The sequence below is a fragment of the Isoptericola variabilis genome, from assembly GCF_050311655.1.
Taxonomy (GTDB): Bacteria; Actinomycetota; Actinomycetes; order Actinomycetales; family Cellulomonadaceae; genus Isoptericola; species Isoptericola variabilis.
This window is the reverse complement of record NZ_JBNOZM010000002.1, coordinates 115,344-171,167: the sequence shown is the minus strand read 5'-3', so window position 1 is coordinate 171,167 and position 55,824 is coordinate 115,344. Positions and strand designations below refer to the sequence as shown.

The window sequence follows — 55,824 nt, the reverse complement described above, 5'->3', positions numbered from 1 at the left end:
ACCAGGCGCGTCGGAGGCCTCCGGCGACGACGGCGCTCCCGCGGGAGCGCCCGTCGCGCCGTCGTCGGTCGCGGCGTCGGCGCGCTCGTGCCGCCCGGAGGTGGCGCCCCAGGCCGGCGCGCCCGCCGCGGCGAGCGCGGCGACGAGCACGGCCGCGGCGCCCAGCACCACCGTCAGCCACGGCCAGACGGCGACCGTGACGGGCGACGTGAGGTCGGTCACCCCGGCGGTGGCCGAGGCGCCCGACGTCGCCGCCGGGAGCGGGTCGAGCAGCACGGCCACGGCCGACGCCGCGGCCAGGGCGCCCGCGAGCGCGACGACGACCAGCGCCACCCAGCGCGCCACGCGCCCGGCGATGGCCAGGGCGGCGCCGGCCGCCACCACGACGAGGGCGGCCGCGCCGACCGCGGGCGCGGCCGTGGTGCCCGTGACCGCGACGTCGACGGTGGGCTGGAGGGCCGTCGACACGGTCGTGCTCACCCACGTCGGCGACGCCGTCGCGAGCGTGAGGCCGCCGACCGCCACCACCGACCACACCGCCCGCGACCGCGCGCGCAGCGGCCCGCGGCCCGGCGGCCGCCCGCCGTCGCCGTCGTGCGTGGTCCGTGCTGCCTCGTCCATGTCTCCCCGACCGTCCTGCCTGTCCGTGCCGCTCGCCTGCTGCTCGCGTGTTTCTCGCCCCGGCCCGTGCCGCGCTCAGCGCTTCATCGACTCAGAGCGCCCGGAACCGCGCGGCCAGCTGCACCGCGCGCACCGCCGCGGCCGCCTTGTTGCGGGACTCCTCGTACTCGAGCGCGGGCACCGAGTCGGCGACGATGCCGCCGCCGGCCTGCACCCACGCCTTGCCGTCGCGGATGCACGCGGTGCGGATCGCGATGGCCATGTCCATGTTGCCGCCGAAGTCGAAATAGCCGACGGTACCGCCGTAGATCCCGCGGGACGCGGGCTCCAGCTCGTCGATCAGCGCGATCGCCCGCGGCTTGGGCGCCCCCGAGAGGGTGCCCGCGGGGAACGTCGCGCGCAGCGTGTCCAGCGCGGTGGCCCCCGCCCGGAGGCGGCCGACGACGGTGGAGCACAGGTGCATGATGTGGCTGAACCGGCGGGTGGCCATGAACTCGACCACCTCGACCGACGTCGGCTCGCAGACCTTGACGAGGTCGTTGCGCGACAGGTCGACGAGCATGAGGTGCTCGGCCCGCTCCTTGGGGTCGGCCAGCAGCTCCTCGCCGAACGCCACGTCCTCCTCGACCGTCGCCCCGCGCGGCCGTGACCCGGCGATCGGGTACGTGGTCACGTGGCCGTCGGTCACCTTCACCAGCGTCTCCGGGCTGGAGCCGACGACCGAGAAGTCCCGCCCGTCGGGCCCGGTGAGCCGGAAGTAGTACATGTACGGGCTGGGGTTGATGGTGCGCAGCGCCCGGTACACGTCCAGCGGAGCGGCCGGGCAGTCCAGGCCGAGGCGCTGGGACAGCACCACCTGGAACACCTCGCCGTCGCGGATCGCCTCCTGCCCCGTGCGCACGGCGGTCTCGAACTCCTCGCGCGTGGAGCGGAACTCCAGGGCGGGCTCGACCACCTCGTCCGGGCCACGCAGGACGGTCGGCTGCGGCGGGGCCGGCGTCGCGAGGCGCGCCTGCATCGCGTCGAGCCGGGCGACGGCGTCGGCGTGGGCCTCGTCGACCCGCTCGTCGGTGCCGTCGCCGTTGATGGCGTTGGCGATGAGCCACGCGCTGCCCGTGTGGTGGTCGACCGCGACGAGGTCGGTCGCGAGGCTCAGCGCCACCTCCGGCACGCCCAGCTCGTCGGGGGCGTTCGCGGGCAGCGTGGGCTCCCAGTGCCGCACCACGTCCCAGCCGAGCGCACCCGTGAGCCCGCCGGTGAGCGGGGGCAGCCCCTCGATCGGCGGCGTGCGCAGGGCCTCGAGGGCCGCGCCGAGCACCTCGACGACGTCACCCTCGCGCGGGATGCCCGCGGGGACGTCGCCGTGCCAGACGGCGCGTCCCTCGGACGCGGTGAGGGTGGCACGCGAGTCGACGCCCACGAACGACCAGCGCGACCAGCCGCCGGACGACTCCGCCGACTCGAGCACGAAGGTGCCCGGGCGGTCCTGCGCGAGCGTCCGGTAGAGGCCGACCGGCGTGACGTCGTCGGCCAGCACGCGCCGGACGACGGGGATGACGCGGCGGTCGGCCGCCAGCGCGCGGAACGTCCCGAGGCCCGGCCACGTCGCGCCCCACGCCAGGTCCTGCTCCGACGGGCCCGCCACGGGGGCGGTGCGCGGGGCGGGGTGGGGCTGCGCGACGGTGGGCGTGGTCACCGGTCCTCCTGAGGATCGTCGGGCTGTGCGGGTTGAGCTGGGTCGGTCGGGGTGTGCCGCCTCGCCGGCGGCGGGGCGCGGTCAGGCGACCGGCGCGTCGGGGCCGACGACGGCCCCCAGGTCGCCGCCCGCCTCGAAGCAGGTGCGGGTGCCCGTGTGGCAGGCGGCGCCCACCTGGTGGACGCGCACGAGCAGGGCGTCGCCGTCGCAGTCCAGCGCGACGGACCGGACGAGCTGCACGTGCCCGGACGTGTCGCCCTTGCGCCAGTACTCCTCGCGCGACCGGCTCCAGAACGTCACGCGGCCCTCGGTGAGCGTGCGGCGCAGGGCCTCGTCGTCCATCCAGCCCAGCATGAGCACCTCGCCGGTGTCGTGCTGCTGCACGACGGCGGCGACCAGGCCGTGCTCGTCGCGCTTGAGCCGGTCGGCGACCGCCGGGTCGAGCGCGGGCACGGGGGCATCGGTCAGATCGGGCACCCGTGCATCTTCCCACGGCGCGCCGGGGTCCGGGACGCCCGTCCGCCGCGTCTCGCCCCGTCGCGACCGCCCGTCAACGGGTCTGCGCCACCCAGCTCGCGTGCATCCGCGCGTAGACGCCGCCCGCGGCGGCCAGCTCGGCGTGCCCGCCGACCTCGACCACGCGCCCGTCGTCGACGACGACCACGAGGTCGCTGGCCTCCGCCGTCGAGAGCCGGTGGGCGATGGTGATCGTGGACCGGCCGGAGGTGAGCGAGTCCAGCGCCCGCGCGATCCGCACCTCCGCGGCGGGGTCGACGGCCGAGGTGGCCTCGTCCAGCACCAGCAGGTCGGGCGCCGCGAGGTAGGCGCGCGCGATGGCGACCAGCTGCCGCTCCCCCGCGCTCAGCGCCTCGCCGCGCTGCCCGACGGGCGTGTCGAGCCCCTGCGGCAGTCCCGCCACCCAGTCCGTCAGGCCGAGCGCGTCCACGGCCTCGGTGACGTGCGCCCGGGTCTCGGCGGGATCGGACGGCGGCTCCGGGCGCAGCCCGTAGGCGACGTTCTGCTCGACCGTCCCGTCGAACAGGAAACCCTCCTGGGGCACGAGCACGACGCGCTCCCGCAGCGAGGCGAGCGTGAGCCGGCGCAGGTCGACGCCGTCGAGCAGCACCTCACCGGACGTGGGGTCCATGAGGCGGGCGACCAGCTTCGCGACCGTGGTCTTGCCGGATCCCGTGCGCCCGACGACGGCGACCTTGCGGCGCGCGGGCAGCTCCAGGTCCACCCCGTGCAGCACCTCCGGCCCGTCGGGGTAGGCGAACCGCACCCCGCGCAGCGTCACCGCGGCCGGCCCCCGGGGGCTCGGCACGGCGTCGTCGGCCTCCGCGACGTCGAGGGGCGTCTCGAGCACCGCGAGCACGCGCCGCCAGCCCGCGACGGCGTTCTGCAGCTCGTTGAGGATCTCCGTCGCCTGCTGCACCGGGCCCGTGAAGAGCTGCACGAGGAAGAGGAACGCGACCACCTGGCCTGCCGTCAGCCCGCCGCCGACGCCCAGCAGCGTGCCCACCACCACGACGACGGCGAGGACCAGGTTGGCGACCAGCACGCCGCTCGAGAACACCGAGGAGACGAGGAGCTGGGCCCGGGCCTGCGTGGCGCGGGTGTTCTCGACGGCCGCGTCGACCCGCCGGCCGGTCCGCGCCGCGACGCCGTAGGCCCGGACGGTCTCCGCGCCCACCACGGCCTCCGAGATCGCGCCGAGCATGGCGCCGACGGCCTGTCGCACCGCCGCGTACGCCCGGTTCACCGAGCCCTGCGCGCGGCGCAGCACCAGGAACAGCGGCACGAAGCACGCCCAGACCACCAGCGTGAGCTGCCACGAGTACACGGCCATGAGGGCCGTGGCCACGAGCACCTGCAACGTCGACACGAGGAGCTGGATGCCACCCCACTGGACGAACAGCGAGATCGTGTCGACGTCGGAGGTGACGCGGGACACGAGCGCGCCGCGGCGCTCGGTGCCCTGCGCGAGGGTGGACAGGTCGTGCACGTGCCGGAACGCCTGCACCCGCAGCGCGGCGAGCCCGGCCTCCGTCCGGCGGAACAGGCGGACGTTGACGACGGCCGTGCACAGCCCCGCGACGACGACCGCGCCCGCCGCGAGGCCGGTCAGCAGCGCCACCCGTCCGGCGTCGGGCCCGCCGCCGGCGAGGATGCCGTCGTCGATCGTGCGCTGCACCGCGACGGGCACGACGACCCGGCCGGCGGCCGCCAGGACGGCGAGCGCGAGGGTGAGCCACAGCCCGTCGACGATCTGCGGCGAGATCTGCACGCCCCGGCGGAGCGTGGCGAGGACGCCCAGCTCGCTGGCGGCGGCGATGCGCGTCGCGCTCACGGCGTCCCCTCCCGTCTCTCGTCCTCCGACCCGACCTCCGCCTCGTCCCCCGGCAGACGCTCCCCGGCCGCCGCCTCGTCGGCGAGCTCGCGCGCCCGGCGCTCCGTCTCCCGCTCGTAGGCGGTGGCGAGCGCGCGGTACCCCGGGTCCCGGGCCAGCAGGTCGTCGTGCGGCCCGACGTCGACGACGCGGCCGCCCTCGAGGTGCACGACGACGTCCGCGAGCGCCACCGACGACATGCGGTAGGCGACCATCACGACGGTCGTGCCACCACCACCGCCGCGTGCCGACGCGAGGGAGCCGAGGATCTCCGCCTCGACGCGCGGGTCCACCGCCGAGGTGGCGTCGTCGAGGACGAGCAGGCGGGGCCGCCGCACCAGCGCCCGCGCGACGGCGAGCCGCTGCCGCTGCCCGCCGGACAGGTTGGCGCCGCGCTCGCCGAGGGGCGCGTCGAGACCGCCGGGCAGGGCGCGCACGACGTCGTCGACGCGGGCGACGCGCAGCGCCTCCCAGACCGCGGCGTCGTCGGGCGCGCCGTCGTCCCCCGGGTCGGCGAGGGTGACGTTGGCGCGAACCGTGTCCTCGAAGACGAACGTCTGCTGCGTCACGAGCGCCACCTGGGCGGGGACCTGGCCCGCGGCGAGGTCGCGCACGTCCGAGCCGTCGAGCAGCACGCGGCCGCGGCTCGGGTCGCTGAGGCGCGCGAGCAGCGACACGAGGGTGGTCTTCCCCGCGCCGGTGCTGCCCACGACCGCCACGGTGGTCCCCCGCGCGACGTCGAGGTCGACGCCGTCGAGCAGGGTGACCGTCGTACCGGCGGCCGGGACGTCGACGCCGACGCCCTCGAGACGGACGGCCAGACCGCCCGCCTCGCGCGGGAGCGCCTGGGTGCCCGGGACCAGCGTCGACGGGGCGTCGAGGATCGTCGCGATCCGGTCGTAGCCGACCAGGGCGCGCGGCAGCTCGCCGAGCACCCAGCCGAACGCGCGCACCGGCACCGCCATGACCGTCAGCAGGTAGGCGGCCGTCACGACGTCGCCCGCGTCGACCGCACCCGTGGACGCCCGCCAGGTGCCCACGCCCAGGACGGCGAGCGTGCCGAGGGAGGGCAGCAGCTCGATCACCGGGTCGAACACGGCCCGCACGGTGCCGACGCGCACGTTCGCCGCGCGCAGCGCGTCGGTCCGCTCGGCGAACCGCCGCTCCTCGCGGTCGGCGGTGCCGAGCGACGTGACCAGCAGCGCCCCCTCGAACGACTCGTGCGCGACGTCCGCCACCTCCGCCCGCAGCTGTTGCGCCCGCGTCACGGCGGGCGTCATGTGCCGCTGGAAGACGACGTTCGCGGCGATCGCGGCGGGCACGACCAGCAGGGCCGCGACCGCCAGCCACACGTCCACCGCGAGCAGCATCCCGGCCGCGACGCCGATCATCACCACGACGCCGAGGGCGAAGGGCAGGGGGTTGAAGACGCCGGTGGCGGCCTCGATGTCGGCGCTCGCCGCGGAGAGGAGCCGGCCGGCAGGGTGCGCCCGGTGCCAGGACACGGGCAGGCGCAGGTACTGCCGGGACAGCCCGCGCCGGTGGTGCGCCTGGATCGCCGCGAAGCCGTAGCCCGCCCAGATGCGCCGCCCGGCGACGCCGAGGGCGAGCGTGAGCGCCACGGCGGCGAGGACCAGCCCCGCGACCCAGATCCGCGAGCGCGCGTCGGGGTCGCCCGCGATCGCGGGGACGACGACGGCGTCGGTGGCCCAGCCGACGGCGCGGCTCACCGCGACGGTGGCGGCGCCGAACACCGCGGACGCGCCCACGGCCAGCACGTACAGCCGCGGCTCGGACCGCATGCCGCGCCAGACGAGCGTCGCCGAGCGGCGCAGCCTCGATCCGGTGAGGGTCGTCCGGCCGGTCCCGGCCCGGCGGTCGCGGCCGGCCCCGGCGGGTCTGCCGCTCATCGACAGGACCGGCAGCCGCTCACTGCCGGACCTCGATGCCGGCCTCGGCGAGCGCCGCCTTGACCTGGCCGACCGTCAGCGTGCCGAAGTGGAAGACGCTCGCGGCGAGGACGGCGTCGGCGCCCGCGCGGGCGGCGGCGACGAAGTGCTCCGGGATCCCCGCGCCACCCGACGCGACGAGCGGCACGTCCACCTTCTCCCGCACGGCGGCGAGCATCTCGAGGTCGAAGCCGGACGTGGTGCCGTCGGCGTCCATGGAGTTGAGCAGGATCTCGCCCGCGCCGAGGTGCGCGGCCCGCGCGGCCCAGTCGACGGCGTCGATGCCGGTGCCGCGCCGGCCCCCGTGGGTCGTGACCTCGTAGCCCGATGCCGTGACGGTCTCCCCGGTGACGCGGCGGGCGTCCACGGACAGGGTGAGCACCTGGCGCCCGAAGCGCGCGGCGATCTCCGCGACCAGCTCGGGCCGGGCGATGGCGGCGGTGTTGACGCCGACCTTGTCGGCGCCGGCGCGCAGCAGGCGGTCGACGTCGTCGGTGGACCGCACGCCGCCGCCCACGGTGAGGGGCACGAACACCTGGTCGGCGGTGCGTCGCACCACGTCGACCATCGTGGCGCGGTCGCCGGAGGAGGCGGACACGTCGAGGAACGTCACCTCGTCGGCGCCCTCGCGGTCGTACCGGGAGGCCAGCTCCACGGGGTCGCCCGCGTCGCGCAGGTTCGTGAAGTTGACGCCCTTGACGACCCGTCCGTCGTCGACGTCGAGGCACGGGATCACGCGGACGGCCACGGACATGCGGGACTCACCCTTCCTTCTGCTGTCGTCGCTGCTCTCGCCGGCTAGTCGCCGGACGGCTTCTCCGGTGCGTCCTTCTCCGGGTCACCGCCGTCGTCGCCCTTGCCCTTGCCGGTCGACTCGTCCTCGGTCACCTGGAAGTGCGCGTCCAGGATGTCCACGACGTAGACCAGGGTCTCGTCGGCGAGGTCGCTGCTGGTGCCACCGTAGCCGAGGCCCGGGGGCACCACGAGCAGCACCTGCGAGCCCACGGTCTGCTCGATCAGCCCCTGGTCGAGGCCGTCGACGAGCTGGCCGATGCCGATCGTCGCGGACTGCGGCCGCGTCCCGGCGGACCACGTGGTGTCGAACTGCTTCCCGTCGCTCCACCGCACCGCGGTGAACCGCATCGTGACGACCTGCCCCACCTGCACCTGCGGCCCCGTGCCCCGCACGAGCGGCTGCACCTGCAGGTCGGCGGGCGGGTCGGACTTCTCGGGCACCGTGACCTGCGGCGCGCCGTCGTCGTCGCGCTCGACGGTCGGGAGCCCCTTCACCGCGGGCTGCTCGGCGCCGGACGCGCGCGTCGGCAGCACGTCGACGACGAGGATCACGGGCACGTCGCCGTCCTCCTCGAGCAGCAGCATCCGCGCGCCCACCTTCTGGCCGCGCAGCGTGTCGTACAGGTTCGAGCCGAGGGACTCCGGGGACATCGTGTACCACCCCGGCGCGTCGATGTACGTGCTCGAGATGACGCTGCCGTCGCGCCCGTCCTCGGCGTACAGGTTCAGCAGCACGGGCGCCCCGTCCACCACCGGCTCGCCGGACCCGGGCCACACGGTTCGCGCCCCGGCCTGCACCACGTCGTACGGCCGCTCGTACTCGAGGGCCGGCGGCTCCCCCACCGCCCCCGACACCTGCACGGGCGCGGCCGACGACGCCGCGGACGGCCGCGTGCCCAGGTCCTCCAGCATCGACGAGCCGCACCCGCCGAGCACGAGCGCGCCGCCGAGCAGCAGCGAGATCAGCAGGGTCAGACGGCGAAGCACCGCGACAGTCTGCCACGCCCGCCGCCCACCCCGATCAACGGTCCACGGCCGTACCCGTCAGCAGGCCGACAACCGCCGTGTCCGTGGGTGCGCCTCGCCGACGTCGGCCCCGCAGCCGATGCACCGAGCGGGGCGCGGCGGTTTCTCCGCGCGGACGTAGACCTCCCGAAGTGGAGGGCGCCCTGGCGCCCGTGAACGCGTCCGCGCGGAGAAACCGCCGCGCCCCGACCGCAACCACGACCCGCGACCGCAACCCCACGACCGCAACCGCCACTACATCGACTCGATCAACCGATCCACGCGCTCGTCGACGCTCTTGAACGGGTCCTTGCACAGCACGGTCCGCTGCGCCTGGTCGTTGAGCTTCAGGTGCACCCAGTCCACGGTGTAGTCGCGGCGTGCCTCCTGCGCGGCGCGCACGAAGTCGCCGCGCAGCTTGGCGCGGGTGGTGGGCGGCGGCACGGCGGTCGACTCGAACACCTCGAGGTCGGTGACGACGCGCTCCACCATGCCGCGCGCGGCGAGCAGGTTGTACAGCCCCTCGGTGCGGGAGATGTCGTGGTACGCCAGGTCGAGGCGGGCGATACGCGGGTCGTCGAGCGGCAGGTCGTGCTTGGCCTGGTAGCGCTCGATGAGCTTGAGCTTGATGACCCAGTCGAGCTCGCGGTCCACGAGGGTCAGGTCGCCGGACTCGAGCGCGCGCAGACCGCGTTCCCACAGGTCGAGGACCTGCTTGACGACGGGGGTGGCCCCGGCGTGCGCGTCGACGTGCTCGCGCACGCGGTGGAAGTACTCCCACTGGATGTCGACGGCCGTCGCGGTGCGCCCGTTGGCGAGCTGCACGGGGTGCAGGCCGGTGCGGTCGTGGCTGATCTCGCGGATCGCGCGGATGGGGTTCTCGAGGGTGAGGTCGCGCATGGGGACGCCGGCCTCGACGAGGCGGAGCACGAGGTCGGTGGCGCCGACCTTGAGCATCGTGGTCGGCTCGGCCATCGACGAGTCGCCGACGATGACGTGCAGGCGGCGGTAGCTCTCGGCGTCCGCGTGCGGCTCGTCGCGCGTGTTGATGATCGGCCGTGACCGGGTGGTCGCGCTGGAGACGGCCTCCCAGATGTGGTCGGCGCGCTGGGACAGGCAGTAGACGGCGCCGCGCGGGGTAGCGAGGACCTTGCCCGCGCCGGTGAGCACCTGGCGCGTGATGAGGAACGGCACCAGCACCTCGGACAAGCGGGAGAAGTCGCCCTGCCGGCGCACGAGGTAGTTCTCGTGGCAGCCGTAGGAGTTGCCCGCGGAGTCGGTGTTGTTCTTGAACAGGTGCACCTTGCCGGACAGGCCCTCGTGCTCCAGCCGCTGCTGGGCGTCGGCGACCAGACCCTCGAGGATGCGCTCTCCGCCCCGGTCGTACGCCACGAGCTGGTGCACGTCGTCGCACTCCGCCGTCGCGTACTCCGGGTGCGACCCCACGTCGAGGTAGAGGCGCGAACCGTTGCGCAGGAAGACGTTCGAGCTCCGCCCCCACGCCACGACCTTGCGGAACAGGTAGCGGGCCACCTCGTCCGCGGAGAGCCCGCGCCCGTCGTCCGCCGCGCACGTCACCCCGTACTCGGTCTCCAGACCGAAGATCCTGCGGTCCACGACGTCTCCCCTCGTTCGACCCTGCTGCCCGACCCTGCTGCCCGACCCTGCTCAGTCGCCGGGCTGCTCGAGCAGCCCGGCCAGCGTCGCGCCCTGCAGCCGGCGGAACGCCCGCCGTCGCCCGGCGCGCTCCAGCACCGCCATCTCGAGGCCCGCGGGCGCGATCTCGCGCTCCTCACCCTCCGCGGCGACGGACCCGTCCGACCCGACCGCGCCGAGCGTGCGCACCGCGAGCGCGAGCACCTGCGGGAGGGTCATCCCCTCCTGCCAGGCGTCGGCGACGCGCGCGCCCAGCTGCTCCGCCTGCCCGCCCATGACGACGTGCCCGTGCTCGTCCGCCACCGAGCCGTCGTACGACAGGCGGTAGATCTGGTCGGCCGCCGGCGTGTCCCCCACCTCGGCCACGACCAGCTCGACCTCGAGCGGCTTGGACTCGGTGGTGAACACCGTGCCGAGCGTCTGCGCGTACGCGTTGGCGAGCCCCCGCGCGGTCACGTCGGTGCGGTCGTAGGAGTACCCGCGCAGGTCGGCGTAGCGCACGCCCGCGACCCGGAGGTTCTCGAACTCGTTGTACTTGCCCACCGCGGCGAACGCGATGCGGTCGTAGATCTCCGAGATCTTGTGCAGCGCGCGCGACGGGTTCTCCGTGGCGAACGCGATCCCGCCCTCGTACGCGAGCACGACGACGGACCGGCCGCGGGCGATGCCCTTGCGGGCGAAGTCCGCCCGGTCCTTCATCAGCTGCTCGGGCGAGACGTAGAACGGCATGGTCATGCGCGTGCCCCTCCCTGGTCGGTCGGCCGGGTCCCGCCCGCCGGGCGGTCGCCGTGGGCGGCGCGGTGGGCGGCCCCGCGCTCGTCGACGATCCGCGCGACCGTCGCGGACAGCTCGTCGTCGGACACCCGACGCACGCCGTCCGCGGTGACGACGTTCACCACCGGCCAGATCTGCCGCACGGGGTCCGGGCCGCCCGTGGCGCTGTCATCGTCGGCCGCGTCGTACAGCGCCTCGACCGCCACCCCGACGGCGGCGTCGGCGTCGAGCCCCGGCCGCCACAGCTTCTTCAGCGCGCCGCGCGCGAACACCGAGCCGGAGCCGACCGTGTGGTGGTCGTGCTCCTCGTACCGGCCCCCGGTGACGTCGTAGCTGAACAGCCGCCCGTAGCCACGGTCGAGGTCGTAGCCCGCGAACAGCGGCACGACGGCGAGCCCCTGCATGGCCAGCGGCAGGTTGCCGCGGATCATCGTGGACAGCCGGTTGGCCTTGCCGTCGAGCGACAGCAGGGAGCCCTCGATCTTCTCGTAGTGCTCCAGCTCGAGCTGGAAGAGGCGCACGAGCTCGATCGCCACGCCCGCCGACCCCGCGATGCCGACCACCGAGTAGGCGTCGGCGGCGAAGACCTTCTCCATCTCGCGGCTGGCGATGAGGTTGCCCGCCGTGGCCCGGCGGTCGCCGGCCATGATCACGCCGCGGCCGCCGTCGTCGGTGCCGAACGTCAGCGCCACGATCGTGGTGGCGTGCGGGGCGAGACCGTCGGCGGGCGCACCCGTGCCGCCGACGTCGCGGCGCCCGGGCAGGAGGTCGGGCGCGTGGCCCGCGAGGAAGTCCACGAACGAGGACGAGCCGGGGCGCAGGAACGCGTCCGGCAGCCGTCCGGAGGTGTCAGCGTGGGTCATGGGCGCTCACTGGCCGCCCTTCTGGACGAAGCCACGGACGAACGACTCGGCGTTGCTCTCGAGGACCTCGTCGATCTCCTCCAGCAGGGAGTCCACCTCGGCGTCCCGGTCCGTCGCCGCCGGGGCGACGGGGGCGGGGACGTCCGCGTCGTCGTCCGGCGTGCGGTCGTCGTGCTGCGGGTTGATCCGTTCCTGACCGGCCATGGTCCGCCTCCTTCGCTGTGCGGGCCTCCCGACGAGGAGCCCCGGGAGTGTCTCGCGACGCCAGCCTATGCGCTGCGGCCGACACCGCGCGGCAGCGTCCACGTGCGTTGCGCCCAGGGCTGAACGACTCCGCCCGCGCGCGGTCCTCCGGGCCCCCTCGTGCCGTCGTCGCCGGTCAGCGCCCGGCCGGCACGCGTTCAGCCCTCGCCGCGCAGGCCCTTGAGCAGCGCCGCCGCGTCCGGGCTGGCGTCGAGGAGCGCACCGATGTGGGCCCGCGTCCCGCGCGACGGGTCGAGCATCGGCACCCGCTGCAGGGCCGCGGCGCCCGGGACGTCGAAGATCACGGAGTCCCAGCTCGCCGCCGAGACCTGGTCGGCGTACCGGGCCATCACCTCGCCGCGGAACCAGGCACGCGTGTCCGCCGGGGCGTGGTGCACCGCGTCCGCGACGTGCTCCTCGTCCACGAGCCGCTCGACGGCGCCCGACGCGACCAGGCGATGGTAGACGCCGCGCTCGGGCCGCACGTCCGTCCACTGCAGGTCCAGCGCGTGCAGCCGGGGGTGGTCCCAGCCGAGGCCGTCCCGCGTCCGCATGCGCTCCAGGAGCCGCCGCTTCGCGACCCACTCGACCTCGCGCGCGCACGTCGCCGGGTCGGTGGCCAGGCGGCCGAGGACCGAGCGCCAGCGGTCCAGCACCTCGGCGGTCTCGTCGTCACCCGGCGTGCCGAGCGCGGCGACCGACCTCGCCACGACGTCGGCGTACGCCTCCTGGATCTCCAGCGCGGTGAGGCGGCGGCCGTCGGCGAGCTCGAGGGGGACGGCGAGGGTGAGGTCGCGCGACACCCGCTGCACGTCCGCGACCGGGTCGGCGAGCCGCAGGGCGGCGAGCTCCTCCCGGGCAGGCACGCCCGCCCCGGCCAGCTCGTCGAGGTGCTCGAGCACCCACAGCACCAGCGAGGTGGTGCCGAGCTTGAGGAACGTCGCGACCTCGAAGAGGTTGGCGTCCCCGATGATGAGGTGCAGGCGACGCCACCGCGTGCGGTCCGCGTGCGGCTCGTCGCGCGTGTTGACGATCGGGCGGCGCAGCGTGGTCTCGAGGCCCACCTCCGCCTCGATGTAGTCGGCGCGCTGGGAGAGCTGGAAGCCCGCCTCGGCGCCCGTCGGGCCCAGGCCCACCCGACCGGAACCCGCGAACACCTGCCGCGTGACGAGGAACGGCGTCAAGAGGTCGACGAGCGTGCCGAACGGCAGGGCCCGGTCCACGAGGTAGTTCTCGTGCGTGCCGTAGCTGGCGCCCTTGCCGTCCACGTTGTTCTTGTAGAGCACCACGTCGCCGCCCGGCACCTGGGCGAGCGACCGGACCGCGGCCAGCATGACCCGCTCCCCCGCGACGTCCCACAGGACGCCGTCGCGCGGCCCGGTGACCTCCGGGGACGAGTACTCGGGGTGCGCGTGGTCGACGTAGAGCCGCGCGCCGTTGGTGAGGATGCAGTTGGCCGCGCTCGGGTCGTCGTAGTCCTCGACCGACGGCCGCTCGACCTCCTCCGGTTCCTGCCGGGCGGCCCGCGACCGCCCGCGGGCTGTCCCGCCAGGGGTGCCGGCCGCGGAGGCCACCTGGGCCGACGCGGGCGTGCTGCCCGCCGCCGGGCCGGGCGACGAGGGGCCCGACGGCGCGGGGCGGGACGGGTCGTCGGTGAGGAGCGAGGGGTGGGCCGACGCGCGCTGGAGGTGGAACCCGCGCGCGTCCTGCAGCGGGTCCTCGTCGTCGTAGTCCCAGCGGGCCGGCGGGCGGGTCCCGGCGCGCGCCACCAGCGCCCGGTACGTCATCACCACCTGCGAGCTCATGAGCATGGGGTTGGCCATCGGCCGCCCCGGTGCCAGCACGCCGTACTCGGTCTCGATCCCCATCACGCGACGAACGCTCACGCCACCACCCTAGGCGGCGGCAGACGAGATCGAGGTACCCGTCTCGCGGTCGACGCACTGGTCGCCCTCGAGACGGATACCTCGATCGCACGGCGGCGCGAGGGCCGCAGGTGGCTACAGGTACTGCCCCGTGCTGGTCACCGTGTCGATGGTGCGCGGGGCGCCGTCCCCGCCCTTCTTCTGCACGATCGTGCGGATGAAGACGATGCGCTCGCCCTTCTTGCCGCTGATGCGCGCCCAGTCGTCGGGGTTGGTGGTGTTGGGCAGGTCCTCGTTCTCCTTGAACTCGTCGACGCAGGCCGACAGGAGGTGCTCGACCCGGATGCCGCGCTGCCCCGTGGACAGGAAGTCCTTGATCGCCGACTTCTTGGCCCGGTCCACGACGTTCTGGATCATGGCGCCGGAGTTGAAGTCCTTGAAGTACAGGGTCTCCTTGTCGCCCGACGCGTACGTGACCTCGAGGAACTGGTTCTCCTCGTCCTCGGAGTACATCCGCTCCACCACGCTGCGGATCATCGCCCCGATGGCCTCGGTCTGGCTCCCGCCGTGCTCGGCCAGGTCGTCGGGGTGGATGGGCAGCTCCGGCGTGAGGTACTTGCCGAAGATCTCGGTGGCGCCCTCGGCGTCCGGCCGCTCGATCTTGATCTTCACGTCCAGGCGGCCGGGCCGCAGGATGGCCGGGTCGATCATGTCCTCGCGGTTCGACGCGCCGATGACGATGACGTTGTCGAGCCGCTCGACGCCGTCGATCTCGGCGAGCAGCTGGGGCACGATCGTCGTCTCGACGTCCGACGAGAGGCCGGTGCCGCGCGTGCGGAACAGCGACTCCATCTCGTCGAAGAAGACCACGACGGGGGTGCCCTGCGTCGCCTTCTCCCGGGCGCGGGCGAAGATCAGGCGGATGTGCCGCTCCGTCTCGCCGACGTACTTGTTGAGCAGCTCCGGGCCCTTGACGTTGAGGAAGTAGCTCTTGGCTCCGGCGTCGCCGCCGTTCGCGACCATCCCCGCGAGCGAGCTCGCCACGGCCTTCGCGATGAGTGTCTTGCCGCACCCGGGAGGGCCGTACAGCAGCACGCCCTTGGGCGGCCGCAGCCCGTGCTCGCGGAAGAGGTCGGGGTGCGAGAAGGGCAGCTCGACGGCGTCGCGGATCTGCTCGATCTGCGGCCCCAGGCCGCCGATGTCCTCGTAGGCGATGTCGGGCACCTCCTCGAGGACGAGCTCCTCGACCTCCGACTTCGGCACCACCTCGTAGACGAACCCGCTGCGCACGTCGACCGTGAGCGCGTCGCCCACCCGCAGCTCGGCGTCGGCGACCGACCCGGCGAGGCGCACGACGCGCTCCTCGTCGGCCCGCCCGACGACGAGCACCCGCTCGGCGTCGAGCACCTCCTTGACCGTCACCAGCTCACCGGTGCGCTCGTAGCCGCCGACCTCGACGACGGTCATCGCCTCGTTGAGCTTGACCTCCTGGCCGGGGCGCAGCTCGGTGGTGTCGAGGCCGGGGCTCGCCTGCACGTGCATCTTGCGGCCGGCGGACGAGATGTCGACGGAGCCGTCCTCGTGCGCGGCGAGGAACGTCGCGTACGTCCCCGGGGGCTTGGCGAGCTCGTCGATCTGGCCCTTGAGCTCCACGATCTGGTCGCGGGCGGCGCGGAGCGCCTCGGCGAGCCGCTCGTTCTTGGCGGCGAGGAGGGCGAGCTGTGCGTCGTGGCTCGGTCCCGTGGGCAGCGCCGGCTGCTCCGGTCGAGGCTCCGGGCGGACAGGGTTGTCGGACATCGCATCCCCTCTCGTGCGTCCCGGGTGACCACCTCCCCGGGCGGGAAGGCGCCCCCGGAGACAGCACCCTAAGCAAGAACGCCGGGGTCCGGGGGTTCATTTCACGGAGCGGTCGCGAGGTTCACACGACCGAGACCTCCCGGTGACCTGCCGCGGGTCGTCGCCGCCGGCCCGTCAGCCCTGCGCGTCGTCGGGGGCGACGCCGAGGTCGCGCCGCACGCGGCGGATCTTCTTGTCCGACACGGCGCGCTCGCCCAGCTCCTCCTCCGACCACTCGGCGTCGGGGGCGGGGTAGGAGCCCTTGGCCGGGCGGCGGGTGCGCTCGGGCGGCGTGACGCCGTCGGCGAGCCGCCGCGCCGTGATCAGGAAGCCGGTGTGCCCGATCATCCGGTGCTGCGGGCGCACCGCGAGCCCCTCGAGGTGCCAGCCGCGCACCATCGACTCCCACGCCTGCGGCTCCGCGAACCGCCCGTCGGCGCGCAGGTCCTCGGCCGTGCGGGACAGCTGCGTGGCCGTCGCGACGTAGCAGATCAGCACGCCGCCGGGCACGAGCGCCCGGGCGACCGGGTCGACGTTCTCCCAGGGCGCCAGCATGTCCAGCACGACGCGGTCGACGCTGCCCGGCTCGGCCACGGTGGGCAGCACGTCCGCGAGGTCGCCGATCGACAGCCGCCACGCCGGGTGCTCGCCGCCGAAGAACGACTCGACGTTGCCTCGCGCGATGGCGGCGAAGTCCTCGCGGCGCTCGATGGAGTGCAGCGCGCCGGTGTCGCCGACGGCGCGCAGCAGCGACATCGTGAGCGCGCCGGAGCCGACCCCGGCCTCCACGACCCGTGCCCCCGGGAAGATGTCCGCCATCTGCACGATCTGGCCGGCGTCCTTGGGGTAGACGACGGCGGCGCCGCGCGGCATGGACAGCACGTAGTCGCTGAGCAGCGGGCGCAGCGCGAGGTACTCGACGCCCGCGGTGTTGGTCACGACCCACCCCTCGGGGCGCCCGATGAGGTCCTCGTGGCGGAAGTAGCCCTTGTGCGTGTGGAACGTGCCGCCGGGCTTGAGCGTGATGGTGTGCAGCCGGCCCTTCGGGTCGGTGAGCTGCACCCGGTCGCCCTCGCGCAGCGGCCCCCGGCGCAGGTCCGCGCCCGTGGCGCTGCGGCTCGTCCCCGGTGTCGGGTCGACGGTCGGGCGGTTCTCGGGCGCGGTGGCGTCGGCGGAGGTCACGACGGGCGAGTCTACCGGCCGCTCCGCGGGCCACGCCGTCGCGCGGGCGGGCTACCCGCGCAGCGCCGCCGCGACCCGCGCGACGTCGAGCACGCCCGTCACGCGGCCGCCCTCCACGACGGGGACGACGCGCGCCCCGGAGGAGCCGCGGGCGAGACGGTCGAGCAGGTCGTCCCCCTCGAGGTCGGGGCTCACCGCCGACCCGGGCGGGAACGGCACGACGACGGCCTCGACCGGCGTGGCGCCGGCCTGGCCCGCGGGCACGGTCGCGACCGCACCCGGGTCCACCCAGCCCACCGGCTCCCCGGCGGGCCCGACGACGGCGAGCACCGCGCCCGGGTGGCGCGCGGCCGCGTCGGAGACGCCCGCGACCGTGGTGGAGACCGGGATCACGACGGCCGGCACGGCCAGGCCACGGGCCGACAGCCCCGCGACCCGGGCCCGGGTCTGCGCTCCCTTGATCGCGTCGCCGGCACCGGACCACAGGAACGCGCCGATGAGCGCCGCCCACGCGACCGTCACCCACGACGGCCGCCGCCCCTCGAGCACGGGCCACAGCAGCGCCACGACCAGCACGCCGACCGCGACCGCACGCCCGACCCAGCCCGCCACGAGCGTGCCCCGCGCGCGCGAGCCCGTCGCGCCCCAGACCGCGGACTCGAGGATCTGCCCGCCGTCCAACGGCAGCCCCGGCACCAGGTTGAACAGCCCGACGAACGCGTTCGAGAACGCCCCGGCCAGGAGCAGCGCCGTCGCGACGGACGACACCGGCTGCAGCAGGTACACGACCCAGAACGCGGCCGCGAGCACGAGGTTGGTGAGCGGGCCGACCACGGCCACGAGGGCGCCGTCGAGCGGGCGCCCGCCTGACCCGGTGTAGGCCGTGTGGCCGCCCCACAGCGTCAGCGCGATCTCGGTGACACGGTGCCCGCGCGACCGGGCGACCAGGGCGTGCGCGACCTCGTGCAGGAACACGGACCCGAAGAGGAGCAGCACGAACGCGGCCGCGACGACGAGCACCGCCGTCGTCCCGAGCTGGGGTGCGAACCACGTCCGCACCGACGGCGCGAAGACGAGGGTGAGGACGACGGCGCCGAGGAACCACGACGGGGTGACGAGGACGGGCGCGCCCGCGATGCGGCCGATCACCCAGCCCCGGGAGCGAGAGGTCACCCGGTCAGGCTATCGGGCCGGGCGGGTCGGGCGGGTCGGGCGGGTGGCCTGGCTGTCGGCGCCCGCCCGTAGGGTGGCGCGCATGACGACGACCGCCGCCCCGGACCCGACGGCGCTGCGGGCCCCGGCGCTGTCGCCGTCGCGCGCGGCCGACTTCATGCGCTGCCCGCTGCTGTTCCGGTTCCGCGTGGTGGACCGGCTGCCCGAGCCGCCCGCGTCCGCCGCCGCGCGGGGCACGCTGGTGCACGCCGTCCTCGAGCGCCTGTACGACGCGCCGCGGGGCGAGCGCACGCCGGAGGCCGCGGCCGCGCTGCTGCCGGTCGAGTGGGAGCGCCTCGTCGAGGCGGAGCCGCGGTACGCGACCCTGTTCGACGAGGGCGGCGACGCGGCCGGCACCACGCCGTCGGAGTGGCTCGGCCGTGCCCGCCGGCTCGTCGGCACGTACTTCACGCTCGAGGACCCCAACCGGCTGGAGCCGGAGTCGCGCGAGCTGCGCGTCGAGACGGCGCTGGACGACGGGCCCGTGCTGCGCGGGATCGTGGACCGGCTTGACGTCGCACCCGACGGCGCGCTGCGGGTGGTGGACTACAAGACCGGCCGCGCACCCGGGCTGGGCTTCGAGGGCTCGGCCCTGTTCCAGATGCGCTTCTACGGCCTCGTGCTGTGGCGCGAGCGCGGCGAGCTGCCGCGCATGCTGCAGCTGCTGTACCTCGGCGACGGCCAGGTGCTGCGCGCCGAGCCGGCCGAGCGGGAGCTCGAGGCGACGGAGACGAAGGTGCGGGCGCTGTGGTCGGCCATCCAGGACGCCGCCGCGACGGGCGACTGGCGCCCTCGCCCCGGCCGCCTCTGCGGGTGGTGCGCGCACCAGGCGCTGTGCCCCGCGTTCGGCGGCACGCCGCCCGCGATCCCACCGGGCGCGCTGCGCGAACGGCTCGGCGTGGAGCCGGACGGGACGGGGCCCCTCAGCGGGTGAGGTCCACGACCTCGCCGGCGCCGATGCGCGCGAGGGTCGCGACGTCGACCTTCTCCAGCGAGGCGGCGCGGCTGAGCCCGTCCAGGTGCGGCACGGGCACGACCGCCTCGACCCCGAGGGTCGCGATGCCGGCGGCGCGCGCCGAGGCGATGCCCGTGGGCGAGTCCTCGATGGCCACGCAGGCGGCCGCGTCGACGCCGAGGCGCTCCGCCGCGAGGAGGTAGGGCTCGGGGTCCGGCTTGCCGCGCGCCACCTGGTCGCCGGTGACGAGCGTCGCGAACGCCCCGGCGGGGCCCCGCGAGACGACCTCCTGCGCGAAGGACGCGTAGCTCATGGTGACGAGCGCGCACGGCACGCCGGCGTCGGCGAGCGCGGTGAGGAGCTCCAGCGCGCCGGGCTGCCACGGCACCCGCTCGCGCACCTGCTCGACGACCCGGCCGAGCAGCCGGTCGACGATCTCGTCGAGCGGCAGGTCCACGCCGCCCTGGTCGCGCACGATGGCGGCGGAGACCGTCAGCGCGTTCCCGACGAGCTGCAGCGCCTGCTCGTGGCTCCACGTGCCGCCGTGCTCGGCGACGAGCTCCTGCTCGGCCCGGATCCAGTACGGCTCGGTGTCCACGAGGGTGCCGTCCATGTCCCACAGGACGGCCGCGGGCAGGGTCGGGGTGGCGGTCTGCGGGGCGGGGGCGAGGGTCTCGGGCACCCGTCCATCGTACGGACCGGCCCGCGCACCCCCGCCCCGCGCCCTCGTGAGACGGGGCACACCGTCAGGGCCGGGCCACCTCCAGCACCCCCGCACCCGTCCCGTGCTTGCCGTGGTGCTTCACCGCGGCGTACCCGTCCAGCGGCTCGTACGGGTAGACGTCGGCCGGGTCCCAGCCGGCGGGCCGGACCGGGCCCGCGGTGCCGTCGGTGACCACGTCGTCGAGGTCGACGGCGCTGCCCCGGAACCACGACCCGGAGTCCGAGAACCGGGTCGCGTTCCAGTTCGACACCGCCATGCCGGGCCCGGTGCCGGGGCCCGTGTAGTCGAAGGCGTTGCCCTCGGAGACGACGCTCGACTCGATGCCGAGCCCGATGCCGTAGCAGTGGTCCCCGGTCACCGGTGACACCGGGTCCCGGGACGACCCGCGGTACCAGTTGTTCAGCACGTGCACCTGCCCGTACCGCACCCTCGGCGCCCGCTGGCAGATGCCCTCGAAGGCGTTGCCGACGAACGTCATCCGCAGGCGGCCGGCGTCGGTGTCCGCGTTGTCGTCACCCGACCCGATGAGCAGGGTCTTGTCGTGGTCGGTGAAGCGGCTGTTCGACACGGTGATCAGGTCGCTGCCGTCCTTGACGTCGAACAGCCCGTCGTGGAAGTTCACCGGGCGGCCGTTCGGCCCCGTCGGCGCGGCGCTGTCCGGGAACCGGCCGTCCGTGAAGGTCACGTGGTCGACCCACACGTTCGTCGACGTCACCGACGACATCGCGTCGAAGCGCGCGTTCCACGCCCCCAGCTCGCCGTCCCACGGGTCCCACGACGTGAAGTGGTCGACGGGCGCCTCGAGGGTGAGGTTGCGGATCACGACGTCGTGGCTCAGGTGGAGCATGAGCGTGGCCGCGTCGAAGCCGGCGTCGTCGCCGAGGCCGAGGAGCGTCGTGTTGCTCGGGACGGAGATCTCGATCTGCCGCTTGAGGTTGTTGCTGCCGGTGGTGCGCAGCCGCCGCTGCGCGCCGCAGTAGTCGTGCAGGGCGTCGCTCCACCCCTCGTCGCCGAAGCAGCTCAGGTACTTGTCCAGGTCGTACCCTGGCGCGTAGTCCTGCTCGCCGAGCAGGCGCCCGTCGGCCGCCTCGTTGCCGTGGATCGTGCCCCTGACGTACACCACCTTGGGCTCGTCCCGGCGCCCGCCGTTGTCCAGCGCGGCGAGCAGCTCGGCGCGGTCCGTCACGACCGACACGGAGCCCGCCGGCGCGCCGGCCCCGCCGTCGGTCCCGCCGCCCTGCGTGGCCCAGCCGACCGTCGCCGCGTCGTCGGGCGAGATCGCGGGCGGGCCGCCGACCGGGTCGGCGTGCGCCGCGGGGGCCGTCAGGCCGGCCAGCAGCAGCGAGAGCGCGGCGAGCGCGGACGCCGCCGTCACCGCCCGCCGTGCAGGCCGGGCGGGGCGTGGGACGGACCGGGGGAAGAAGCTCGTCGACCTCGTCGTCGCAGGCACGGTCACCTCCGTTGGTAAGCGCCTTCCCGTACCGAACCAGGATCGGTCCCACGTGTCAACGACCATGCTCATGTGCGCTCGCAGGTGAGCCCGCACGCGCCCCGCGCGGCGACCTCCGGCCCGTCGCGCGCTGTATACGCTGGACGGATGACGACCGAGCCGGAGACCACAGGGCGCCACGCCGCACGGCAGACCGTGATGATCGCCGCGTTCGAGGGGTGGAACGACGCCGGCAGCGCCGCCACGGCGGCCCTCGCCCACCTCGACCACGTGTGGGACGCCCGCCAGGTGCGCGAGCTCGACCCCGAGGACTACCACGACTTCCAGGTGAACCGTCCGGTGATCGAGACCGGCCCCGACGGGGTGCGCACCGTCACCTGGCCGACCACGACCGTGTCCGTCGCCGAGCTGCCCGACCGCACCGTGGTGCTGGTGCACGGCATCGAGCCGTCGTTCCGGTGGCGCTCCTACTGCGCCGAGCTGCTGGACCTGGCGGCGGAGCTCGGCGTGCGTACGGTCGTGACCCTCGGCGCCCTGCTCGCCGACGTGCCGCACACCCGGCCCATCCCGATGACCGCGACCACGGAGAGCTCGGGTCTCCAGGCGGTGCTCGACGTCGAGCCGAGCACGTACGAGGGCCCGACGGGCATCGTGGGCGTGCTGCAGCACGAGGCCGACCGGCGGGGGTTCCAGGCGGTGTCGCTGTGGGCGGCGGTGCCGCACTACGTGGCCAACCCGCCGTCGCCCAAGGCCACGCTCGCCATCCTCACCCGGGTCGAGGAGCTCATCGCCGCCCCGGTGCCGCTCGGCGACCTGCCCGAGGACGCCGAGGCGTGGCAGCACGGCGTCGACGAGCTGGCCTCCGACGACGCCGAGATCGCCGAGTACGTGCAGCAGCTCGAGGAGGCGAAGGACACCGCGGACCTGCCCGAGGCGACGGGCGAGGCCATCGCGCGGGAGTTCGAGCGTTACCTGCGGCGGCGCGACGTCGGCGGCGACAAGGGCACCGACCGAGGCACCGACAAGGGACCGGACAAGGGCTGACCCCTCCGACGGCTCAGAGGCGGACGCCGAGCAGCGCGTTCACCGCGCGCGCCAGGACGCCGGGGGCGCCCTCGTGGTCGTCGGCCGTGTCCCGCCCGGGCGCGAGCGCGGTGTCGGCCCACGCGTCGACGGCGGCGAGCGCGGCGGGCCCGTCGAGGTCGTCCGCGAGCGCCGCGCGCAGGGCGGCCAGGGTCGCGGACGCGTCGGGGCCGCCGTTGCCGGAGACCGCGGACCGCCACCGCTCCAGCCGGGCGACGCCGGCGTCGAGGTCGGCGTCGGTCCACTCCCACTCGGCGCGGTAGTGGTGCGCCAGCAGGGCGAGCCGGATGGCCATCGGGTCGACGCCGGCGCGGCGCAGCGCGGACACGAACACGAGGTTCCCGCGCGACTTGCTCATCTTCTCGCCCTCGTAGGCGACGAGACCGGCGTGGACGTGCACCCCCGCCCCGCCGCCGCCCAGCAGGCGGTCGTGCGAGGTGGACATCTCGTGGTGCGGGAACTGCAGGTCCGCTCCCCCGCCCTGCAGGTCGAACGGCAGGCCCAGCCCGTCGCGGGCGATGACGGCGCACTCGATGTGCCAGCCCGGACGACCCGTGCCCAGGGACGCGCCGTCCCACGCGGGCTCGCCGGGGCGCTCGCGCCGCCACAGCAGCGGGTCCAGCGGGTTCTTCTTGCCCTCGCGCTGCGGGTCGCCGCCGCGCTCGGCGAAGAGCTTCGCCATGATCTCCGGGTCCAGGCGCGCCACCTGGCCGAAGTCGGGGTCGGCGGACAGGTCGGCGTACACGTCGCCGAGACAGGGGTCGTCCCCGCCGGCGCCGGGCTCGACGGGCACCCGGTAGGCGGCGCCGTCGTCCAGGAGCTTCTCGACGGCGGCGACCACCGCGGGCACGGACTCGACGGCGCCGGTCCAGGTGGCGGGCGGCACCATGCCGAGGGCGGTCATGTCCTCGCGGAAGAGGGCGATCTGGTCGGCGGCGAGGTCGCGCCAGTCGACGCCGGTGGCCGTGGCGCGCTCGAGCAGCGGGTCGTCGACGTCGGTGACGTTCGAGACGAAGGTCACGTCCTTGCCGGCATCGAGCCACGCCCGGTGCAGCAGGTCGAACGCCAGGTAGGTGTTCGCGTGCCCGAGGTGGGTCGCGTCGTACGGGGTGATCCCGCAGACGTAGTAGCGGGCCGTGTCCCCCGGGGCCGGGTCCACGAGCCGTCCGGTGGTGCTGTCGTGCACCCGGACGGGGGTGCGGCGGCCGTCGGCCGGGTCGGGGAGCTCGGGGATCTGCGGGGCGGGCCAGGAACGCACGCGCCCAGGCTACCGGCCCTCCGGTGGGGCCGGATCACCATGTCAGACGACGATCCCGCCGTTCGCGGTGAGCACACCGGTCAGCAGCAGCACGACGACGACGGCGGCGAGGCCGAGGCGGTACCAGACGAACGGCATGAAGGAGTGCGTGGTGATGAGCTTGAGGAAGCCGATGATGACGACGTACCCGACGACGAACGCGACGAGCGTCGCGACGAGGGTCGCGCCGGCGCCGGGCGAGCCGGGCGCCGGGTCCTCGCCCACGGACTTGGCGAGCTGGTAGAAGCCGGACATCAGCACGGCGGGGATGGCCAGCAGGAACGAGTAGTCCGCGGCGGCCTTGCGGGTGAAGCCCATGAGCAGCCCCGCGGTGATCGTGCCGCCGGAGCGCGACACGCCCGGGATGAGCGCGAGCGCCTGCGCGAACCCGAACGAGATCGCGCGCTTCGGGGTGAGCTCGTCGAGCCGGCGGGTGCGCCGGCCGATCCTGTCCGCCCAGCCGAGCAGCAGGCCGAAGACGACGAGGGTCGTCACGGTGATCCAGAGGTTGCGCAGGTACGTCTCGATCTGGTCCTGGAAGAGCAGGCCGAGCACGCCGATCGGGATCGAGCCGAGCGCGATGTACCAGGCCATGCGCGCCTGGTCGTCGTGGGCGCCCATCCGGGAGCGCCAGTCGCTGCCGTGCCTGCCCACGAGGGAGGTCCACCAGGCGACGCAGATGTCCCGGATGGTGCGCCGGTAGTAGAGCAGCACGGCGGCCTCGGTGCCGATCTGGGTGATCGCGGTGAACGCGGCGCCGGGGTCGGTCCCGCCGAGCAGCTCCCCCACGATGCGCAGGTGCGCGCTCGACGAGATCGGCAGGAACTCGGTCAGGCCCTGGACCAGGCCGAGCAGGATCGCTTCCCAGGCATTCACGGGCGGTCACACTACCCGGACCAGCGAGGTTTCCCGGTAGCGTGGCCCGCCATGGAGCGTCGTCAGGTGGGCCGAACGGGCCTGCGCGTGTCCGAGCTCGGCCTGGGGACCATGACCTGGGGGCGGGACACCGACGACCTGGACGCGGCGGAACAGCTGCGCGACTTCGTCGACGCGGGCGGGACGCTCGTCGACACGGCCGCCACGTACGGCGACGGCGACGCGGAGCGCGTCATCGGCTCCCTGCTGGACGGGAAGGTCGCGCGCGACGACGTGGTGCTGTGCACCAAGGGCGGCGTCCGCGCCGGCCGGTCGGGCGCCCGCGTCGACGCGTCGCGGGCGGGCCTGCTCGCGGACCTCGACGCGTCCCTCGAGCGGCTCGGCACCGACCACGTCGACCTGTTCCTCGTGGCCTGCCCCGACCCGGCGACGCCGCTCGCCGAGACCGTGTCGGCGATGCGGCTCGCGGTGTCCTCCGGCCGGGCGCGCTACGTCGGCCTGTCGAACCACCCCGGCTGGGCGTCCGCGCGGGCCGCGACGCTGCTGGAGGCGGACGGCACCGGCCTGAGTGCCCTGGAGCTCGAGTACTCGCTGCTGCAGCGCGGCGCGGAGCGCGACGTCGTCCCGGCCGCCGACGCCCTCGGTCTCGGGCTGCTGGCGTGGTCGCCGCTGGGGCGCGGGGTGCTCACCGGCAAGTACCGGCGCGCGATCCCGGCGGACTCCCGCGCGGCCTCGGCGCACCTCGCCGCGTTCGTCGACCCCTACCTGGACGCGGCCGCGTCGTCCGTCGTCGAGGCCGTGGCGACCGCGGCCGACGGGCTCGGGCGGGCACCGCTCGAGGTCGCCCTCGCCTGGCTGCTCGCCCGCGACACCGTCGCGAGCGCGATCGTCGGGGCGCGGACCCCGGCCCAGCTCCGCGCGTCGCTCGCGGCCGTGGACCTCGACCTGCCGGGCGAGGTGCACGCCGCGCTCGACGACGTGTCCGCCCCGGAGATCGGCTACCCCGAGCGCTGGTAGGCCTGGCCCGGCTCGTCGACCGGTCGGCCCGCGGGCGCCCCGCCCTCGAGGTCGGTGTCCAGCTCGGCGTCGAGGTCGTCGTCCTCGTCCTCGTCGTCGTCCTCGTCGTCATCGTCGTCGTCGCTGTCGTCATCGTCGTCGCCGTCGTCGAGGAAGAACGGCGTGACCTCGGAGTAGACCTGCGCCAACGCGTCCTCGTAGACCTCGAACGCGTCGGCCAGGACCTCGTAGGCGTCGTCGACCGCGGGGTCGTCGTCACCCCTGCGGGTCGACACCGCGTGGTAGTGGGCCTCGAGCGCGGCGACGAAGCGGTCCAGCGCGGCACGCGGGTCTGCGGTCATGCTCCGACCGTAGCGCCCCACGGGGCACAATGGGCAGACGAAAACCGCCCGCCAGCACTTCGGGAGGACAGCGGATGGCCTCGATCCCGTCGACGTCGCAGGCGGACGCGCGCTCCGGCGCGCCGTCCGCCTGGCGCAAGCACGGACAGTACGAGTACCGCGTGCTGACCATCGACCGGGGCACCAGCGTCCCCGACGCGCGCAAGATGCTCACCGAGGAGGCCGAGTACGGCCGGTGGGAGCTGGCACGCACCCGTCTCTACATCGGCGGCGAGCGCCGGGTGTGGCTGCGCCGCAAGATCATCAAGGTCAGCGCCACGTTCTGACCCGCCGGGACGGGCACGAGCACCGCGATGGCCGACGTCTTCCGCAAGTCCCGGTCCCACGCGCCGCCGGGGTTCTTCGCCACCGAGGCTGCCGGGCTGCGCTGGCTCGGCGTGCCCGGCGGCCCGCGCGTCGCCCGCGTGCTCGCGCAGGGCCCGGAGCACCTCGACCTGGAACGCGTCGACCCGGCGCGGCCCACGCCCGACGCCGCGCGCGACCTCGGCCGCCGCCTCGCCGTCCTGCACGGCGCGGGCGCCGCGGGGTTCGGCGTCCTCCCGCCCGGCGCCGAGCGTGGGTACTTCGGCCCGCTCGACGACCCCCTGCCGCTGGCGGCGGGGACGTGGGGCGACTGGCCCGCGTTCTACGCGCACGCCCGGCTGCGCCCCATCGTGGCGCAGGGCCGGGAGCGCGGCGTGCTCACGGCGCGGGACGCGGCCGCCGTCGAGCGGGTGTGCGGGCGGCTCGGCCGCCTCGCGGGCCCCGCGGCGCGCGAGGCGCCCGCCCGGGTGCACGGCGACCTGTGGTCGGGGAACGTGCTGTGGTCGCGCGGACCGGCCGGGTCGGCGGAGGCGGTGCTCATCGATCCGGCCGCCCACGGCGGGCACCGGGAGGCCGACCTCGCCATGCTCGCGCTCTTCGGGGCACCGCACCTGGACGCGATCCTCGCGGCCTACGACGCCGCCCGGCCCCTCGCCCCCGGGTGGCGCGAGCGGGTGCCGCTGCACCAGCTGTACCCGCTCGCCGTGCACGCCGTGCTGTTCGGCGGAGGGTACGTCGAGCAGACCCGCCACCTGCTCGCCCACCTGGGCGGCTGACGACGGCCGACGACGGCGGACGACGGCGGACGACGGCGGACGACGGCGTGGTCAGCAGTCGCGCAGCAGGCGGTCCAGCACGCGCGTGCCGAAGCGCAGCGACTCGACCGGCACCCGCTCGTCGACGCCGTGGAACATCCCGGAGAAGTCGAGGTCGGCGGGCAGGCGCAGCGGCGCGAACCCGTACCCCGTGATGCCCAGCCGGGACAGCGACTTGTTGTCCGTGCCGCCGGACAGCGTGTACGGCAGCACCGCGGCCCCCGGGTCCTCCGCGAGGAGCGAGGCGACCATCGAGTCCACGAGGTCCCCGGAGAACGGCACCTCGAGCGCGGTGTCGGTGTGGATCGGCTCGACCCGCACGGCCGGACCGGCCAGCTCGCGCAGCGTCGCCATCCCCTCCTCCTCGTGCCCCGGCAGCAGGCGCACGTCGACGGTGGCCTCGGCGCGGCCGGGGATGACGTTCGCCTTGTAGCCGGCGTCCAGCTGCGTCGGGTTGGACGTGTGCCGCACGGTGGCGCCCACGAACCTGGCGGCCGGGCCCAGCGCCGCGACGAGCGCGTCCACCGCGGCGGGGTCCTCGCCGTCGAACGGCAGCCCGGTGAGGTCGGACACCCCGCGCAGCAGCTTCTCCACCGTCGGGGTGAGCGTGTACGGCCACGGGTGCTGCCCGATCCGCGCGACCGCCGCCGCGAGCTCGGTCACGGCGTTCTCCGTGTTGACCTGCGAGCCGTGCCCGGCGCGCCCGTCGGCCACGAGCCGCAGCCACGCGAGGCCCTTCTCCGCCGTCTGCAGCAGGTAGGCGCGCCGTCCGTCGACCTCCACGGAGAACCCGCCCACCTCGCTGATCGCCTCGGTGGCGCCCTCGAAGAGCTCGGGCCGGTGCCGCACGGCCCACTGCGCGCCGCGCACGCCGCCCGCCTCCTCGTCGGCGAAGAAGGCGACCACGACGTCGCGCGCGGGGCGCCGGCCCTCGCGGACCATCTGCCGCACGACCGCCAGGATCATCGCGTCCATGTCCTTCATGTCGACGGCGCCGCGGCCCCACAGCAGGCCGTCGATCTCCTCGCCGGCGAACGGGTCGACCGACCAGTCGCCGGCGGCCGCGGGCACGACGTCGGTGTGCCCGTGCAGCACCAGCGCGGGGCGGGACCGGTCGGCGCCCTCGAGCCGCGTCACGACCGACGTGCGGCCGGGCTCGGACTCGAACAGCTCCACCTCGAGCCCCACCTCGGTGAGCAGCCCGGCGACGAGCTCCGCCGCCTTCCGCTCCCCCGGCCCCTCGCCGTTGCCGTAGTTGGACGTGTCGATCCGCAGCAGGTCGCGGCAGATCCCCACGACCTCCTGCTCGGCGGTGGGGTGCTTGGTGGAGGGCGTGCTCGGGCGCGGGGCGAGGGGCTGGGACGTCACCCCGCCACCGTACCGGCGCCCGCGGGCGAAACGTTTAGCCGGGGTGACGGCGTCCGCACCGTGGACCACCGTCGGTCGCACGACCTCAAGGAGGAGGACCATCATGCGAAGACTCGCGGCATCCCTCGCGGCCACCGTGCTGGCCGCCGTCGGCCTCGTGGCCGTCGTCGGACAGCCGGCGGCCGCCCACGGGGCCGAGGTGTTCCCCGGCTCCCGGCAGTACCTGTGCTGGGTGGACGCGCAGACCCCGAACGGGCAGCTCGACCCGTCGAACCCTGCCTGCGCGGACGCGCTCGCCGAGAGCGGGCCCAACGCGTACTACAACTGGTTCGGCAACCTCGACTCGAACGGCGCCGGGCGCACCGAGGGCTACATCCCGGACGGGACCATCTGCTCCGGCGGCGACCGCGGCCCGTACGACTTCTCCGCCTTCAACGCGCCGCGCACCGACTGGCCGACGACGCACCTCACCGCCGGCGCCACGTACGAGTTCCAGCACAACAACTGGGCCGAGCACCCCGGCCGGTTCGACGTCTACGTGACGAAGGAGGGCTTCGACCCGACCCAGCCGCTGGGCTGGTCCGACCTCGAGCTGATCGACTCGGTGACGGACCCGCCGGACACCGGCGGCCCGGGCGGCGACAACTACTACTACTGGGACGTCACGCTGCCCGCCGACCGCACGGGCCTGCACATCGTGTTCACGCACTGGGTGCGCTCGGACAGCAGCGAGAACTTCTACAGCTGCTCGGACGTGGCGTTCGACGGCGGCGACGGGGAGGTCACCGGCATCGGCGACGGCACGGGGCCCGTCGACCCGCCCGACGCCTGCCCGGACGAGGCGCCGGGCACGCCGCTCGGCGACCTCTCGGCCAGCGCGATCACCGCCACCTCGGCCCACGTCATGTGGGGCGCGGGGACGACGGGGTGCGTCACCGGGTACGACGTCGTCGACCCGGCGACGGGCGACGTCCTGGCGTCCACCGACGGAGCGCCGATGGTCGACGTGACCGGGTTGGAGCCCGAGACCGCCTACACCGTCGCGGTCCGGGCCCGCAACGACCACACCGGGGCGGTGTCCGCCCTCACCGACGCGGTGTCGTTCACCACGCTCGCCGAGGGCACGACACCCACCGACGGCGCCTGCACCGCCACCTTCTCCACGACCACCACGTGGGCGGGCGGCTACCAGGGCGAGGTCGTGGTCACGGCCGGCGACGCCGGCGTCGACGGCTGGCGGGTCGCCGCCGACGGCATCACCACGTCGAACGTCTGGGGCGGCGAGCTCACCGACGGTGTCATCACCCCCGCCGCGTGGAACGCCACGCTCGGCGCGGGACAGAGCACCACGGTGGGCTTCATCGGCACCGGGACGGCCCCGGCGGACGGCGAGCTCGCCTGCTCCTGACCCGTCCTGGGCGTCCGGTCACGCGCCGGGAGCGCGACGGTCGGTCGGCAGCAGCCGGCCGTCGCGCTCCAGCCGCAGCTCGGCGTCGAGGCCGAGCCGGTCGAGGAACGCCCGGTCGTGGCTCACGACCAGCAGCGCGCCGCGGTACGCGGCCAGCGCCTGCACCAGCTGGTCCGTGCTCGCGATGTCGAGGTTGTTCGTGGGCTCGTCGAGCACGAGGAGCTGCGCCGGCGGGTCGGCCAGCAGCAACCGCGCCAGCGCGACGCGGAACCGCTCGCCGCCGGACAGGGTCGCCACGGGCCGGCCCACCTGGTCGCCCCGCACGAGGAACCGCGCCAGCCGGTTGCGCAGCTCCCCGGGCGCGACGTCGGGGGCGCCGGCGCGGACCGCGTCGAGCACCGTCTGGTCGTCGTCCAGCACGTCGAGCCGCTGCGGCAGGTAGCCCACCCGGTCGGTGAGCGCCTCAGCGACCGCGCCCATCCCGACGGCGTCCGCCCCGTCGGCGCCCACGGGGGCCGCGCCCACGAGCCGCTCCAGCAGCGTCGTCTTGCCGACGCCGTTGGGGCCGGTCAGCGCCACGCGCTCCGGCCCGGCGATCACGACCTCGCGCCCATCGGTGCCGCGCAGCACGGCGAGCCGGCGCCCGGCGGGGACGTCCGGGTCGGGCAGGTCGACCACGATGCGGGCGTCGTCGCGCACCGCGAGCCCGGCGGCCTCGACGGCCGCGCGGGCGTCGGCCTCCTTCCCGGCGGCCTGGCCGCGTCGGGCGGCCTGCGACTTCTCGGCGGAGTTGCGCCGGTCGTTGATCTGCGCCTTGACGTAGCGCCGCTCGACGACGTCGGTGCGGCCGCGGCGCTCGGAGTGCGCGATGCGCTCCTCGGCCTTGATTCGCTCGCGCTTCTCGCGGCGCAGCACCTGCTCGGCGTCGCGCAGCGCGGCGCGGGCGGCCTCCTGCTGCGCGGCCAGGTGCTCCTCGTACTGCGCGTAGGTGCCGCCGTAGGTGGTGAGCGAGCCCGTGCGCAGCTCGGCCGTCTCGTCGACGAGCTCGAGCAGCTCCCGGTCGTGGGACACGACGACGAGCGCCCCGCGCCACGTGCGCACGATCTCGTGCAGCCGCTCGCGGGCGTCGCCGTCGAGGTTGTTCGTGGGCTCGTCCAGGAGCGCGACGTCCGCGCCGCGCAGGCGCACGCCGGTGACGGCCACGAGCATCGCCTCGCCGCCCGAGAGGGTGCCGACGGGGCGGTCGAGGACGCCGCCGTCGGCCGGGAGCCCCGTGCCGGCGAGCTCGGCGATCGCCCGCTCCTCGACGTCCCAGCCGTCGCCGACGACGTCGAACAGCGCGGCGAGCCGGTCCTCGGGCACGTCGCCGGAGGTGATGGCGCGCACCGCGTCGACGACGTCGCGCACGCCCAGGAGGTCGGCGACCGTGGCGTGGGTGTCGAGGGTGAGGCGCTGCGGGAGGTAGTCCGCGACGCCGGAGACGCTGATCGAGCCGGACGTCGGGCGCAACCGGCCCGCGACGAGCCGCAGCAGGGTGGACTTCCCCGCGCCGTTGAGGCCGACGAGGCCGGTGCGGCCACGCGAGAACGCTCCGGACACGCCGGCGACGGGGGTGGCCCCGTCGGGCCAGGAGAAGGTGAGGTCGTGCAGGACGACGGAGGGGTGAGCAGCGGGCACGGAGGACTCCAGCGGTGCGGGAACGGCGGACGGCGGGTGCGTCGACGCCGCTCCCTCGGCCTGGCACTCGGGCGTGCCGGCGGGGAGCCTCGGGGTCGACGCGTCAGGCGGTCGTCCGGGTGCCCGTCATCGCTTTGCTGTGCCTCTCGTCCTGGAGCCGTCCCCTCTCACGCGCGGCGGAGGCCGCGGGGACGGCGTCGACGATGTCACGTCGTCGCGCCCCGCGGCAACCCGAAACGCCGGACCGGCCCGTCGCGGTCAGGCCGAGGGGGCCTCCGCCGGCCACGGCTCGCTCGGCTCACGCGGGTCCTCCGGCAGCAGCGAGCCGACCCACGAGTCGTGCCGCGCGCCGCGCTGCAGCCCGAACCGGCGCAGGGTGCCCTCGTAGCGGAACCCGAGCTTCCACGCGACGCGGCGTGACGGCCAGTTGCCCACGTACGCCAGCCAGTGTGCCCGTGCGAGGCCGAGCCCCTCCGGGTCGAGCGCCCAGTCCACGACGAGGCGCGCCGCCTCCGTCGTCAGGCCCCGGCCCCGCGCGTCCGGGGCGCACCAGTAGCCGAGCTCACCCATCCGGTCCGTGCCCGGCACGCCCTCGCACGTCATCCCCACCATGCCCCGCACCGGCCCGTCGGAGTCGCCGGGGTCGCGGACCGCCCAGGTGAAGCTCGTCTCCTGGGCCCAGCCGTCGGCCACCATCCCCGTGACGAAGCCCTCGGCGTCGGCGCGCGTGTACGGCGACGGCACCGTGGTCCACCGCGCGATGGCGGGGTCAGCGCAGATCTCGGCGATGCGGTCGACGTCGGCGCCGGTCGGGACGGACAGGCGGACGCGGTCGGTGGCGAGGACGAACGGCTCCATCGGGGCATCGTGGCACGCCGGGGCCGACGGCCTCATCGCTATTTGTCCGGAGTCTCCCCGGACCCCTGGGCGCCGGCGCCCGCCGCACCGTCGCCGTCCGGCGGGGTGACGATCGGGGCCACGGCGAGCGGCCTGTCGCCCGGCCCGGACGACTCGTCGAGCTCGGGATGCGGCCGGTCGCCCCGCAGCGTGGAGAAGACCGTCCACGCCACCGCCATGAGCGGGACCGCGATGATGGCGCCGAGGATGCCGGCGAGCACGGTGCCGGCGGTGACGCCGAGGCCGATGACGAGCGGGTGCAGCGCGACCTGCTTGCCCATGATCAGCGGCTGCAGCACGTGCCCCTCGAGCTGGCCGATGAGCGCGATGCCGATCGTGACGATGAGCGCCGTGACGAACCCGTTGGCCGCGAGCGCGACGACGGCCGCGATGATCATCGCCAGCGGCGCGCCGATCAGCGGGATGAAGGCGCCGATGAAGACCAGCACGGCCAGCGGCGCCGCGAGCGGCACCCCGAGGATGGTCAGCAGGATGAACGCCAGCACGCCGTCGACGAAGGCGATGATCACGGTGCCGCGGGCGTAGCCGGAGAAGCTGTACCAGCCCGCACCGGCCGCCGCCTGCCACCGGCTGCGGTGCTCCTCGGGGATCTGGCCCAGGAACCAGCGCCACATCTTGCCGCCCGACGCGACGAAGAAGACCGTGCAGAAGATGGACAGGGCGAAGATCGCGAAGCCCTCGAAGACCGAGCCCGCGCTCTGCGCCGCCTGGCTGACCAGGGAGTCGGCGTTGTCGGCGATCCACTGCCGCCCCTGGTCGATCCACTCGTTGATCTGGTCGCCGGTCACGGACAGCCCGAACGGCCCGCTCTCCACGTAGGTGAGGATCTGCTGCACGCCGGTGTCGAACTGGCCGGCGAGCTGCTCCCACTGCCCCGCGACCGACGCGACCACGTACGTGAGCAGGCCGCCCAGCACCAGGAACGCGCTGAGGATCGCGAGCGCGGTGGCCAGCGCGCGCGGCATGACCTTGGCGTAGAAGTCCGCGACGGGGTTGAGGACCGAGGCGAACACCAGCCCGAGGAACACCGCGATGAAGACGAGCTGCACCTGCACCGTCGCCCAGAACACGAGCGCGACGGCCGCGGTCAGGGCGATGAGTCGCCACGACCAGCCGGCCGACGTCCGCAGCCAGGCGGGGACGTTCTCGCTCGTGCGCTTCGCCACCCGTGCGCTCCTCTCGCCGTTCGTCCGTCCAGTCTGCCGCACCTCGCCCGCCCGTCGTGGGAGGTCGACGCGCGCCGGCCGCCGGGTGAATTCCCTGGTGAAGTCCTCGCGCCCGGGCGGGGGCCGGTGCGTGGCGGGCGCCGTCGCCCGACGATGGAGGCACGTGGCCCGGCGACAGGAGGAGCCCATCATGGTCGGGACGTCCCCGCAGTCCGACGGCACTCTCGAGCCGGCGGCGCCGCCGGCGTCGGCCGCCATGCCCGTGCACGCGTCCGTGCCCGCGTACGACGCCGAGACGCTCGCCGCCGTCCTCGCCGTGCTCCCGGACGTCGACGCCGTGGAGCTGAAGCTCACCGTGCCCGGGGCGGACCACCGCCGGGTGCTCGACCGGCTCGGGATCGACGCGCTCGACTCGACCATCCGCCAGGTCGCCTTCCTCGACACGCCCGCGCTCGACCTGTCCGCCGCCGGGCTCGTCGTCCGCGCCCGGCGCACGCAGCGCAAGGACGGCGACCTCACCGTGAAGGTGCGACCGATGCTGCCGGCGGACGTCCCCGGCCGCGCGCGGCGGTCCGCCGGCTTCAAGGTGGAGGTGGACGCGTCGCCCGCCGGGTTCACCTGCTCGTGCTCGTCGACGCGGCGGCTGCCCGACGGCGACGTCCGCGCCCTGCTGGACGACGTCGGCCGCCTCGACGGCCTGCTCGACCGCACGCAGCGCTCGCTGCTCGAGCCCCGGCTCCCGGGCGGCGTCGGGCTCGGCGACCTGCGCGTGCTGGGCCCCACCACCCTGCTCAAGGCCCGGTTCGACCCCGCGGGGCTGCCCCGCCGCATGACGGCCGAGCTGTGGTTCCTGCCCGACGGCGACCGCATCCTCGAGCTGTCGACCAAGGCGGCGCCGGGCGCGGCCTTCCAGGCCGCGGCGGAGACGAAGGTGTTCCTCGCGAGCCGGGGCGTCGACCTCGGCGCGCCGCAGGAGACCAAGACCCGTGCGGCGCTCGCCGCGTCCGCCGCCCGCCACGACGTGTGACGTAGGGCACCCGGGCACAAGAGAAGCGGGCACGAAAAAGCCCCCGGGTTGTGGACCCCGGGGGCTTTTTCGTCGCTGTCTCAACGAGTGTCCGGAGGGGGACTTGAACCCCCACGCCCGATAAAGGGCACTAGCACCTCAAGCTAGCGCGTCTGCCATTCCGCCACCCGGACGAGTGGACCTCGACAGCGCCTCGGCGCCGTCTCGGTGCGGGGAAAAACATAGCACGGCGGGGGCGGGCTCTCGCAAACCGCGACGACGCCGCGCTGGTCGCAGGGCCGGTCGCAGGGCCGGTCGCACCGCCGGTCCCTGGTTCGGTCATAGCGCTGGTCACAGGCGTGGTCACCGGTCCGCGCGTCGGCGGCGACGTGTAGCGTCCTGCCCGGCCCGGACCAACCGGTCAAGGGTGAGGAACGGGACGGGCGGCCGGCGGCCGCCGAGACGGGAGCGCCGCAGGTCATGATGGGTGGGCACCACGCCGCATCGGGAGCGGCCGCCTGGGTCGCGGTCACGTCGACGGCGCCGTTCGCGTTCGGCTGGCACCCGGTCTCCGAGGTCGGGGTGATGACCGGGGCGCTGGTCTGCGCGGGCGCCGCGCTGTTGCCCGACGCCGACCACCACAGCGGCACCATCGCGCACTCGCTGCCCCCGGTCTCCGAGGGCGTCTCGAAGTTCGTCGCGACCGTGTCCGGCGGCCACCGCAACGGCACGCACTCCATCCTGGGCATCGCGGTCTTCACCGCGATCGCGTGGGTGATGGGCATGGTCTCGATCAGCACCGAGGCGTTCGGCGAGGTGCTGGTCGGCCCCGGCATCATGGCGGTCCTGCTCATCGCGTTCGCCCTGCGCGCGTGGAAGGTCACCGGCGGCAGGCGCTGGTGGAACTGGACGCTGTCGCTGCTCCTCGCCGCGTGCGTGGCGGTCTTCGCGCCCGAGGAGTGGAACTGGATGCCGCTGGCCGTCGCCCTCGGCTGCACGGTCCACGTGCTCGGCGACCTCGTCACCACCGCCGGCGTCCCCCTCCTGTGGCCGCTGAAGTTCCGCTCCCCCTACTGGGTGCGGCGCTACCGGGTGCTGCCCTTCGACGACGTGTGGCGCGACGGCGGCAACCTCTCGCTGCCGATCCTCGGCGACGCCGGGTCGTGGCGGGAGTGGCTCGTCATGACGCCGGTCAGCCTCTACGCCGTCGGCGGGGTGGCGTGGGCCGGCCTGGGGCAGATGGGTTTCGACACGCAACCGGTGTGGGAGCAGGTCGCGGCCGCCTGGGCCGGCGCGTTCGGCGGCTGACCGGCGCCCCGCGTCAGCGCGCCACGCCCACGGCGGCGCGCAGCCGGCCGTCCTCCGCCGCCGCGCCGGGCAGGTCCAGGCGCGGGTCGTCGGCCGCGCGCCCGGACAGGACGGCGTCCAGGTAGCGGCGGTCCGCGTCGAGGCGAGCCACGGCGTCCGCCGTCGGGGTCCCGTGCCCCGGCACGACGACGGCGCACGCGGCCGCGTACGGCGCCAGCCGGTCCAGCCCGGCCAGGTAGCGCTCGACGGCGCGGGCCGCGCCCTCGACGCCCTCGACGCCCTCCACACCCTGGCCCCGCGCTCCGTCGCCCGTGATCTCGTCGAGCGGCAGGGGGAGCTCGACGTCGCTCAGCACGTCCCCCGCCACAAGCACACGGCTGCGCGGCAGCCAGAGCGCGCCGTGCCCGGGGGCGTGGCCGTCGTGGACCACGAGCCGGGTCGGCGGCAGGACGGCGTCCGGGTCGGGGATGCCGCGCTCGGGCGCCGGGACGGGCGCGACGCGACCGAGCAGCTCGAGCACCTCGGCCGGGTGGTCCGCTCCCCCGTACCTCGCGGCGTCGGCCCGCGCCTCCGCCAGCAGCCGCGGGCGCTTCCACCGGGCGACCCGCGCCGCCCCCGCCGTGGCCCAGCGCGGCACGTCGGAGCCGAGCCGCGGGTGCCACAGCAGGTGGTCGTGGTGCGCGTGCGTCGCGTACCCGGCGACGACACGCCCGCCGCGGGCGTCCACCTCGTCGGCGACCGCCACGAGCTCGTCGGGCTCCCACGCGGGGTCGACGAGCAGCGCCGCGCGCCCTCCACCGTCGGGGGGAGCGAGCACCACCGTCGTCGTGGTGCGCAGCCGCCGCGCGGTGCGGACCAGGACGTCCTCGGTCCCGCGCGACCCCGTGACCACCGGCACGAACCCCATGCCCGCACCCTACGGACGAAAAAGACGTGGACCGCCCCGGCCGCCCCCTGCCATGCTCCCGCAGGCGGCACGCGAACGGCGCGGGCCAGCACGTGAAGGAGGGCAGACCGATGGACGACGTCGTCATGCGCGCCCTCCCGGACACCTTCCGGCGGGCGGACCTCACCCGATCCTGAGGGGCCCGAGACCGAGCTCCTCGAGCTGAGCAGGAGTCTCGCGTGCACCAGCACACCCCCTCGTCCTTCCCCTTCTCCCCCGCCTCCTCCCTCGGTTCGCCCGAGGCCGGCCTCGGCGCCGAGCCCCTCGTGGAGCCCGGCCCCGACCAGCGATGGTCCACCTGGACGTCCGTCACCAAGGGCCAGCGCGGCCCCGAGCCGCGGCCCGACTGGGTGGTCACCGCCGACGCCGCGCTCGACACCGAGCTCGGCGTGCTCAAGACCGGCAAGGAGGCGGACGTCTTCCTCGTCGAGCGCGCCGTGCCCGACGACCCCACCCGGCGCAGCCTGCTGGCCGCCAAGCGGTACCGCGGCCGCGACCACCGCCAGTTCCACCGCGACGGCGAGTACACCGACGGGCGGCGCGTGCGCCGCACCCGCGACCAGCGCGCCATCGAGGACCGCAAGTCCTCCTGGGGCAAGGCGGTCGCCGCGACCCAGTGGGCGGACGCCGAGTTCCTCGCGCTCTCGCGCCTGTGGGACGCCGGCGCCCCCGTGCCCTACCCCGTGCAGATCGACGGCACGGAGCTGCTGCTCGAGTTCGTCGGCCACGAGGCGGCGGACGGCACCGTCGAGGCGGCGCCGCGGCTCGCCCGCACCCGGCCCGCCCCCGCGGCCCTCGCGGACTGGTTCGACCAGCTGCGGCACGGGATGGGCGTCATCGCGCGGCTCGGGTGGGCGCACGGCGACCTGTCGCCGTACAACATCCTCGTGGACGGCCTCGGCGACGGGGCCGACGACGGCGGGCGGCTCGTGATCATCGACCTGCCCCAGGTCGTGGACCTCGTGGCCAACCCGTTCGGCGCCGACCTGCTGCACCGCGACTGCCGCAACGTGTGCACGTGGTTCACGGCGCGCGGCCTCGACGTCGACCCCGACGAGCTGTTCGCGGACGTCTTCGCGCAGGCCTGGTGAGCGCCTCCGAGGACGCCGTCAGCCGCCCAGACCGACGGAGTTGTCCGGGGCGCCGTCGCCGGGCGGGAGGTCGCCGCGCTCGGTGGGCGGGCTCGGGTCCCGCGGCGTCCCCTCCACGAGCGCGGTGAGCTCCGCGCTCGTGGGGACGCGGACGTTCGCGGCCGCCTCGCGCAGGGCGTCGTGGTCGGCGGCGCTCCCCGAGACGCGCACGAGGACGCCGTCGCGCACGACCGCGTACTCCTCGCCCTCCCCCGCCGTCCGCCGGAACGCGCCGTCCTCCTCGACGCACGTCACCGGGCCGTTGGACGCCTCCCCGCCGACGCCCAGGACCGGCGTCGTCGCGCAGTCCGCCGCGGACATCGAGCCGCCGACGGCCGAGAGCATGAACGCCCGCCCGCCCTCGCTGCTGAAGTGCAGGGAGAACCCGTCGGCCCCGTAGGCCCCGGCCGCAATCGGCACCGCCGCGAACCCGTCGGCCGAGGTCGTGAGCACGTACCTCGGCGACGAACCCCACGCCTCGGCCGCCGCGGCGATCTCGCCCTCGCTCGCGGGGCCGTCGGACGCGCCGGCGCCGGGACCGCCGGTCAGGCCGGCGCACGCGCTCACGGCGAGGCACACGGTCGCGCTCACGGTCAGGGCGACGACGGCGGGCAGGGGGCCTCGCGCGTGACGACGGCTCATGAGCGCTGATGATGCCACGGGGCTACCGTGAACGGATGGCGGATCCGACGGGCTCGTACGACGGCGAGGCGCTCGCCTCCTTCCTCGCGGACCTGGGCCTGGTGCTCGGGGCGGAGGACCTCGAGGCGGTCACCGACCGCTACGACCTGCCCGCCCTCTTCGTCGCTCAGGAGGGTTCGGCCGTCCTCACGTCCCCCGAGGAGGTCCTCGACCTGTCGAGGCAGCGGCCGGCCGCCGCGCGGGCGCGGGACGCGGTCGCGGTGCTGCCGGAGCTCATCGCCGTCGAGGAGGTCGGCTGGGCCCTGCTCTGGGTCGAGGTCCGCTGGTCCTATCGGGACGAGCTCGCGGCAGAGATCGCCGAGGAGAGGTGCCGCTACCTCCTGCGGCGCGGTCGAGGGACCTTCGACGTCTGCGTCGTCGCTCCCCTGGACTGATCCTTCTCGCCTCTTCCCCCCGGGCTCCCCCGCATGGTTCTATATAAGTGTCCACTTATATCAAGCCCTGGAAACCACACCAGGAATCGAGGAGGGCCGTCATGACCATCACCATCGACCCGGTCGCCACCACGGGGCTCGTGACGCGGGAGATCCGCACCGGGGAGCGGGACGGCGCGCCCACGAAGATCGCCGTCGCCCGCCGCGCGTACCCCACGGACCGCGCCGACCTGTGGGACGCCGTCACCTCCGCGGAACGCATCCCCCGCTGGTTCCTGCCGGTCAGCGGTGACCTCGCCGTCGGCGGGCGCTACCAGCTCGAGGGCAATGCCGGCGGCACCGTCCAGCGGTGCGACGCCCCCGAGAGCTTCGCCGTCACCTGGGAGTTCGGCGGCTCCGTCTCGTGGCTCACCGTCGCCCTGACGGAGGACGGCGAGGGCACCGTCCTCGAGCTCGTGCACGAGGCCGTCGTCCCCCGGGAGCTCTGGGACCAGTACGGCCCGGGCGCCACCGGCGTCGGCTGGGACCTCGGTCTCGTGGGGCTGGGGCTGCACGTCGCGGACCCGGACGCCCCGTTCGACCCGAAGGCCGCGGAAGCCTGGTCCCTGTCCCCCGAGGGCGTCGAGTTCGCCCGCCTCGCCGCCACGGGGTGGGCCGACGCCGCGATCGCCGCCGGTGACGACCCGGACGCCGCCCGCGCCGCGGCCGAGCGCACGCTCGCCTTCTACACCACGGTGCCGGAGGCCTGATGCCGCGGGTGGGAGCAGCAGGCGCACCCGACGACGCCCCGCGCGCACCGCGGGGCCCCTTCGAGGCCCTGGGCGACCCGGTGCGTCGGCGCCTGCTCGAGCTCCTCGCGGCCGGCGAGCGGCCCGCGGGCGCGCTCGTCGACGCGCTGCGGGCCGAGACCCGCATCTCGCAGCCGGCCGTCTCGCAGCACCTGCGGGTACTGCGGGACGCGGAGCTCGTGGCCGTCCGCGCCGACGGCACCCGCCGCCTCTACGCCGTCGACGACGCCGGGCTCGACGTCGTGCGCCTCTGGCTCGCACGCTTCGGCGACCCGTTCGCCCAGCCGCTCGACGCGCTCGCGACCGAGGTCGCCCGCGGCCGGCGGTCACGACGTCGCACGGCGGACGACCCGGGTGACCGCACCGCCGCGTCGGGCTCCGGGGGGCGCGCCGGGTCGGACGACGCGGCGAGCGCGGCCGGCTGACGGCACGCCGCGGTCACTCGCCGGCCCCGTCGCGGCCACGCGCGGGGGCCGCGTCGCCGTCCTGCACCCGGTCGTCCTGGAGCCGGTCGTTCCGTGCCTGGTCGTCCCGGACCACGCCATCCCCGCCGGTCGCACGCGCCGTCCAGCCCGGCCACACGCGCTCGGCGTCGCGCACGCGCAGGTGGCCGCCTCCGTGCATCGCGCGCCACACCCCGCGGTAGCCCGGCAGGATCCCCGCCGCGATGACGACGTGCCCGACGATCACCGGCGTCACGACCCAGGTGGCGACCCGGTGCACCCGCACGAACCACACGAACGCGGGGCCGCCGCTGACCAGCACCAGCCCCACGCCGGACCCGACCAGGGCCAGCAGCGTCACGACCAGCACGAGGTTGGCCACCCGCTGGCCCGGGTCGAACCGGCCGTCGTGGTGGCCGAAGCGCCCGGTGAGCACCGCCGCGGGCCAGCGGCGGAACCAGGCGCCGTCGCCCCGGCGGTACCGGACGGACTCGCGCCAGAACGTGCGCCAGCCCCGCGCGCCCAGGACCGCGGCGAGCACCACCAGGCCGGCGAGGGCCCAGCCGGTCACGGTGTGCAGGTCGGCGTCCGAGACCCCGGTCGCGCGGGCGACCACGCTGGGGCTGCCCTCGTGCCCCAGCAGCAGCCACCACCCGGTGCCGAGCAGCACCAGCACCGTCACGTAGACGCCCGCGTGGAACCAGCGGGCCGGGCGGGGGTTGCGGTCCACGGTCGGCGGCCGGGGCCCGCCGCGTGCCGGCGACCGGGCGGCGTGCCGCGGGTCAGTACCCGGGGAGCTCATCGCCGCCACCGGTCCCGCCCGTGCCGCCCTCGCCCACCGTCACCCGGATGGACGTCTCGACGCCCGCGGGCGAGTGGTCGGCGTTGCGCAGCGAGGCGTCGATCTCGTGCTCCCCGGCGGGCAGGTCGGTGATCTCGACGCTGTCGCTCTCGACCACCTGGTACTCGGCGTCGTCCCCGTCGAAGAAGACGTGCACGTGGTGCTTGCCCGACTCCGTGGTGCCGAGCTCCTCGCTGGAGGACAGGTCGACGGTGAACGGGACCTCGACGGTAGCGCCGTCCTTCGGCGCGGTGATCTCGAGCGTCATGCCGCCGGCGCTGCCGCCGCCACCTCCACCGCCGTCGCCGCCGGCGCCGTCGTCGGAGCCGCACCCCGCGGCCAGGAGCGCCAGGACCGCGCCGCCTGCGGCCAGGCGCACCGCACGCCCGCGCCCCGGTGGCGTGGACACCTCGGGCGGGCGGAGGCTGGACGGGTCGGGACGCCGGTCGGACCGTTCGGCGGGCCGTGTGCTGGACCGTGAGCTGAACATCGTTCCTCTCCCTCCGGGCCGGGGCGACGTCGCCCGTCGCGGCCCTTCCTCGTACCGGTTCCTACGAGCCCGGGCGGCCGACGGATCTCTCCTCGCCACGATCCGGCGAGATCCGCGGACGAGAGATCCGTTCGGGGCGGTCGCCCCGTAAGGAAGGTCATGGCGGTGTCGGACGAGGCGCTCCTCGCCGGGATGGCCGCGGACGACCCGGACGCGGCCGCCGTCTTCGTGCGCCGCCACCAGGCGAAGGTGTACGGCCTGGCGCTGCTCGTGGTGGGCATCCCCGCGGTCGCGGAGGAGGTGGCCCAGGAGACGTTCGTCCGGGCGTGGCGGCACGCCGACGGCTTCGACCCGCGGCGCGGCCGGGCGACGACGTGGCTGCTCGCCATCGCACGGCACGCTGCGATCGACGTCGTACGGGTGCGACGCGACGTGCCCGTGGACCCCGTGGTCATGGCCGAGACGCTCGTCGCGCCCGACCGGCTCGCGGACCGCGTGGCGACCGGCACCTCGGTGGACGCGGCGCTCGCCCGCGTGCCGCACGAGCAGGCGACGGCGGTGGTGCTCGCGTCGGTGTTCGGGCTGAGCGGGGCCGAGGTGGCCGAACGCACCGGGGTGCCGCTGGGCACCGCCAAGACCCGCATCCGGCTGGGTCTGCGGCACCTGCGTGACGAGCTGGCGACGCTGCGGGAGGTGACGCCATGACGACCGACCGGCCGACGGGGCCGTACGACGGGCGGCACGACGGGGCGCACGACGACATGTGCGACACGCTCCGCGACGCTCTGACCGAGGTGGCCACGGGCACCGCCGACGGCGCGACCCGCGCCGCCGTGATGGACCACCTCGCGACGTGCGACACCTGCCGCGAGGAGCTCTCGGAGCTGTCGGCCGCGGCCGACGAGCTGCTGCTCCTGGCGCCGGAGCGCGAGCCGTCGGCCGACTTCGAGGGGCGGGCCCTCGCCCGGATGCCGGCCCCGGGGACGCCGAGACCCTCCGACGCGTCGCGCCCGCCCGGCTCCCGGGGGGTGCCCGGGGCGTCGTCCTCCGTCCGCCGGCATCGCGGCCGGAGTCGCGGCCGTCGTCGGGCGCTCGCCGCGGTCGCGGGCGTGGGCCTGCTCGCGGCGGGCGGGGCCGCGGTGTGGACCGCGACCGCGCCGGACCGCGAGCTGGCGGCGTCGTACCGCGAGGTGCTGGACCTCGCGGACGGGCGCTCCTTCACCGCGGCCGACCTGGTCGCCGCGGACGCCGGGCCGGGCGAGACGGCGCGCTCGGTCGGCACGGCGTTCCTCTACGACGGCGACCCGTCGTGGGCGTACGTCGTGGTCCGTGACCCCGGCGCCCAGGACGCCTACGACGTCGTGGTCACCGCGGGGCCGGACACCCGCGAGTCCCGGCTCGGGACGTGCGTCGTGCACGACGGCGCGTGCACCGCGGGCGGCGTGCTCGACGGCGACGCGAGCGACGTCACCTCCGTCCGGCTCGAGGCCCGGGACGGCACCACCTGGGCGGGCACCGGCTGGCCCGAGGGCTGGTCCCACGACTGGTGAGCGCGCGGGGCGGCCCCCCTGGTGCCGGTCACCGGAAGTCCCGGGACCGGGTGGCCACGGGCAGCCGCAGCGGCGCGAGGTGCTCCGCGAGCAGGTTGACCGCGCCGTCGGCGCTCTCGACCCGGCCCCGGACCACCATCGCGGGGGCGCCGCGCGCCACCGTCCGGAAGCGGCGCCACAGCCCCGCCGTGCAGATGACGTTGAGCAGCCCCGTCTCGTCCTCGAGCGACAGGAACGTCACCCCACCCGCCGTGCCGGGGCGCTGCCGGTGCGTCACGACGCCGCCCACCGCCACCCGCCGGCCGGGCTCCGTGGCGCACACCCCCGCGACGGTGAGCACCCCCGCCCTGGTCAGGCCCTCGCGCACGTGCTCCAGCGGTGACGTCGAGCCGGGCGTGATGCCGGTGGCCCAGGCGTCGGCGACGTCGGTCTCGACCGGCGTCATGCCCGGCAGCGTCGGTGCGTCCACCCCGACGGACACGCCCGGCAGCGTGCCCGGCCCCTCCTGGCCGAGCGCCCCCGCCGCCCACAGCGCCTCCCGACGCCCGGCGCCCAGGCCCTCCGTGGCGCCCGCGGTGGCGAGCGCCTCCAGCTGCGCGGTGCTGAGCCCCACCCGGCGGGCCAGGTCGCGCAGGTCGCGGAACGGGCCGCGCTCGGTCCGCTCGGCGACCATCTGCTCGGCCAGGTCGTCGCCGATGCCCCGCACCGCCGACAATCCCAGCCGGACGGCCAGCGCCGGGTCGGGCGCCGGCCCGAAGTCGTCACGCTCGGAAGGCGGGGGCGACGGTTCCGCCGCACGCTCCACGCACGCCAGCGCGCGGGAGGCGTTGACATCCGGCCGCAGCACCTGCACCCCGTGCCGACGCGCGTCGGCGGCCAGCGACTGCGGCGAGTAGAACCCCATGGGCTGCGCGGCCAGGAGGCCTGCGTAGAACGCGGCGGGGTGGTGCACCTTGAGCCACGAGCTCGCGTACACGAGGTAGGCGAAGGAGTACGCGTGCGACTCGGGGAAGCCGAAGTCGGCGAACGCCTTGAGCTTGTCGTAGATCTCCTCGCGCACCGCCGGGTCGTCCACCCCCTTCTTCCGCATCCCCTCCATGAGCCGCCCGCGCAGGGCCTCCATCCGCTCGACCGACCGCTTGGAGCCCATCGCCCGGCGCAGCTGGTCGGACTCGGCGGGGGTGAAGCCCGCGACGTCGATCGCCATCTGCATGAGCTGCTCCTGGAACAGCGGCACGCCCTTGGTCTTGCCGAGCGAGCTCTCCAGCAGCGGATGGAGGAACGTCACGGGCTCACGGCCCCGCGCCCGCTCGATGTACGGGTGCACGGACCCGCCCTGGATGGGCCCGGGCCGGATGAGCGCGACCTCGATGACGATGTCGTAGAACGTCCGGGGCCGCAGGCGCGGCAGGGTGGCCATCTGGGCCCGCGACTCCACCTGGAACACCCCGACGGTGTCGGCGGCGCACAGCAGGTCGTAGACCGCCGGGTCCTCCTGGGGCAGGCCGTGCAGCGTGAGCCGCTCCCCCGTCTGCTGCTCGATCGAGTCGAACGCGTACCGGATGGCGGTGAGCATCCCGAGGCCGAGCAGGTCGAACTTCACCAGCCCCGCGTCGGCGCAGTCCTCCTTGTCCCACTGCAGCACCGTGCGCCCCTCCATCCGCGCCCACTCCACCGGGCAGACCTCGATCACCGGGCGGTCGCACATGACCATCCCGCCGGAGTGGATGCCCAGGTGGCGCGGCAGGCGCAGCATGCGGTCGGCCAGGTCGAGCACCGGGCCGGGGATCTGTCCCTCCTCCTCGGCCGACGCCGGCCGCTGCGCCGGCACGACGTCGTGGGCGTCGTCGGCGCGGCGCACCTCCCCCTCGTCCGTCGCGAGCGGGTCGACCACCCGCTGGTGGCCCAGCGTCGGCGACCAGTCCCGGCGGCCGGTCCCCGGCAGGTGCCCCGCCGCGTGCCCGGTGTGCGGGCGGTCGGCACGCCCTCGACCGGAGGTCTTTCCGCGCGGCGGCCCGCCCGGGAGCGACTCCGCCGGGCCCCACAGGGCGGCGACGCGCGCGTCCTTCGCGGCGGTCCGGTTCGACGGCGCCCCGCCCTCGGAGCCTGCGGCCGCCCGGGCGGCCTGCACCGCGGCGTCGGCGGCCGGGCTGGCCGGGTCGGGGCCGCGCAGCGACCCCCAGCGCTCGATGGACTTGCTCCACGCGTCCTGCTGCCCGACGTCGTACCCGAGGGCGCGGGCGGCGTCGCGCACCGCGGAGCGCGGCCGGTAGGAGATGACGTTCGCGACCTGCGCCGCGTGCTGCCGACCGAACTTCGCGTAGACGTGCTGGATGACCTCCTCGCGGCGCCCGGACTCGATGTCGATGTCGATGTCCGGCGGCCCGTCGCGCTCGGGCGCGAGGAAGCGCTCGAAGAGCAGCCCGTGCTGCACGGCGTCGACCGCGGTGATGCCGAGGGCGTAGCAGACCGCCGAGTTGGCGGCGCTCCCGCGCCCCTGGCACAGGATGCCCTCGGTGCGGCAGAACTCCACGAGGTCGTAGACGACGAGGAAGTAGCCGGGGAACGTCAGGTCCTCGATGACGCGCAGCTCGTGGTCGATCTGCTTCCAGGCCTGGGCGTTTCCGGCACCGCCCGTCGTGGGCCGCGGGCCGTACCGGTCGGTGGCCCCCCGTCGCACCAGCTCGCGCAGCCAGCTGGCCTCGTCGTGACCCGCCGGCACCGGGTACGGCGGCAGGTTCGGCGCCACCAGGCGCAGGTCGAAGGCGCACTCCGCCGCGAGGCCCGCCGCCGCGGGGACGGCCCCGGGGTGGCGCCGGTGCAGCGCCCGCATCTCGGCGGCCGAGCGCAGGTGCGCGACCGGGGCGCCGGGCAGCCAGCCGTCCAGGCCGTCCAGCGAGGAGCGCGCCCGCACGGCGGCGAGCGCGCCCGCCAGGTCGGCGTCGCGCGGGCGGGCGTAGTGCGCGTTCGCGGTGGCGACGACCGGCAGGCGCGCGTCGCGGGCCAGGGCGGCGAGCGCGTCGTGCAGGTCGGCGTCCCGCGGGTCGCCCGTCGCGGTGAGCTCGACGGCCACGTTGTCCCGTCCGAACGTCGCGACCAGCAGGTCGAGCTCGCGCCGGGCCGCGTCGACGCCGCCCGCCGGGGCGGTGAGCGCACGCCGGACGGCGCCCTTGCGGCACCCGGTGAGCACGAGCCACTCCCCGCCCGCCTCCGCGCCGAGACGCTCGAGGTCGTACCGGGCCTTGCCCTTGACCCCGGCGTCCAGGTGGGCGGTCGCGATCGCCCGGGACAGGTTGCGGTAGCCCTGGTCGCCGCGCGCCAGCACCAGCAGGTGGGTGGCGCGCGGGTCGGGGACGCCGGTGGGCGGGTCGAGCACCGGCCGGCTCCCCGCGGTGCCCGGCGCCGCCCCGGGCGTCACCGGCGCGGGCAGGTGCAGCTCGGCGCCGAAGACGGTGGGCAGCCCCACCTTCCGCGCCGCCTCCGCGAACCGCACCACCCCGTACAGCCCGTCGTGGTCGGTCAGCGCCAGCGCCTCCAGGCCCAGGCGCGCGCCCTCGGCCGCCAGCTCCTCCGGGTGGGACGCGCCGTCGAGGAAGCTGAACGCCGAGTGCGCGTGCAGCTCCGCGTACCCGCTAGTCATCGCTCTCTCATGACCGAGGCTGCGGTTCCGCTCCTGGCGCGTGCCTCGTTCCTCGGCCCCCACCCTCCGCTGCACCTCCGCCTCAGTCATAGAACGCCTCCACCTGCCACACGCCGCCGGTCTGCGCCAGCAGCAGCGCCCGCCCGTCGTCGAGCACCGCCTGCAGGTAGACGCGGCGCGCTCCCCCGCCCGCCGACCACCAGCGCTCGGCGAGCGGCCAGGGGCCCGCCCACCCCGTCACCGCGGCCACGTCCTGCGCCCCGCCCGCCCCGCGACCGCCGCCGCACGCGACGGCGGCGGGCTCGCCGCTCATCGCGAGCCGGGCGTCCACGACGACGTCGCGCCCCGCGGCGTCGAGCACCCGGGCGGGCACCGGCTCGTCGGGCAGGCCCGCGGGCGCGGGGCTGGGCAGGGCGCCCGGCCAGGGCAGCCCGGGGTCACGGCCCGCGCCGCCCTCCGTGCCGAAGGGCACGAGCCGCACCCGGTCGCGGGGACCGCGGCCGCCCTGCAGCTCCACCGTGAGCACCGCGTGCCCGCCGAGCAGGCCCTGCACCCGCCCGAGCGCGCGCCGGGCGCGCTCACCCTCGCCCGCGTCCGCGCCCCACAGGCCGGGCTGGTGGGTGGTCGCCGGGACGACGTCCTCCGCCGCCAGCGCCAGGTGCGCGATCGGCGCGACGACCGGGTCGGCCCCACCCCCGCGCCGGGCGGACGCCGCGGTCAGCCAGCCCTCGAGCTGCCACCGCACCCGGTCGGTGATCCGCGCCGCGCTCATGCCGCCGGCCGCGGCGTCGTCCGTGCGCCACACCCGCTCCAGCACGGTGCCCCCGCCGTCCCCGCCGACACCCCCACCGACGTCGTCCCCGCCGAGGTCGGCGCCCGCCGTGCGCGCGGTGATCCGCAGCCGCCCGCACGCCAGCCCGCGCGACGCGAGCAGGTCGTGCAGGGCGGTGGCCAGGCGGCGCGCGGCGAAGGTCGCGACGTCGACCCGCAGGGCGGGCGGGTCGAGCTCCTCCGCCACCGCCAGGTCCTCCTCGATGCGGCGCCGCGCCGGCGGGCGCAGGTCCTCGCCGCGGGCCAGCCGCTGCGCCCAGGCGCCGAGGTCGCCGAAGCGCGCCTGCACGCTCGCGGCGGGCAGCGCGGCCAGGTCGCCGAGGGTGCGCAGGCCGAGCCGCCACCACAGCCCGGCCGCCTCCCGGACGGCGGCCACCCCGGCCGGGTCGCAGACGGCGTGCACCAGCTCCCCCACGGGGCGGTCGGCGAGGAACGCCGCGGACCCGCCCGGGGGCACGACGGCGTCCTCGCGGGCGGCGAGCACCGCCGCGAGCAACCCGTCGGCCACGCCCACCTGGCTCTCGTGCCCGGTGCGCGCGGCGACGGCGCCCACCAGGGCCTGCGCCAGCGCGAGCTCCGACCCGTGGTAGCGCGCGGCCCCGCCCGCCGGCAGCAGGAGCAGCCCCGGCCGGGCCACCTCCAGGCCCGCCACCACCGTCTCGGCCGCGAGCGCCACGGGCTCGAACTCGCGTGCGTCGCGGGCGTCGTCGGCGGCCAGCAGCGCCACCTCGGGGCACCGCTCCTGCGCCTGCCGGCGCCGCATCCCGCGCCGCACCCCCTGGGCGCGGGCGACGGCGGAGACGGCCACGACGGTGTGCCCGGCGCCCGACCCGCCCCCCGAGCGCGCGCCGAGCACCGCCGCGGGGACGTGCGCGTCCAGGCCCGCGCCCGTCAGCGCCGCGACCACCGGCCAGTCCGGGACCCACAGCACGGCCGTCCGCGAGGTGGCCCCCGTCGGGGCCGCCTGGGACGCAGCCTTCCCGCCCGTCATCACGCCACCCGTAGCCGGGCGGTCCGCCGGCCGTCCTCGCCGGCGTGCTCGACGGCATGCTCGACGGCGGGGTGCTCGGCGTGCTGCTCGACGCCTGGGACGGCGCCCGCGGCGGGGCCGCCGACGACCCGCTCGACCCGCAGCGGCACGTCCACCTCGATCTCGGCGGGCCGGGCGGCGGCCCCGCGGCCGGTGCGCCGCACCCGCAGGGTGCGGCGGCGCAGCCAGCCGGCCCCGTGGTCGACGCCGGACCAGGTGCCGCCTCGCGCGTCCAGGGTGACGTGCGCGCCGGGCCACGCCGCCTGCGACACCAGCACCGCGCCGCGCTCCCGCGCGCGCGCCGCCAGGCGACGTCGGTCGCCGTCGAGCAGGGCGGCGCCCGGGCCGACGACCACCACGTCCATCCCGTCGAGCAGCGCGGCGAGGGCTGCCGGCGCGTCCGGGCCCGGGGCGGGCACGAGCACGGTCCGCCCGAGCGCGATCCCGGCGTCCGCGGCGGCCAGCATCCCGACACCGGGCGCACCGACGAGGGCGACCCACGCCCCGGACCGCGACGCCTCCGCCAGCAGCGCGAGCAGGAGCGTGGTCGAGCCGCGCACGGCGAGCACCGTGCCCGCCGCCAGGCCGCCGTCGGGCAGGAGGCCCGCCAGCCCAGGGTGCACCGGCAGCAGGCGGCCGGCCGGTTCCGTCGCGCGAACGCCAGGACGTCGACCGGGGTGCGGACGCTCCACGGAGCGCTGGCCGGTGCGCTGCTCCGCCGCCCGCAGCGCGGCTCGCGCGACGGCGGCCCGGTCGGGCAGCTGGTCGGGCAGAGATCGGGTCGCGGTCCGCGGCGGGGCGTCGACCGTCATGCGACCTCCCCCCGAGCCCGACGCCGGGCGAGCGCCCGCGGACCACACCAGCAACGACCGGACGACGGCGGCACGACGGCCGACCGCCGTGTTCGAACGCCTGTTCGAACACTGTCAGTAGACGCCGCGGTGGCGACCGCTGTCAACCGCGCAGGTCGCCCGCTCGGGCCGCCCGGGCGGGCGCCCGACTCGTGTACGCTGCACTCGACATACCGCGCAGTCGGTATGTCGAGTGACGGGGCTCCCGGGAGCAGACTGGGCCTCGACGACGAGGAGGTCGACCGTGCAGATCGTGGGCGCCGTGCTGGACCGCACCGGGGCATCACCCCCGTACGCCACCTCCGGGGCGCTGCGTGCCACCACGCTCGAGCTCGACCCGCCCGGGCCCGGCGAGCTCCTGGTCCGCATCGAGGCCGCCGGGCTGTGCCACTCCGACCTGAGCGTGGTGGACGGCAGCCGCGAGCGCCCCGTCCCCATGCTCCTCGGCCACGAGGCCGCCGGGATCGTGGAGGCGGTCGGCGCCGGCGGGGACGACGACACGGACGACGACACGGACGGCGAGCCCGACGGCATCGCCCCCGGCCGCCGCGTCGTCCTGACGTTCCTGCCGCGGTGCGGCGCCTGCGCGGCCTGCGCCACGGACGGGCGGCTGCCCTGCACGGTCGGCAGCGCCGCCAACGCGGCCGGCACGCTCGTCGGCGGCGCGGTGCGGCTGCACCGCGGTCCCACCCCGGTCCACCACCACCTGGGCGCCAGCGCCTTCGCGACCCACGCCGTCGTGCACCGCACCTCCGTCGTCCCGGTGGACGACGACGTGCCCGCCGACGTCGCCGCCCTGCTGGGCTGCGCCGTCCTCACGGGCGGCGGCGCCGTCGTGAACGCCGGCCGCCCGGCGACCGGCGACCGCGTGACCGTCGTCGGGCTCGGCGGCGTCGGGATGGCCGCCCTGCTCGTGGCGCGCGCCCTGGGGCACGAGGTGCTGGGCGTCGACCCGGTGCCCGCCAAGCTCGAGCTGGCCCGCAGCCTCGGCGCCACGGCCTGCACCCCCACGGAAGCCCTCGACGCGGCCCTCGACACCGCGCACGACGGCGGCGCGCGGGCACCCCTGGTCGTCGAGGCCGCCGGGTCGGCCCGCGCGTTCGAGACCGCCCTCGCGCTCACCGCCCCCGGCGGCACCACCGTCACGGCAGGGCTGCCCGGCCCCGACGCCCGCGCGTCCGTCGCGCCCCTGACGCTGACGGCCGAGGCCCGCACCGTCGTGGGCTCCTACCTCGGGTCGTCCGTGCCACGGCGCGACATCCCGCGCTACGTCGACCTGTGGCGGGCCGGCCGCCTGCCGCTCGAGTCGCTCGTCTCGGCCCGCATCGGGCTCGAGGACCTGCCGACCGCCCTGGACCAGCTCGCCGCCGGCGCCCAGCTGCGCCAGCTCATCACCTTCGACGAGAGGATCACCGCATGACCGCCACCACCGGCTCCACCTCGCCCGTCACCCGCTCCGACACGCCGCGCGTCGCCGTCGTCACCGGCGGGGCCCGCGGCATCGGCGCCGCGACCGCGCGCCGCCTGGCCGCCGACGGCCACGCCGTCGCCGTCCTCGACCTCCTGGAGGAGCAGGCCGCCGAGACCGCCGCCGGCATCGTCGCCGCCGGCGGCCGGGCGATCGGGATCGGCGTGGACGTCGCCGACGCCGCCGCGGTCGAGGCCGCCGTCACGCGCGTGACCGACGACCTCGGCGCGCCGACGATCGTCGTGAACAACGCCGGGATCCTGCGCGACAACCTGCTGTTCAAGATGTCCGAGGACGACTGGGACGCCGTGCTGCGCGTGCACCTGCGCGGCGCGTTCGTCGTGACCCGGGCCGTGCAGTCGCACATGGTCGCCGCCGGCTGGGGCCGCGTGGTCAACCTGTCCAGCACGTCCGCGCTCGGCAACCGCGGCCAGGCGAACTACTCCGCGGCGAAGGCCGGCATGCAGGGCTTCACCAAGACGCTCGCGATCGAGCTGGGCAAGTTCGGCGTCACCGCGAACGCCGTGGCCCCCGGCGTCATCGCCACCGACATGATCGCGGCGACGGCCGAGCGCATCGGCATGACGCCCGAGCAGTTCCACGCCGAGGCCGCCAAGGACGTGCCCGTCGGGCGGGTGGGGCAGCCGGAGGACATCGCCGCCGCCGTGTCGTTCTTCTGCTCCGAGGAGGCGTCGTTCGTCTCGGGCCAGGTGCTCTACGTGGCGGGCGGGCCGAAGGCGTGAGCGCGAGGAGCCCCCGCGGAGGGACGCCGAGGAACGAGGTGTGCCGGAGCGAGGCACCGCAGCGATCGCGCGAAAGGAGCAAGGCGTGAAGGGAGAGGAGGGCGTGAGCACGACCATCAAGGTCTCCTCCCCCGCCGCGCTGGGCGACGCCGTCGGGCAGCGGGCCACGGGCGAGTGGTTCACGATCGCGCAGGAGCGCATCGACGCGTTCGCCGACGCCACCGAGGACCTCCAGTGGATCCACGTCGACCCGTGGCGCGCCGCCGACGGCCCGTTCGGCACGACGATCGCGCACGGGTTCCTCACCCTGTCGCTGCTGCCCCGGCTGGCGTCGTCGCTGGTCGAGGTGGGCGGCGTCGCGATGGCGATGAACTACGGCCTGGACAAGGTGCGCTTCCTGCACCCCGTGCCCGTCGGCTCACGCGTCCGCGCGACGACGGAGCTCACCGGTGCCGAGACCGTCGCCCAGGGCGTGCGGCTGGCCTCGACCGTCACCGTCGAGATCGAGGGGGCCGACAAGCCGGCGCTCGTCGCGCAGACGCTGGCGTTGTACGTCCCCGAGGCGCCGTCCCCGTCCTGACGTCCGCTGCGACGCCCGACCTCGGCCCCGGGCTCCATGTGCCGGGGGCCGAGGTCGGGCAGGATGACGCCATGACGCCGAACCCGCAGGTCGCCCCCGGTCCCCGCCCGCGCGAGCAGCGCCTGGCCGACACCCTGGCGATGCTGAGCTCCCCTGTGCGGGACGTCTGGGTCGCCACGGCGTCGACGGCGCCCGACGGCACGCCCGTGCCGTACCTCGTGCCGCTGTCGCTGGCGTGGATCGACGGGCGGATCGTCCTCGCGCTCGAGGCGACGTCACGCACAGGCCGCAACCTGTTCGCCACGGGCACCGCACGGCTCTCCCTCGGCGCGACGCGCGACGTCGTCATGATCGACGCCGTCCTGGAGCGCTCGGTCCGCGTCGCCGAGGCGCCGCCGGAGCTCGCCGAGGGCTACGCCGCGCAGGCCGACTGGGACCCGCGCCCGGGCGGCGAGCACGACGTCTACCTCGTGCTCCGCCCCCACCGCGTCCAGGCCTGGCGCGAGGTCGACGAGCTCGCCGGCCGCACCCTCATGCGCGACGGCGAGTGGCTCTGAGGCGCGGGCTCGCTGCCGTCACCACGGCAGCACGCCGTCCCGGGAGACGAACGTCCCGGTCGGCCCGTCGGGGCCGAGCCGCGCCATCCGGACGATGGTCTCTGCCCCCTCGGCGACGGTCTGCGGCCCGGCGAAGCCGTTCAGCGCGGTGGCGGTGAACCCCGGCTCGACGGCGTTGACCCGCGCGGCGGGGAAGGCCTTCGCGTACTGGACGGTCAGCGCGTTCACCGCGGCCTTCGACGCCGGGTAGCCGAGCCCCGGGTAGAAGTGCGTGGGGCCGTCCGGATCGCTCAGCCCGGTCAGCGACGCCAGGCCGCTGGACACGTTGACGATCACGGGCGCCGCCGAGCGGTGCAGCAGCGGCCAGAAGGCGTGCGTGACGCGGACGACGCCGAGCACGTTGGTCGCGAACGTCCACAGCACGTCGGCCGCCGTCTCGTCCGCGGGCGTCGGGATCGCGTTGCCGGCCCGCCGGGGCTCGATCCCGGCGTTGTTGACCAGCACGTCGAGGCCGCCCGCCTCCCCGACGAGGTCGGCCGCGGCGGCGACGGAGTCGTCGTCGAGGACGTCGAGGGCCACGAAGCGCGCGCCGAGCTCCTCGGCGACGGCGCGCCCGCGGTCGGCGTCGCGGGCCCCGATCCACACCTCGTGGCCGACGGCCGCGAGCCGGCGCGCCGTCTCCTCGCCGAGTCCCCTGGTCGCTCCGGTGATGAGTGTCGTCGTCATGCCGCCAGCGTCGCCGCCCGGCGCGACGCCAGGCAGTCGTCGGGCTGTCGTAGGACCGGCAGGGCCAGGACAGCCGGGCCGCCCGGGAGGCACACTCGACGCGTGGGACCCACGGAGCTCGGCCGGGCGGTGCGCCGCTGGCGCGACCGCGTCACCCCGGAAGCGGTGGGCGCGCCCGTCGGCGCGCGCCGGCGAGCGCCCGGGCTGCGCCGGGAGGAGCTGGCGGACCTGGCCGGCATCTCGGTGGACTACCTCACGCGCCTCGAGCAGGGCCGCGCCACGTCGCCGTCGGCCCAGGTCGCCGAGGCCCTCGCCCGGGCGCTGCGGCTGACGGACCCGGAGCGCGAGCTCCTGTTCCGCCTCGCCGGGCTCGCGGTGCCGGGCGCCGGGGCCGTCCCGACGCGCGTCCCGCCGAGCGTGCAGCGGCTGCTGGACCGCCTCGCGGACAGCCCGGTCGCGGTCTACGACGCGACCTGGACGCTCGTCGTGGCCAACGCGGCGTACGACGCCCTGCTCGGCGCGACGACGGCGTGGCGCGGCATCGAGCGCAACGCTTTGTGGCGCCACCTCGTCGGGCCGGGGTCGCGCGTCGTGCACACCGCCGAGGAGCACGCCGACCTCGTCGCCGGCCTGGTCGGCGACCTGCGCCTGACGGCGGCGCGCTACCCCGCCGACCCCCGCGTGCGGCGGCTCGTGGCCGAGCTGGGCACGCTGAGCCCGCGGTTCGTCGAGCTCTGGGAGTCGGCCGAGGTCGCGCGCCGCGACGTCCCGTCCCGGCACAAGGTCGTCGACCACCCCGCGGTCGGGCGCCTCACCCTCGACTGCGACACCCTGGTCGTGGCGGGCGACGACCTGCGGGTCATGGTCTACGGGGCGGAGCCCGGCACCGACGACGCCGAGCGGCTCGCGCTCGCCGTCGTGCTGGGCACGCAGGCGTTCGTGGGGTGAACGGCCGTCGCCCTACGCGACGCGCTCCAGCACCATCGCCATGCCCTGCCCGCCGCCGACGCACATGGTCTCGAGCCCGTAGCGGCCGCCGGACACCTCGAGCCCGTTGATCAGCGTCGACGTGATGCGCGCGCCGGTCATGCCGAACGGGTGCCCGACGGCGATGGCGCCGCCATGCACGTTGAGCCGCTCGTCCTCGATGCCCAGCTCGAGGGCCGACGCGATGACCTGCGCGGCGAACGCCTCGTTGATCTCGACCAGGTCCATGTCGTCGATCCCGAGCCTCGCGCGCGCGAGCGCCTGCCGGCTCGCCTCGACCGGCCCGAGGCCCATGATCTCGGGCGAGAGCCCGGTGACGCCGGTCGACACGATGCGGGCGAGCGGCGTGAGGCCGAGCTCCTCGACGACGCGGTCGGAGACCACGACGACGGCGGCGGCCCCGTCGTTGAGCGGGCACGCGTTGCCCGCCGTGACCGTGCCGTCGGGGCGGAAGACGGGGTCGAGCGTCGCGAGCTTCTCCACCGTCGTCCCGGGGCGCGGGCCGTCGTCCGCGGACACCACGGTCCCGTCGTCGAGCGTGACGGGCGTGATGTCCCGCGCCCAGAAGCCGTCCGCGATCGCCGCCTCGGCGCGCTGCTGGCTGCGCGCCGCGAACTCGTCCTGGTCCCGGCGCGAGATGCCGCGCAGGTCCGCGACGTTTTCCGCCGTCTGCCCCATGGCGATGTACGCGTCCGGCAGACCGCCGTCGGCCCGCGGGTCCGTCCACGTCCCGGCGCCGCCGACGGCGCGCTTCGCGGTGCGCTCCAGCGCGTCGGCGAAGCGCGGGTTGGTGAGGTCGACGCCGGGGATCTCGTCGCTCGACCCGACGGCCATGCCGCTCACCGACTCGACGCCGGCGGACACGAAGACGTCGCCCTCCCCCGCCTTGATGGCGTGGAACGCCATGCGCGTGGTCTGCAGGCTGGAGGAGCAGTAGCGGGTCACGGTGGTGCCGGGCACGGCGTCCCAGCCGTTCAGCACGGCCACGACGCGGGCCATGTTCATGCCCTGCCGTCCGCCGGGCAGCCCGCAGCCGAGCATGAGGTCGTCGATGCGGGCGGGGTCGAGCCCGGGCACCCGCGCGACGGCCGCGGCCGCCATCCGCGCGGCGAGGTCGTCGGCGCGGACGTCCTTGAGCGAGCCCTTGTGCGCGCGGCCGATCGGCGAGCGCGCGGTGGCGACGATGTACGCCTCGGTCATGTCGTGTCTCCTTCGGGTCGGTTCGGGGGGCGGGCGGCTCAGACGAACGCCGCGTGGCCGGTGATCTCGCGGCCGACGATGAGGTTGTT

General features: G+C 75.7%; 53 protein-coding genes and 1 tRNA gene (2 of these 54 running past the window's edge). 19 read left to right on the top strand and 35 right to left on the bottom strand.

Annotated features, from left to right (window positions below):
• The 15 genes from ACQP60_RS05215 to ACQP60_RS05145 form a co-directional block, all read right to left on the bottom strand.
• On the bottom strand, positions 1 to 621 hold the 5' portion of the coding sequence (locus tag ACQP60_RS05215) for a Trp biosynthesis-associated membrane protein (RefSeq protein WP_429729081.1). 66 nt of this gene lie to the left of the window's left edge; only the first 621 of its 687 coding nucleotides appear in the window; the start codon lies at positions 619 to 621; its stop codon lies off the left edge, out of view.
• A gap of 91 nt (positions 622 to 712) precedes the next feature.
• The gene (locus ACQP60_RS05210; protein WP_429729954.1) at positions 713 to 2,266 is read right to left on the bottom strand and encodes an anthranilate synthase component I; all 1,554 of its coding nucleotides are present in this window, start codon (positions 2,264 to 2,266) and stop codon (positions 713 to 715) included.
• A gap of 132 nt (positions 2,267 to 2,398) precedes the next feature.
• Positions 2,399 to 2,794 (bottom strand): phosphoribosyl-AMP cyclohydrolase, encoded by a 396-nt coding sequence (gene hisI, locus ACQP60_RS05205; protein ID WP_429729079.1) that lies wholly within the window; start codon positions 2,792 to 2,794, stop codon positions 2,399 to 2,401.
• A 73-nt stretch (positions 2,795 to 2,867) separates the two neighbouring features.
• On the bottom strand, positions 2,868 to 4,667 hold the full coding sequence (locus tag ACQP60_RS05200; RefSeq protein ID WP_429729077.1) for an ABC transporter ATP-binding protein: 1,800 nt from the start codon (positions 4,665 to 4,667) through the stop codon (positions 2,868 to 2,870).
• Complete coding sequence (locus tag ACQP60_RS05195; protein ID WP_429729075.1) at positions 4,664 to 6,616, bottom strand: ABC transporter ATP-binding protein; 1,953 nt, start codon at positions 6,614 to 6,616, stop codon at positions 4,664 to 4,666. Before ACQP60_RS05195 ends, ACQP60_RS05200 begins: the two co-directional genes overlap by 4 nt.
• A gap of 19 nt (positions 6,617 to 6,635) precedes the next feature.
• Positions 6,636 to 7,409 (bottom strand): imidazole glycerol phosphate synthase subunit HisF, encoded by a 774-nt coding sequence (gene hisF, locus ACQP60_RS05190; protein ID WP_429729073.1) that lies wholly within the window; start codon positions 7,407 to 7,409, stop codon positions 6,636 to 6,638.
• 44 nt (positions 7,410 to 7,453) lie between these two features.
• Positions 7,454 to 8,437, bottom strand: a complete 984-nt coding sequence (locus ACQP60_RS05185) for an FKBP-type peptidyl-prolyl cis-trans isomerase (RefSeq protein ID WP_429729071.1) — start codon at positions 8,435 to 8,437, stop codon at positions 7,454 to 7,456.
• Between the two features lie 273 nt (positions 8,438 to 8,710).
• Entirely contained in the window at positions 8,711 to 10,072 is a 1,362-nt protein-coding gene (pafA, locus tag ACQP60_RS05180; RefSeq protein WP_429729069.1) for a Pup--protein ligase, read from the bottom strand.
• Positions 10,073 to 10,123: 51 nt separating this feature from the next.
• Positions 10,124 to 10,846, bottom strand: coding sequence for a proteasome subunit alpha (gene prcA / locus ACQP60_RS05175; protein WP_429729067.1), 723 nt, complete (start codon positions 10,844 to 10,846; stop codon positions 10,124 to 10,126).
• Positions 10,843 to 11,748 carry a proteasome subunit beta gene (gene prcB / locus ACQP60_RS05170; protein ID WP_429729065.1) on the bottom strand — a complete coding sequence of 302 codons (906 nt, stop codon included), beginning with the start codon at positions 11,746 to 11,748 and terminating at the stop codon, positions 10,843 to 10,845. The genes prcA and prcB overlap by 4 nt, the downstream gene beginning before the upstream one ends.
• 6 nt (positions 11,749 to 11,754) lie before the next feature.
• Positions 11,755 to 11,952 carry a ubiquitin-like protein Pup gene (locus ACQP60_RS05165; RefSeq protein WP_429729063.1) on the bottom strand — a complete coding sequence of 66 codons (198 nt, stop codon included), beginning with the start codon at positions 11,950 to 11,952 and terminating at the stop codon, positions 11,755 to 11,757.
• A gap of 197 nt (positions 11,953 to 12,149) precedes the next feature.
• The gene (gene dop / locus ACQP60_RS05160) at positions 12,150 to 13,859 is read right to left on the bottom strand and encodes a depupylase/deamidase Dop (RefSeq protein WP_429729951.1); all 1,710 of its coding nucleotides are present in this window, start codon (positions 13,857 to 13,859) and stop codon (positions 12,150 to 12,152) included.
• Positions 13,860 to 13,991: 132 nt separating this feature from the next.
• Positions 13,992 to 15,653: a proteasome ATPase gene (gene arc, locus ACQP60_RS05155; RefSeq protein WP_429729061.1), complete on the bottom strand. Its 1,662-nt coding sequence runs from the start codon at positions 15,651 to 15,653 to the stop codon at positions 13,992 to 13,994.
• A 174-nt stretch (positions 15,654 to 15,827) separates the two neighbouring features.
• Entirely contained in the window at positions 15,828 to 16,874 is a 1,047-nt protein-coding gene (locus tag ACQP60_RS05150; protein ID WP_429729059.1) for a tRNA (adenine-N1)-methyltransferase, read from the bottom strand.
• A 51-nt stretch (positions 16,875 to 16,925) separates the two neighbouring features.
• Positions 16,926 to 18,047, bottom strand: coding sequence for a site-2 protease family protein (locus tag ACQP60_RS05145; RefSeq protein WP_429729057.1), 1,122 nt, complete (start codon positions 18,045 to 18,047; stop codon positions 16,926 to 16,928).
• Positions 18,048 to 18,129: 82 nt separating this feature from the next.
• Between ACQP60_RS05145 and ACQP60_RS05140 the strand changes: the two genes are divergently transcribed.
• The gene (locus ACQP60_RS05140; RefSeq protein WP_429729055.1) at positions 18,130 to 19,020 is read left to right on the top strand and encodes a RecB family exonuclease; all 891 of its coding nucleotides are present in this window, start codon (positions 18,130 to 18,132) and stop codon (positions 19,018 to 19,020) included.
• Here ACQP60_RS05140 and ACQP60_RS05135 read toward each other — a convergent pair.
• Together ACQP60_RS05135 and ACQP60_RS05130 are read right to left on the bottom strand one after the other, a co-directional pair.
• Entirely contained in the window at positions 19,010 to 19,723 is a 714-nt protein-coding gene (locus ACQP60_RS05135) for an HAD family hydrolase (protein ID WP_429729053.1), read from the bottom strand. The genes ACQP60_RS05140 and ACQP60_RS05135 overlap by 11 nt on opposite strands.
• A gap of 64 nt (positions 19,724 to 19,787) precedes the next feature.
• Positions 19,788 to 21,215, bottom strand: a complete 1,428-nt coding sequence (locus ACQP60_RS05130) for a pectate lyase family protein (protein WP_429729051.1) — start codon at positions 21,213 to 21,215, stop codon at positions 19,788 to 19,790.
• A gap of 147 nt (positions 21,216 to 21,362) precedes the next feature.
• On the opposite strand from ACQP60_RS05130, the gene ACQP60_RS05125 reads away from it, so the two are divergent.
• Complete coding sequence (locus tag ACQP60_RS05125; RefSeq protein WP_429729049.1) at positions 21,363 to 22,259, top strand: PAC2 family protein; 897 nt, start codon at positions 21,363 to 21,365, stop codon at positions 22,257 to 22,259.
• Between the two features lie 13 nt (positions 22,260 to 22,272).
• On the opposite strand, the gene mshC is transcribed toward ACQP60_RS05125, so the two are convergent.
• Both mshC and ACQP60_RS05115 read right to left on the bottom strand, forming a co-directional pair.
• Complete coding sequence (mshC, locus tag ACQP60_RS05120) at positions 22,273 to 23,556, bottom strand: cysteine--1-D-myo-inosityl 2-amino-2-deoxy-alpha-D-glucopyranoside ligase (protein WP_429729046.1); 1,284 nt, start codon at positions 23,554 to 23,556, stop codon at positions 22,273 to 22,275.
• A 42-nt stretch (positions 23,557 to 23,598) separates the two neighbouring features.
• The gene (locus ACQP60_RS05115; RefSeq protein WP_429729044.1) at positions 23,599 to 24,471 is read right to left on the bottom strand and encodes an undecaprenyl-diphosphate phosphatase; all 873 of its coding nucleotides are present in this window, start codon (positions 24,469 to 24,471) and stop codon (positions 23,599 to 23,601) included.
• 51 nt (positions 24,472 to 24,522) lie between these two features.
• On the opposite strand from ACQP60_RS05115, the gene ACQP60_RS05110 reads away from it, so the two are divergent.
• Positions 24,523 to 25,488 carry an aldo/keto reductase gene (locus ACQP60_RS05110; protein ID WP_429729042.1) on the top strand — a complete coding sequence of 322 codons (966 nt, stop codon included), beginning with the start codon at positions 24,523 to 24,525 and terminating at the stop codon, positions 25,486 to 25,488.
• Here ACQP60_RS05110 and ACQP60_RS05105 read toward each other — a convergent pair.
• The gene (locus ACQP60_RS05105; RefSeq protein ID WP_429729040.1) at positions 25,470 to 25,829 is read right to left on the bottom strand and encodes a primosomal protein; all 360 of its coding nucleotides are present in this window, start codon (positions 25,827 to 25,829) and stop codon (positions 25,470 to 25,472) included. The genes ACQP60_RS05110 and ACQP60_RS05105 overlap by 19 nt on opposite strands.
• A gap of 74 nt (positions 25,830 to 25,903) precedes the next feature.
• Between ACQP60_RS05105 and ACQP60_RS05100 the strand changes: the two genes are divergently transcribed.
• Positions 25,904 to 26,155 carry a DUF5703 family protein gene (locus ACQP60_RS05100; RefSeq protein ID WP_429729038.1) on the top strand — a complete coding sequence of 84 codons (252 nt, stop codon included), beginning with the start codon at positions 25,904 to 25,906 and terminating at the stop codon, positions 26,153 to 26,155.
• 27 nt (positions 26,156 to 26,182) lie between these two features.
• Positions 26,183 to 26,968 (top strand): fructosamine kinase family protein, encoded by a 786-nt coding sequence (locus ACQP60_RS05095; RefSeq protein ID WP_429729036.1) that lies wholly within the window; start codon positions 26,183 to 26,185, stop codon positions 26,966 to 26,968.
• 51 nt (positions 26,969 to 27,019) lie between these two features.
• Here ACQP60_RS05095 and ACQP60_RS05090 read toward each other — a convergent pair whose 3' ends face one another.
• Positions 27,020 to 28,375, bottom strand: a complete 1,356-nt coding sequence (locus ACQP60_RS05090) for a M20/M25/M40 family metallo-hydrolase (protein ID WP_429729034.1) — start codon at positions 28,373 to 28,375, stop codon at positions 27,020 to 27,022.
• 103 nt (positions 28,376 to 28,478) lie between these two features.
• Here ACQP60_RS05090 and ACQP60_RS05085 point away from each other — a divergent pair, with 103 nt between their 5' ends.
• Positions 28,479 to 29,783 carry a lytic polysaccharide monooxygenase gene (locus ACQP60_RS05085; RefSeq protein ID WP_429729032.1) on the top strand — a complete coding sequence of 435 codons (1,305 nt, stop codon included), beginning with the start codon at positions 28,479 to 28,481 and terminating at the stop codon, positions 29,781 to 29,783.
• An 18-nt stretch (positions 29,784 to 29,801) separates the two neighbouring features.
• On the opposite strand, the gene ACQP60_RS05080 is transcribed toward ACQP60_RS05085, so the two are convergent.
• The 3 genes from ACQP60_RS05080 to ACQP60_RS05070 form a co-directional block, all read right to left on the bottom strand.
• A complete protein-coding gene (locus ACQP60_RS05080; RefSeq protein ID WP_429729030.1) occupies positions 29,802 to 31,460 on the bottom strand; it encodes an ABC-F family ATP-binding cassette domain-containing protein in 1,659 nt (552 codons plus the stop codon).
• A gap of 258 nt (positions 31,461 to 31,718) precedes the next feature.
• The gene (locus ACQP60_RS05075; protein WP_429729028.1) at positions 31,719 to 32,318 is read right to left on the bottom strand and encodes a GNAT family N-acetyltransferase; all 600 of its coding nucleotides are present in this window, start codon (positions 32,316 to 32,318) and stop codon (positions 31,719 to 31,721) included.
• A gap of 38 nt (positions 32,319 to 32,356) precedes the next feature.
• A complete protein-coding gene (locus ACQP60_RS05070; protein WP_429729026.1) occupies positions 32,357 to 33,544 on the bottom strand; it encodes an AI-2E family transporter in 1,188 nt (395 codons plus the stop codon).
• A 190-nt stretch (positions 33,545 to 33,734) separates the two neighbouring features.
• Between ACQP60_RS05070 and ACQP60_RS05065 the strand changes: the two genes are divergently transcribed.
• Entirely contained in the window at positions 33,735 to 34,571 is an 837-nt protein-coding gene (locus ACQP60_RS05065) for a CYTH domain-containing protein (RefSeq protein WP_429729024.1), read from the top strand.
• Positions 34,572 to 34,659: 88 nt separating this feature from the next.
• Here the strand turns inward: ACQP60_RS05065 and ACQP60_RS05060 are convergent.
• A tRNA-Leu gene (locus tag ACQP60_RS05060) sits at positions 34,660 to 34,744 on the bottom strand.
• A gap of 286 nt (positions 34,745 to 35,030) precedes the next feature.
• On the opposite strand from ACQP60_RS05060, the gene ACQP60_RS05055 reads away from it, so the two are divergent.
• Complete coding sequence (locus tag ACQP60_RS05055; RefSeq protein ID WP_429729022.1) at positions 35,031 to 35,858, top strand: metal-dependent hydrolase; 828 nt, start codon at positions 35,031 to 35,033, stop codon at positions 35,856 to 35,858.
• A gap of 13 nt (positions 35,859 to 35,871) precedes the next feature.
• Here the strand turns inward: ACQP60_RS05055 and ACQP60_RS05050 are convergent, their stop codons facing one another.
• Positions 35,872 to 36,765: an MBL fold metallo-hydrolase gene (locus ACQP60_RS05050; RefSeq protein WP_429729020.1), complete on the bottom strand. Its 894-nt coding sequence runs from the start codon at positions 36,763 to 36,765 to the stop codon at positions 35,872 to 35,874.
• A gap of 218 nt (positions 36,766 to 36,983) precedes the next feature.
• Between ACQP60_RS05050 and ACQP60_RS05045 the strand changes: the two genes are divergently transcribed.
• Positions 36,984 to 37,895 carry a serine protein kinase RIO gene (locus tag ACQP60_RS05045; protein WP_429729018.1) on the top strand — a complete coding sequence of 304 codons (912 nt, stop codon included), beginning with the start codon at positions 36,984 to 36,986 and terminating at the stop codon, positions 37,893 to 37,895.
• 18 nt (positions 37,896 to 37,913) lie between these two features.
• Here the strand turns inward: ACQP60_RS05045 and ACQP60_RS05040 are convergent, their stop codons facing one another.
• Complete coding sequence (locus tag ACQP60_RS05040) at positions 37,914 to 38,576, bottom strand: hypothetical protein (RefSeq protein WP_429729016.1); 663 nt, start codon at positions 38,574 to 38,576, stop codon at positions 37,914 to 37,916.
• A 35-nt stretch (positions 38,577 to 38,611) separates the two neighbouring features.
• Here ACQP60_RS05040 and ACQP60_RS05035 point away from each other — a divergent pair, with 35 nt between their 5' ends.
• From ACQP60_RS05035 to ACQP60_RS05025, 3 genes are all read left to right on the top strand, one after another.
• Complete coding sequence (locus ACQP60_RS05035; RefSeq protein WP_429729014.1) at positions 38,612 to 39,010, top strand: hypothetical protein; 399 nt, start codon at positions 38,612 to 38,614, stop codon at positions 39,008 to 39,010.
• A 101-nt stretch (positions 39,011 to 39,111) separates the two neighbouring features.
• A complete protein-coding gene (locus ACQP60_RS05030; protein ID WP_429729012.1) occupies positions 39,112 to 39,759 on the top strand; it encodes an SRPBCC family protein in 648 nt (215 codons plus the stop codon).
• Between the two features lie 8 nt (positions 39,760 to 39,767).
• Complete coding sequence (locus tag ACQP60_RS05025) at positions 39,768 to 40,223, top strand: ArsR/SmtB family transcription factor (RefSeq protein ID WP_429729010.1); 456 nt, start codon at positions 39,768 to 39,770, stop codon at positions 40,221 to 40,223.
• A 13-nt stretch (positions 40,224 to 40,236) separates the two neighbouring features.
• On the opposite strand, the gene ACQP60_RS05020 is transcribed toward ACQP60_RS05025, so the two are convergent.
• Positions 40,237 to 40,971, bottom strand: coding sequence for a cytochrome b/b6 domain-containing protein (locus ACQP60_RS05020; RefSeq protein ID WP_429729008.1), 735 nt, complete (start codon positions 40,969 to 40,971; stop codon positions 40,237 to 40,239).
• A gap of 52 nt (positions 40,972 to 41,023) precedes the next feature.
• Positions 41,024 to 41,491: a hypothetical protein gene (locus ACQP60_RS05015; protein WP_429729006.1), complete on the bottom strand. Its 468-nt coding sequence runs from the start codon at positions 41,489 to 41,491 to the stop codon at positions 41,024 to 41,026.
• A gap of 240 nt (positions 41,492 to 41,731) precedes the next feature.
• Here ACQP60_RS05015 and ACQP60_RS05010 point away from each other — a divergent pair, with 240 nt between their 5' ends.
• Positions 41,732 to 42,277 (top strand): RNA polymerase sigma factor, encoded by a 546-nt coding sequence (locus ACQP60_RS05010; RefSeq protein ID WP_429729005.1) that lies wholly within the window; start codon positions 41,732 to 41,734, stop codon positions 42,275 to 42,277.
• The gene (locus tag ACQP60_RS05005) at positions 42,274 to 43,122 is read left to right on the top strand and encodes a zf-HC2 domain-containing protein (RefSeq protein ID WP_429729003.1); all 849 of its coding nucleotides are present in this window, start codon (positions 42,274 to 42,276) and stop codon (positions 43,120 to 43,122) included. The genes ACQP60_RS05010 and ACQP60_RS05005 overlap by 4 nt, the downstream gene beginning before the upstream one ends.
• A gap of 28 nt (positions 43,123 to 43,150) precedes the next feature.
• Here the strand turns inward: ACQP60_RS05005 and ACQP60_RS05000 are convergent, their stop codons facing one another.
• From ACQP60_RS05000 to ACQP60_RS04990, 3 genes are all read right to left on the bottom strand, one after another.
• Positions 43,151 to 46,762, bottom strand: a complete 3,612-nt coding sequence (locus ACQP60_RS05000; protein WP_429729001.1) for an error-prone DNA polymerase — start codon at positions 46,760 to 46,762, stop codon at positions 43,151 to 43,153.
• 82 nt (positions 46,763 to 46,844) lie between these two features.
• Positions 46,845 to 48,584: a Y-family DNA polymerase gene (locus ACQP60_RS04995; RefSeq protein ID WP_429728999.1), complete on the bottom strand. Its 1,740-nt coding sequence runs from the start codon at positions 48,582 to 48,584 to the stop codon at positions 46,845 to 46,847.
• On the bottom strand, positions 48,584 to 49,435 hold the full coding sequence (locus ACQP60_RS04990; RefSeq protein ID WP_429728997.1) for a hypothetical protein: 852 nt from the start codon (positions 49,433 to 49,435) through the stop codon (positions 48,584 to 48,586). Before ACQP60_RS04990 ends, ACQP60_RS04995 begins: the two co-directional genes overlap by 1 nt.
• Positions 49,436 to 49,718: 283 nt before the next feature.
• Between ACQP60_RS04990 and ACQP60_RS04985 the strand changes: the two genes are divergently transcribed.
• The 4 genes from ACQP60_RS04985 to ACQP60_RS04970 all read left to right on the top strand — a co-directional run bounded on the left by ACQP60_RS04985 (position 49,719) and on the right by ACQP60_RS04970 (position 52,822).
• A complete protein-coding gene (locus ACQP60_RS04985; protein ID WP_429728995.1) occupies positions 49,719 to 50,894 on the top strand; it encodes a zinc-binding dehydrogenase in 1,176 nt (391 codons plus the stop codon).
• The gene (gene fabG, locus ACQP60_RS04980) at positions 50,891 to 51,685 is read left to right on the top strand and encodes a 3-oxoacyl-ACP reductase FabG (protein WP_429728993.1); all 795 of its coding nucleotides are present in this window, start codon (positions 50,891 to 50,893) and stop codon (positions 51,683 to 51,685) included. The genes ACQP60_RS04985 and fabG overlap by 4 nt, the downstream gene beginning before the upstream one ends.
• An 85-nt stretch (positions 51,686 to 51,770) precedes the next feature.
• Complete coding sequence (locus tag ACQP60_RS04975) at positions 51,771 to 52,265, top strand: MaoC family dehydratase (protein ID WP_429728991.1); 495 nt, start codon at positions 51,771 to 51,773, stop codon at positions 52,263 to 52,265.
• Between the two features lie 71 nt (positions 52,266 to 52,336).
• Positions 52,337 to 52,822 (top strand): pyridoxamine 5'-phosphate oxidase family protein, encoded by a 486-nt coding sequence (locus tag ACQP60_RS04970; RefSeq protein WP_429728989.1) that lies wholly within the window; start codon positions 52,337 to 52,339, stop codon positions 52,820 to 52,822.
• Positions 52,823 to 52,840: 18 nt separating this feature from the next.
• Here the strand turns inward: ACQP60_RS04970 and ACQP60_RS04965 are convergent, their stop codons facing one another.
• On the bottom strand, positions 52,841 to 53,548 hold the full coding sequence (locus ACQP60_RS04965; protein ID WP_429728987.1) for an SDR family NAD(P)-dependent oxidoreductase: 708 nt from the start codon (positions 53,546 to 53,548) through the stop codon (positions 52,841 to 52,843).
• Positions 53,549 to 53,650: 102 nt separating this feature from the next.
• Here ACQP60_RS04965 and ACQP60_RS04960 point away from each other — a divergent pair, with 102 nt between their 5' ends.
• Complete coding sequence (locus ACQP60_RS04960) at positions 53,651 to 54,496, top strand: helix-turn-helix domain-containing protein (RefSeq protein ID WP_429728985.1); 846 nt, start codon at positions 53,651 to 53,653, stop codon at positions 54,494 to 54,496.
• 12 nt (positions 54,497 to 54,508) lie between these two features.
• On the opposite strand, the gene ACQP60_RS04955 is transcribed toward ACQP60_RS04960, so the two are convergent.
• Complete coding sequence (locus ACQP60_RS04955; protein WP_429728983.1) at positions 54,509 to 55,735, bottom strand: acetyl-CoA C-acetyltransferase; 1,227 nt, start codon at positions 55,733 to 55,735, stop codon at positions 54,509 to 54,511.
• 38 nt (positions 55,736 to 55,773) lie between these two features.
• Positions 55,774 to 55,824: the final stretch of an acyl-CoA dehydrogenase family protein gene (locus ACQP60_RS04950; RefSeq protein WP_429728981.1), read on the bottom strand. The gene runs 1,161 nt beyond the window's last position; only the last 51 of its 1,212 coding nucleotides appear in the window; its start codon lies beyond the right edge, outside the window — the gene reads right to left on this strand; its stop codon occupies positions 55,774 to 55,776.

Excerpts from the sequence above, each read along its gene's own strand:
- ACQP60_RS04990 (WP_429728997.1), bottom strand. The coding sequence starts at position 49,435 with ATGACGGTCGACGCCCCGCCGCGGACCGCGACCCGATCTCTGCCCGAC.
- ACQP60_RS04965 (WP_429728987.1), bottom strand. The coding sequence starts at position 53,548 with ATGACGACGACACTCATCACCGGAGCGACCAGGGGACTCGGCGAGGAG.
- prcA (WP_429729067.1), bottom strand. The coding sequence starts at position 10,846 with ATGACCATGCCGTTCTACGTCTCGCCCGAGCAGCTGATGAAGGACCGG.
- ACQP60_RS05000 (WP_429729001.1), bottom strand. The coding sequence starts at position 46,762 with ATGACTAGCGGGTACGCGGAGCTGCACGCGCACTCGGCGTTCAGCTTC.
- ACQP60_RS05055 (WP_429729022.1), top strand. The coding sequence starts at position 35,031 with ATGATGGGTGGGCACCACGCCGCATCGGGAGCGGCCGCCTGGGTCGCG.
- ACQP60_RS05065 (WP_429729024.1), top strand. The coding sequence starts at position 33,735 with ATGGTCGGGACGTCCCCGCAGTCCGACGGCACTCTCGAGCCGGCGGCG.
- ACQP60_RS05050 (WP_429729020.1), bottom strand. The coding sequence starts at position 36,765 with ATGGGGTTCGTGCCGGTGGTCACGGGGTCGCGCGGGACCGAGGACGTC.
- ACQP60_RS05035 (WP_429729014.1), top strand. The coding sequence starts at position 38,612 with ATGGCGGATCCGACGGGCTCGTACGACGGCGAGGCGCTCGCCTCCTTC.
- ACQP60_RS05105 (WP_429729040.1), bottom strand. The coding sequence starts at position 25,829 with ATGACCGCAGACCCGCGTGCCGCGCTGGACCGCTTCGTCGCCGCGCTC.
- ACQP60_RS04970 (WP_429728989.1), top strand. The coding sequence starts at position 52,337 with ATGACGCCGAACCCGCAGGTCGCCCCCGGTCCCCGCCCGCGCGAGCAG.
- hisF (WP_429729073.1), bottom strand. The coding sequence starts at position 7,409 with ATGTCCGTGGCCGTCCGCGTGATCCCGTGCCTCGACGTCGACGACGGA.
- ACQP60_RS05075 (WP_429729028.1), bottom strand. The coding sequence starts at position 32,318 with ATGGAGCCGTTCGTCCTCGCCACCGACCGCGTCCGCCTGTCCGTCCCG.
- ACQP60_RS05100 (WP_429729038.1), top strand. The coding sequence starts at position 25,904 with ATGGCCTCGATCCCGTCGACGTCGCAGGCGGACGCGCGCTCCGGCGCG.
- ACQP60_RS05010 (WP_429729005.1), top strand. The coding sequence starts at position 41,732 with ATGGCGGTGTCGGACGAGGCGCTCCTCGCCGGGATGGCCGCGGACGAC.
- ACQP60_RS05085 (WP_429729032.1), top strand. The coding sequence starts at position 28,479 with ATGCGAAGACTCGCGGCATCCCTCGCGGCCACCGTGCTGGCCGCCGTC.
- fabG (WP_429728993.1), top strand. The coding sequence starts at position 50,891 with ATGACCGCCACCACCGGCTCCACCTCGCCCGTCACCCGCTCCGACACG.
- ACQP60_RS05195 (WP_429729075.1), bottom strand. The coding sequence starts at position 6,616 with ATGAGCGGCAGACCCGCCGGGGCCGGCCGCGACCGCCGGGCCGGGACC.
- ACQP60_RS05165 (WP_429729063.1), bottom strand. The coding sequence starts at position 11,952 with ATGGCCGGTCAGGAACGGATCAACCCGCAGCACGACGACCGCACGCCG.
- ACQP60_RS05125 (WP_429729049.1), top strand. The coding sequence starts at position 21,363 with ATGACGACCGAGCCGGAGACCACAGGGCGCCACGCCGCACGGCAGACC.
- ACQP60_RS05140 (WP_429729055.1), top strand. The coding sequence starts at position 18,130 with ATGACGACGACCGCCGCCCCGGACCCGACGGCGCTGCGGGCCCCGGCG.
- ACQP60_RS05040 (WP_429729016.1), bottom strand. The coding sequence starts at position 38,576 with ATGAGCCGTCGTCACGCGCGAGGCCCCCTGCCCGCCGTCGTCGCCCTG.
- prcB (WP_429729065.1), bottom strand. The coding sequence starts at position 11,748 with ATGACCCACGCTGACACCTCCGGACGGCTGCCGGACGCGTTCCTGCGC.
- ACQP60_RS05110 (WP_429729042.1), top strand. The coding sequence starts at position 24,523 with ATGGAGCGTCGTCAGGTGGGCCGAACGGGCCTGCGCGTGTCCGAGCTC.
- arc (WP_429729061.1), bottom strand. The coding sequence starts at position 15,653 with ATGTCCGACAACCCTGTCCGCCCGGAGCCTCGACCGGAGCAGCCGGCG.
- dop (WP_429729951.1), bottom strand. The coding sequence starts at position 13,859 with ATGGGGATCGAGACCGAGTACGGCGTGCTGGCACCGGGGCGGCCGATG.
- ACQP60_RS04955 (WP_429728983.1), bottom strand. The coding sequence starts at position 55,735 with ATGACCGAGGCGTACATCGTCGCCACCGCGCGCTCGCCGATCGGCCGC.
- ACQP60_RS05005 (WP_429729003.1), top strand. The coding sequence starts at position 42,274 with ATGACGACCGACCGGCCGACGGGGCCGTACGACGGGCGGCACGACGGG.
- ACQP60_RS04995 (WP_429728999.1), bottom strand. The coding sequence starts at position 48,584 with ATGACGGGCGGGAAGGCTGCGTCCCAGGCGGCCCCGACGGGGGCCACC.
- ACQP60_RS05095 (WP_429729036.1), top strand. The coding sequence starts at position 26,183 with ATGGCCGACGTCTTCCGCAAGTCCCGGTCCCACGCGCCGCCGGGGTTC.
- ACQP60_RS05030 (WP_429729012.1), top strand. The coding sequence starts at position 39,112 with ATGACCATCACCATCGACCCGGTCGCCACCACGGGGCTCGTGACGCGG.